Here is a 57,355-nt window from a genome sequence, read left to right on the forward strand (position 1 = left end):
TCATCGACGGGCGGACGCTGGCCCTCTTCGCACAGGCTGGCGATACGGTCGCTGGCCAGGTTGGAGGTCAGCAGGAAGAGGATATTGCGGAAATCGATCTCGCGGCCTTCGCCGTCATTGGCAACGCCTTTGTCGAAGATCTGATAGAACAGATTCAGAACGTCCGGATCGGCTTTCTCGACCTCATCCAGCAAGACGACAGAATAAGGCTTCTGACGTACAGCCTCGGTCAGCATGCCACCCTCGCCATAGCCAACATAGCCGGGCGGTGCGCCGATCAGACGAGAAACCGTGTGCTTTTCCTGGAATTCGGACATGTTGATCACGGTCAAGAAGCGCTCGCCACCATACAGCAGGTCCGCGAGACCCAATGCCGTTTCGGTCTTGCCTACGCCGCTGGGCCCTACCAGCAGAAATACGCCGACAGGTGCATCGGGATTGTTCAAACCCGCAGCGGCTGCGCGCATGGCCCGATTGAGCACCTCAATGGCCTGACTCTGGCCGCGAACGCGTGCGCCCAGATCATCGGCGAAGCGGGCAACCTTCGTATTGTGCTCGCGAGCCAGCTGGGACAGGGGTACGCCTGTCCAATGGCTGATTACTTCGGCTACCAGGCGCGGGCAGACCTCAAAGCTGACCAGGCGCTCTTCCGCCTGGGCGGCTGAAAGCTCAGCCTGAACGGCTGCCAGCGCCTGCTCCAGTGCGGGCAGGTCAACTTCTTCGGCTGTATCGCTTTCGGCAGCTATGCTGCCTTGCTTCATGCGTGCTTCAGCGCATTGCTGGCGAAGCGTCAAAAGGCGAGTGGCCAGATCACGCTGGGTGCTCCAGCGCGTCTCCAGTTGCGCCAATTCGTCCTGGGCTTCCGCCAGACGGTCTTGCAGACGGTTCAACGCTTCTCCGTCAATGGCAAGGCCGGACTCCTGATCACGGCTCAGCGCAGCAAACTGGCGCTCGCCCTGGGCGATTTCGCTGCGTAGGCGCTCGACGGCTTCTGGCGCAGCGGCCAAGCTGATACGCACACGGGCGCAGGCAGTGTCGAGCACATCGACCGCTTTGTCGGGTAGCTGACGTCCGGCCAGATAGCGTGCGGACAGCTCCGCAGCAGCTACGACGGCATCGTCACGCAGGTAGATGCCATGACTTTTCTCATAAACGGAAGCCAGGCCGCGCAGGATGGTAACGGCTTCTGTAACAGTCGGCTCCAGCAGCTTGACCGGCTGGAAACGGCGCGCCAGGGCCGGGTCTTTTTCGAAATACTTTTTGTACTCGCTCCAGGTCGTGGCGGCCACGGTGCGCAGTTCGCCACGCGCCAGCGCAGGCTTCAACAAGTTAGCCGCATCAGAGCCACCTGCCTGGCCGCCGGCACCAATCAGTGTGTGGGCTTCGTCAATGAAGAGAATGATCGGTTTGGGCGACGCTTTGACTTCATCAATCACGCCTTGCAGACGGCGCTCGAATTCACCTTTGACGCTGGCGCCAGCCTGTAGCAGGCCCAGGTCCAGGGATAGCAGCTCGACGCCTTTGAGGGCTTCCGGCACTTCACTGGCGGCGATACGCAGCGCCAGACCTTCGACGATAGCAGTCTTGCCCACGCCCGCTTCGCCCACCACGATGGGGTTGTTCTTGCGGCGACGGGCCAGGATATCGATCATCTGGCGAATGGATTCATCGCGGCACAGGACTGGATCGAGCTTCCCATCACGGGCCTGCTGCGTAAAGTTATGGGTAAAGCGTGCCAGGAAGGACTCGCCAGAAGCCGCCTGTGCCGATGCAGCCTGCGGTTTCTGGGACTGGGCATAGTCGCGTAGACGCTCGGCATCAAGCTTGGCGATTAAGGGCTGGTACTGCGTACCCGCATAACGCATCGGATTGCGCAGCAGAGCCAGGATAAGCGCGGCGGGGTCGATGTGGCTCTGACCCAGCTCCAGGCTAGCCACCAGCAGGGCATCCTGAAGCCACTGCACCAGCTCCGCTGAAAAGACCGGATTACGGGACTCGCTGGCTTCTCCGCGAGGTTGCAGAGTGCGCGCCAGCTCACCCGATTCGATGCCTGCATCCTGCAGGGCGCGAGCCAGCAAGCTGTCGGTACGCTCCAACAGATTTAGCATCAGGTCTTCGACCAGGATCTTGCTGCCCCCACGGGTCAGGCAGCGTTGGGCGGCCTGTTCCAGGTCGCGGCGGGTGTCGGCATCCAGTGCCTGTACCAACTGTTGCAGGTCAACGTTGATCATGTCATCAGTCCTTAATGAGTCTTGCCGGCCAGCGTTACGACGCCGTCCGCATGTTCATGGCCAAGCCAGCTGGTCCAACCCAGGCGGCACGGGTTATCGGCGCCAAGCCGCAGCTCGCGGATGGCATCGGTGCGCAATTCCAGACGCAGGTCGTAGTCCAGCGGATCGCGCAACGTGAAGCGCACCAGGGCGCATAGCGGCGCATAACCTGCGCCAATGGGAAGAAATTCGTGGAAGCGGTTCCAGTCCAGCTCGCGGATATGAATACGAAACTTGCCGCTGCGATCACGCACCTGCTGCCCCAGCACCAGGTTCTCGCCCAGGGTGCTGTTGCCCAGGCCCAGGCGGTTCTGTTGATCGGTAGAGATCTGCACCTGACGCTCGATGCACTGCTCGATATGCATGGCGGCATGCTTGAAGTAGTAGCGCAGCACCGCTTCGATCAGCGCCGCCGAGTGGGCGCGCAGGCTCAGCAGTCCTAGATAGGGCAGCAGGCGCTTCCAGTTGAGTTCCTGCGACTGGCGAATCGTCTCGCCACGCAGGCCGATCAGGGCGAACAGCTGTGCGGAAAAGTTATCCACAGCGCCACGTTGAAAGCTGGCGTTGTATCGATATTTACGCCAGATCGGCAGCAACAGGCGCTGGAAGCGATGATTGAAAAGATCCAGAAACTCGCGGGTCGGATTACCGGAGGGGCCATCCCCCAATGCCTGCTCGCTATAAAACGCAGGCAAGGGCGAGCCGGCACCCGCCAGGCTGACCAGGTTCAGGCGCATCCGCGCGCGCATCTCACCGTCTTCTTCGAAGAACTCGATGCGATCGATATCGCTACCCGGAAAACCCAGGCTTGGGTTGGCCTGAAATTCGAGGCGGTCGTAGAGCGCTTCGTCATCCAGGTGGGGATTGTTCTGTCTGAGCTTCTCCAGTACCCGCTGTATGCCCTGAAAGAGGGTGTACTCACGGATACCGCAGCTCAGCGAGCTCAAAGCAAGGGCTGTTGCCCCATGCGCGGCGTCCATTGGTACACCTCTCCTTGTGTGCTTTTCACGCGCAGCTCATGGTAGGAATTGAGGCTGGCGTACAACGCGAAAAATTCATTGAGGACCGAGGCGAAGACAAACAGGTCGCCTTCGCCCAGAAAGCCCTCGGGATCCATGGTCAGCTCGGTGCTGATGCCGCGGACAGGTAGCCCGCGGTGAAGCCGGTCAACCGGCTTGTGGTTGATGCTTTTCAGAGCGCCCAGCTGGCGGCGGCTGATCTTTTCCGCATGCTGGTCGTAGTAGCGCGGCAGGTCGTAAGTTTCGAGAATCACCTTGAGCGCCTCTACATCGGAGAGCGACAGGTAATTCAGCGACATATTGGAAATGAGCTTCCACAGGAAATCACGCGACAGTGGCGGCGCATAGCACGGTGTCGCGGTAGTGATATTGCGAAAGCTCAAGAACTCCGGCGTGTCTTCGCTAGGCAGGCAGATGTCGCCCAGCTTGAGCTGCAACGGCAAGTTCTGGTTGGTGCAGACAAGCTCGATAGACAGCGTCTCGTGACGCTCCTGGGCTACGGCATCACCAAAGCGACTACCTGACTCCTGAATGCCGAACGATAGATACGTGTCGACGCCGTCATGCAGGATCGAGGTACGCTGGCGCACGCTGTAATGCGGGCGCGCCTTGGGCACATCGAAGCTTGCATCGTGCTCGAAAGACTCGAACGGCACATAGTCTTCATAGCCCATGCCGCCGGGTCGCCAGCCGGTCACGCGCTCAACGGAATAGACGCCGCAGTGCTCGGTATCGTATTCGGCCGGCAGCAACAGGTACTCGTCCTGCTTGCCATCCAGGCGGATGGGGAGGGCGTCATGGTTGAACAGGTTTACGATCGGCGTGCAATAGAGGCGTACGTTGTCACGGGTGGGGCGAAGACGCTGGCTGCCCACCTTGCGCAGATCGAAGCGTAGCTCCAGGCCGCGCGTCTTCTTGATGATCTCTTGAGGCAGCGCATTGACGATGCTCAGCCCATCAAGCTCGACGAACAGGAACTTGTCCTGGAAGGCAAAGTACTCCTGCAGGAAGCGGTAACCCCGAAAGGTATTGTGCGGGTAAGGGATCAGCGCTTCTTCCTCGTCGACACCTACCGCACGCAGTCGGTCAGCCCCCAGCTTGAACTGGATCGGCGTATCGTCGGGAGACTTGACCGGCTTGTTGTCGGCATCCAGCGGTATCAGCTGGACACCTTCCAGATGACGCAGCAGTGCCAGGTACAAGGTCTGGCTGATGTAACGCTCACCGGCCAGATGCAGGCGTAGGCGTTTGAGGCCGATATCGCCCAGGTGGCCTTCGGCGCTCAGGGTCAGGCGCAGGTTGAGCAGGGCACCTTCGCCTTTAGCGGAATACTCCAGTGCGGACAGGTCCAGCGGTAGCACGTCCGTAGCAAAACAGGTCCGGAAGCGGCAGCTTACGTCCTGTACCGGACGCGCTTCCACTGGCGTGTTGCGTGCAACGGTAATGGCTCCACCGGGACGCTTGAGCGGGTCGAACTGAAGCATGCTGAACGCCGGTAGCGGACGCATGTAGTTTGGCCACAGCAGATGCATCAGGGAGTGGGTCAGCTCTGGCAACTCGTCGTCGAGCTTCTGGCGCAGGCGTCCGGTCAAAAAGGCAAAGCCTTCCATCAGGCGTTCGACATCCGGATCCCGGCCGCTCTGACCCAGGAACGGTGCCAGGGCCGGGCTGCGCTCGGAGAAGCGCTTGCCCAGCTGCCGTAGCGCGGACAGCTCGCTCTGGTAATAGTGGTTGAACGACATGTGCTTTCCTTAGCTGACCTTCACTTGTCCGCTGCCATCCAGGCGTGCGGTAAAACTGACCTGCTTCTTGATCCCGTCCACGTCCAGCCAGCCTTCGAGAATAAAGCTCAGGGTCAGCGGATCATGACTGCGGGGCAGGGATAACACTCGAACGCTGGATAAACGGGGCTCGTAGGCGTCGATAAAACGTTCGATAGCGACACGTGCCTGATTCAGCGAATCATGCAGGGACAGGCGCATGTCGTTCAGATCGGGCAACCCATAGTCGGGCTGCGTTTGCACGCTGCCCGCACGGGTGCTGAGCATTTTAGCCAGATGAGAGGCGACCGATGCCGTAACGGCTTGCTCCCGAGTCAGGCGGGTACGTTGATCCGCTTCCCCGGAAAGACGCTCGAACAGACTGCCGTAGCTCATCACCTGGCTCCTGCTCACTCTTTGTCCAGCTTGCCAACCAGGGACAGCGTGAAATCCGCGCCCATGTACTTGAAGTGCGGACGCACGCTCAGGCCGACACGGTACCAGCCCGGCTCGCCATCCACCTCGGTGACCTTGATGCTGGCAGCGCGCAGAGGACGGCGACCGCGAACTTCAGCACTGGGGTTTTCCTGGTCAGCCACGTACTGACGGATCCACTTGTTCAGCTCAAGCTCAAGGTCGGTACGTTCCTTGGTGCTGCCCAGCTGCTCGCGCTGCAAGACCTTCAGGTAGTGCGCCAGACGGCTGACGATGAACAGGTAGGGCAGTTGGGTGCCCAGCTTGTAGTTCATCTCGGCGTTCTTGCCTTCTTCGCTGTTACCAAAGAACTTCGGCTTCTGTACGGAGTTGGCAGAGAAGAATGCCGCGTTATCGCTACCCTTGCGCATGGTCAGCGCGATGAAGCCTTCCTCAGCCAGCTCGTACTCGCGGCGATCGGAAACCAGCACTTCGGTCGGAATCTTGGTCTCGATTTCACCCATGCTTTCAAAGTGATGCAGGGGTAGATCTTCTACCGCGCCACCGCTCTGGGGGCCGATGATGTTCGGACACCAGCGGAATTTGGCGAAGCTGCTGGTCAAGCGAGTCGCGAAGGCATACGCGGTGTTGCCCCACAGGTAATGCTCGTGGCTGCTGGAGACGTTTTCCTTGTAGACAAAGCTCTTGACCGGGTTTTCTTCCGGGTCATAGGGCGTACGCAGCAGGAAGCGGGGCAGGGTCAGGCCTACATAACGGGAGTCTTCCTGCTCGCGGAAGCTCTGCCACTTGGTGAATTGCGGGCCCTCGAAGTGATCTTTCATGTCTTTCAGGTCGGGCAGACCTGTAAACGCCTCTAGACCAAAGAACTTCGGACCGGCTGCCGCAACGAAGGGCGCATGCGCCATGGCCGCAACGCTGGCCACATGCTGCATGGTCTTCACGTCCGGAGAGCTCGGGTCGAAGAAATAGTTGGCAATGATCGCGCCAACCGGCTCGCCACCGAACTGGCCGTATTCGGCTGTATAGATGTGCTTGTACAGGCCGGACTGAACGATTTCCGGCGAGTCCTCGAAGTCTTCCAGCAGGTCCTGCTTGGATACGTTCAGGATCTCGACCTTGTTGTTCTCACGGAAATCGGTGCGGTCGACCAGCATCTGCAGACCACGCCAGGAGGACTCCAGCGATTGGAACTCGGCGTGGTGAAGGATTTCGTCCATCTGGCGGCTGAGCTTGGCATCGATCTCGGCGATCATGCGGTCTACCAAGGCCTTCTTGACCGGCTCTTTTTCGTTCTGCGGCTTGAGCAGCTCTTCGATGAAGGCAGATACGCCACGCTTGGCGATGCCATAGGCTTCGTCATCTGGCGTGAGCTTGGTCTCGGCGATGATGCGGTCAAGAATGCCGGCTTCGCCTGTCACTTGAGTCGCTTCGAGAGCGGTATTGGTACTCATCTGAACTCTTCCTTGTCCTTGGTTCAAGCGTCCTGGTCGGCTTTGGCGGCCAAACCGAGTTCGCCCAGTACGCGTTCGCGGGAGTCATCGTCCGCCAGTACGCTTTCGATGGCCTTGCGGAAAGCAGGGGCGTTACCCAGCGGGCCTTTCAGCGCGACGAGGGCATCACGCAGTTCCATCAGTTTCTTCAGCTCCGGCACCTGATCCACGATGTTGGCAGGGTTGAAGTCCTTCATCGTATTGATGTTCAGGCTGACGCCCAGCTCTTCACCTTGCGCATCATCCTGCAGGCGGTTCGGTACGCTCAGGTTCAGCGTCAGTTCCTGTTTGCCCAGGACTTCATCGAAGTTGTTCTTGTCGATGCTGATCGGCTTGCGATCCTCGACCTTGCGATCGTCTGCGCGCTGGGTAAAGTCGCCCAGAACCATTAGCTTCAGAGGCAGTTCCTGTTCTTCCTGAACATTGCCAGTGGCGGGTTTGAAGGTGACGTTGATGCGTTCCTTTGGGGCTACCGAGCCTTCTTTGGCCATGGCATTTCTCCTTTCTGTGTGAGGGCCGTGCGGCCTCAATCAAGTACCACTTCGAGATCGATGTGGCACAACCTGCGGTAAAGCTCGTCCTTGTAGTCTCGTACTCCAGGGTTCTGAGGCAGCAGTTCGCAGCACTGGTAAAGCAGCTGCAAAACATCCAGGGCGAGTTCGGGTTCCCACTCGGCCAGACCGCTGCGTTGCAGCGTCTCATCGAGCGTTTGTAACTGGGTCTTGGCCAGATCGTATTTCTTGGCCTGGAAGCAGAGGCGTGCCATGGTGAGCTGCCAGAAAAAGCGTTCACGGCCACCTTGGGCGGTAGTCATACCTTGCTTGAGCGTTTGAACCGCGTGCTTGAGTCCATCCTTTCGCAGGGTAGGCAGCAGGGCAGCCAGTGCTTCGTCCCAGGCGGGACGATTGTTGCCGCTATTCGAAGCCGCCTCGCGTGGCGCGCTGGGAGCCTGGGTATGTGGGATGACATGGGCGCTGATCCAGGCGCGTGTTTCGGCATCGGCAAAGGGCTGACCGTCATGGAAGCGCAGCTCCACGATGCCAGGTACGCGGGCCAGAAAGAGGGCGAAGGGCATTTCGACTTCTTTCAGGGAGGCTTCAGCGCCTAATGCCTGTAGGCATTCCCAGGCCAGGCGTTGCCCATCGAACCAGAAGGGTGCACGTGCCAGGCTGGCCTCCAGATCCACCAGCAATTCAGCATGCTGACCTTGCTCGAAGCGCTCCTTATAGGAGGCGATCTTGTCGGTGGGAAGTCCACGAAGCGCCGTGATCTGTTCGGCGTTGTGCTCGGGTACGCTGTCGATGCCCAGCCACAGCAGGGCACGATTCAGACGTAGCGGACGAATGTCCGTCGCCTTTTGCCGGGTCCACCAGGTGCACAGGTGACGAGCGCTGTCCTGCTGGGCGCGAAGGGCCTTATGGGCATCCCTGTCGTTTTCGATCGGCCCGGTTGGCACGTTGGATGAAGACGAAGCCAGCGTGGGTGCAACCGAAGGGGCGTTGGATGCTGTCGTTGGGGTCGCCGTCTGACCGGCACGCTTTACCTGATCGTCTACCCGCCGGCACAGCGGCAGTAACAAGGGAGCCTCTTCGCCTAGATGTGTGGACAGGCAGGCATCCAGTGCCTTCAGGTGCTCTATCAGTTGCTGGAACAGCGGGAGCTGTTCGGAGGTTGGCGCGCAGTCCGACAGTACAGGCTCCAGACGCGTCAGCAGCCAGCCCAGGGCCGCACCGCGCGTACGTACCTTGCGTGGATGTAGCGCATCCCAATGCTGGGTGCACAGGGCATGAAACAAGGCGATACCTGCCTGCAAGCCAGTGAAGCGCTCGCGCTGATACAAGGCCCAGACCAGCCAGGCGGCTACACGCAGGTCTTTGGATTGGGTACGCAGCAGTGCTTCGCTGCCGTCACAAATCATCTGCCAATCGATCTGGCCGCTTTGATGAAGGGAGGAGGCTTTGGCTAGCTCGGCTTCGAGCTGTTCATACTCGCTGGAATATCGCGCGTCCTCGCCGCCGAAGTTGCCCGCTTCGATGGGCTGTTCGGCCAGGGCCAGATAATGCGTAGCGAGTGAACTGGAGAACGTCATTCCGTGACCTTGCTGAAGCATCCATTGCTCTAGGGGGAGCGATAGTGAGCGGCCATCCAGGCCAATCGTCCCCACGAAATTCTGTGCAATTCATTGCACAGCTCGATGTGCAGCAAATTGCGCACATGAGTAATGGTGCGCATCCTAAAGAGCGAAGCCCTCTAGAACAAGGCGGCAAATGTGACCGTTTGAACATTTAGAAGAATTGATGACCCAGCGGTATTTGTTACCGAGACGAACGGTTACCTGTGGCAACCGTTGCGTCTAGAGTGGGCAATTTGCTACCAAGCGTGACGTGCTTTGCATAGGGCGCTTAACAAAAAGCACCCTTGGCTGCCCGCTTTTTTCGCAGAATCTAGCGGCGAGGAACGGAGCGGGTACGGCCGCTGCCGTCGATGGCGACAAAAACGAAGGCGGCTTCGGTCACCTTGCTCCATTCGTTGGAGAGAGGATCATCGCTCCAAACTTCAACCATCATGCGAATCGAACTACGACCGACTTCCAGCGCCTGGGTATAGAAAGAAAGCTGCGCACCCACCGGAACCGGGACGAGAAATGCCATGCGGTCGATAGCAACCGTGGCGACACGACCCTGAGCGATTCGACTGGCCATGGACGTGCCGGCCAGGTCCATCTGGGCGACGAGCCAGCCGCCGTAGATATCGCCAAACCCGTTCGTTTCGCGTGGGAGTGCGGTGATCTGCATGGCCAGATCGCCTTGAGGTATTGGATCTTCTTGTTCGAGTTCTTCAATCATGCGCGGGGCGCCCCTGGAGCCCTTTTCAATTTTGATGGCTGGGAGACCTTTTAAAGCAAGAATATGGCCAACCTGACCGGGCGTGTCGAATGTCGTCTGATCCTGGGCAGTATATAGACTGTGCCAGTCAGGTACGACAGGGTGTTGACAGTTTAAATAAATTCGCCGAACGGCTTGGGCGTCGGTATTTGAATTTGATATCGTGCAGGTTTGCACATGACAGACCCGACCGGGCCGTGTCATGGCTACACAGGTGATGGTTTGCGTTCAACCGGTTCGGGCCAGGTTCGCAATGTTGTCCACAAGATGACGGAGCGAACGTATCACGGCCCAGTGCTCACACGGCTTTTCATTTCCCTGGTTCTCGCTCTTGTATTAATGTCTCGTCTCCGCCTCGTGCGGATTTACGGCCTCCCTGCTTAACTAGGGGGAGACGTTCACCGGTGTAGCTCGAACCTGTGTGCGGGAAAACCCTGCTTGTCCAGGTTCCACGGTCTAGCGCGAACGTGTGCATATAATTCTAACGAGACTTGAGCCATGAGACCGCAATCCCATTCCGCCTTGCCCGAATCACGCCCGTTAGGGCGCAGTGACTATAAGACCCTTTCCCTGTCCGCCTTGGGTGGCGCGCTCGAATTTTACGACTTCGTGATCTTCGTGTTTTTCGCCGCCGTAGTAAGCAAGTTGTTCTTTCCTGCCGAGATGCCCGAGTGGCTGCGCCAGATCCAGACCTTCGGCATCTTTGCCGCGGGCTATCTGGCACGTCCGCTGGGGGGCGTGATCATGGCCCACTTTGGCGATCTCTTAGGACGCAAGAAGATGTTTACGCTCAGCATCTTCATGATGGCACTGCCCACGCTGGGTATGGGCCTGATGCCAACATACGCCCAGATCGGCATTGCTGCACCGCTGCTACTGTTGCTGTTGCGCATCATCCAGGGGGCTGCTATTGGCGGTGAGGTGCCGGGTGCGTGGGTATTCGTGGCCGAACATGTCCCGAATCGTCATGTGGGCTATGCCTGCGGTACGCTGACGGCCGGGTTAACCTTTGGCATCCTGCTCGGCTCGCTCATGGCGACGCTGATCAATACCGTGTTTACGCCCGTTGAGGTGCACGACTATGCGTGGCGTTTTCCTTTCCTGATCGGCGGCGTATTCGGATTATTCTCGGTGTATTTACGCCGTTGGCTGCATGAGACCCCGGTCTTCGCCGAGCTTCAGCTACGCAAGTCGCTGGCCAGTGAAGTGCCGCTCAAGGCGGTCCTGCGTGATCACCGGGGAGCCGTTGTCGTATCCATGCTGCTGACCTGGATGCTGACCGCCGGTATCGTGGTCGTTATTCTCATGACGCCCACGCTGTTGCAGACTCAATATGGCTTCTCTGCCGCGGTAGCGCTCAGAGCCAATAGCCTGGCAATCGTGTTCCTGACCGTGGGTTGCATCATATCGGGCTCGCTGTCCGACCGCTTTGGCAGCGGACGGATCTTTTTGATCGGCGGTGCGCTCCTGGGAATCATATCCTGGACGATGTACGCCAGCCTAAAGACGCATCCGGAATGGCTGTTCCCGCTGTATGCGCTGGCAGGCTTGTCAGTTGGGGTGATCGGGAGCGTACCGCGTGTCATGGTACTGGCGTTCCCGGCCGAGGTACGTTTCTCGGGCCTGTCGTTCTCCTATAACCTGGCATATGCCATCTTTGGCGGCCTGACGCCGATGATCGTGACGCTGATGCTCAAGCAGCACCCGTTGGGGCCGGCCTATTACGTGGTCGGCCTAGCCATTCTGGGCATGCTGGTGGGCACCTGGCTGCTTAGCCAAGAGCGCCGTGTCGTACCGGTTGCGGCCTGATCCTTCACGTACTCGAACGCTGCCTCAGACGAGGTAGCGTTCGGCAAGCTTGGCCCAGTAGCGTGCTCCAATGGGCAGTAGGGCGTCATTGAAGTCGTAGGCGGGGTTGTGCAGGCTGGCGCTGTTGCCATTGCCAATGAACAGATAACACCCCGGACACCGCTCAAGCATATAGGCGAAATCCTCGCTGGCGCTGATAGGCGCAAAATTCGGCACGATGGACTGGCTGCCAAAACACTCTTCTGCGACTGACCGTGCAAACGCAGTTTCCTGGGTATGGTTGACCAGTACCGGATAGCCGCGACGGTAATCCAGCTGGGCAGTCGCGCCAAAGCTTTCCGCCTGGGCTTGGGTAACCGCGCGGATACGCTGCTCCAGCTGATCGCGCACGCTGTTGCTGAAGGCGCGAATCGTCAGCTTCATGTCTACCGCATCGGGAATGACGTTATTGGCATGGCCGCCATGAATACTGCCAATGCTGATGACTGCTGTTTCCAGCGGATCGATATTGCGCGACACGATGCTTTGCAACGCCATGATCGTCGAGGCACTGGCGACCACAGGGTCGACGGCCTTGTGCGGTACGGCGCCATGACCACCCTGGCCGACAATACGCAGGTCGGCAGTATCGGCGGAGGCCATGGCCGGTCCTTCTACAAAGCAGAAGTGGCCGGCCGGTACGCCCGGCATGTTATGGAAGCCAAACACGGCATCGCAGGGAAAGAGGTCGAATAAGCCGTCTTCGATCATCCGCAATGCGCCGCCAAGTCCTTCCTCGGCCGGTTGAAAAATCAGATGAAGGGTGCCGTCAAAGGCGCGTGTCTCAGCCAGATAGCGGGCCGCTGTCAGCAGGGTTGTGGTGTGACCGTCATGCCCGCAGGCGTGCATCCGGCCGGCATTGGCACTGGCATAGGGCAGACCGGTGGCTTCTACAATGGGCAAGGCGTCCATGTCTGCGCGGATGCCAAGTCGCTTGCTGCCCGAGCCGACCCTGAGCGTGCCAACCACGCCGGTGCCGCCCAGCCCTCGGTGGACTTCGTATCCCCAGGCCTTTAGCGAGGCGGCCACCAGATCACTGGTGCGATGCTCTTCGTAGCCCAACTCAGGATGCTGGTGGATATCCCGCCGGAGGTTGACCATGTCGGGTAGAAAGTCTTCGATTCTCAAGGTCGTGTCATCACGATGAAGCGTTTCAATAGGCATGGCGGATTCCTTATATGGGAGCACTGCAAGATCAGTCGAGGTGACGCTCCTGGAAGGCCAGCAGGCCGATCAGTCCGATGCATAGCATGCTGATCAGGTACCAGGCAGGTGCCAGTGGAGCTTGTGTGACTTGCAGCAGCCAGGTCACGATGAACTGTGCCGTGCCACCGAACAGGGTGACGCCGATGGCATAGGTCATGGCAAGACCGGTCGCCCGGACCGGGCGGGGCAGGGACTCGCTGATAAGCAGTAGACCGGCCGTCATGTTCATGCCAAGAGCGGCAACGACGATCAGGCGGCACAGCAGAGCCAGCCCCTGTGTATCGGGTGAGTCCAGCCAGGCAAAGGCAGGGTAGATAGCCAGAATGGCAACCACCAGGGCAACAGCGGCCAGACGTTTGTGGTGGCCGAAGCGGTCGGCCGCAAGCCCTGCGAACAGGGCGGATATCATCAGGACAGCACTGCTGGCGGTACCCATCCAGTAGGCCGTTGTGGCTGAAAGGTGCGAGACCCGGGTGGTGTACGTCGGCATGTAGAACAGGATGATGTAGGTCATCAGCGTGGCCGACATGATGATCAAAAGACCCAGCAGGAACCCTCGGGTATGGCTACGCAGAAAAGCCATGACCGGGGCGGCTTCTGGCTTGTCAGCGCTTTGTGGCTGGTAGGTTTCATCAACGTGGGCTCGGATGTAGAGGCCAACCGGAATAATCAGTAGACCGATCAGAAAGGGTACGCGCCAACCCCAGCTATGCAGCGCCTCTCCGCTGAGCGAGCCGTGCAGGATCGCAGCCAGCATGGCGCCCAATAGGGAGCTGCCGCCCTGGCTGATGACCTGCCAACTGACATAAAAGCCGCGCCGACCCCGGCTGGCTGATTCCAATAGTAACGCGGTGGCTGCCCCAATCTCGCCACCGGCTGAGAAGCCTTGTAACAGTCGTCCAACCAGCAGGAGCAGGGGGGCGAAGATCCCGATCTGGGCATGGGTAGGAGTCAAGGCGATAAACAGGCTGCCCAATCCCATGAGCAGAATGGTCAGCAGCATGGCCGCCTTGCGTCCGGCACGGTCGGCATAGGCACCCAGGACCATGCTACCCAGGGGGCGCATCACAAAGCCAACGCCAAAGACAGCAACGGCCATGAGCAGCGAGCCGTAGGGTGTATCCGAGGGAAAGTACAACTGGCCGATGAGACTGGCGAAAAAACTGAAGACGGTAAAATCGAACATCTCCAGCCCGTTACCCAGGCTGGCAGCAGCGATCAGTTTGGCGCGGGGGAGTGGGGCGGCGACTGCCGATGGCGTAACGGAGGCGGCGTGCGAAGGAAGCGCATGAGCCATGGGGTATCTCCTTGGACGGCCAGAGGTCGATAGCTAGGCAAGCAAGGTTCGCGCCGGAGGGTGTCAACACGCTGAAAGTGGCCTGATCGGCTAGAAACTGAGGGAAGAATCTGTGCTGTACAGGCGCCTGAGCACAGCAGGCAGGCGCTACGATGGTGCACTGTGCACCTAATAGGATGGGCGCGGCGGCCCATGGGCTTGGATGGCGTCACAATATGTTCATATTTTGGTCATATAGTGGCTCAATGCCCACTTATCGCTAATGGGCGCCACCCAATCATTCTTGCAAGGAATGTGGTATGAGATTCAAAAGGCTGATGGCCGCCATGACGTTTGCCGCTGTGGGACTCAGCGCAACGACTGCTGTAGCGGCCATCGACCCGGCGCTTCCGGATTACCAGAAGGCCAGTGGGGTATCGGGCAACCTGTCCAGTGTCGGTTCGGATACTCTCGCGAACCTCATGACTCTGTGGGCCGAGACCTACAAGCGCAATTATCCCAGTGTAAACATTCAAGTGCAGGCGGCCGGTTCCTCGACGGCCCCCCCAGCCCTGACCGAGGGTACTTCCAACCTGGGACCAATGAGTCGCAGGATGAAGGATTCTGAGGTTCAGGCGTTCGAGCAGAAATATGGCTACCGACCGACTGCGGTCCCGGTGGCAGTGGATGCGCTGGCGCTGTTTGTCCACAAAGACAACCCCATCAAGGGGCTGACTATCGAACAGGTGGATGCCATCTTTTCATCCACACTGCTCTGCGGTGGCAAACAGGACATCAGAACCTGGGGTGACCTGGGCATGACGGGCGAGTGGGCCAACCGGCCTATTCAGTTGTTTGGCCGAAATTCGGTATCCGGCACGTACGGATATTTCAAGGAAGAAGCGCTGTGCAAGGGTGACTTCAAGCCAAACGTGAATGAGCAGCCGGGCTCCGCTTCGGTCGTGCAATCCATTAGCCAGTCGCTTAACGGCGTCGGTTATTCCGGTATCGGGTACAAGACATCCAGCGTACGAACCGTACCGTTGGCTAAAAGAGGATCGGATAAGTATGTGGAAGACACTGAGCAGAATGCCCTGAACGGTAGTTATCCACTGTCCCGCTTCCTTTATATCTATGTGAACAAGGCACCCAACAAGCCCCTAAGTCCAATGGAGAGCGAGTTCCTGAAGATGGTGCTGTCCAAGACAGGGCAAGAGGCAGTCGTGAAGGACGGTTATATTCCGATTCCGGCCAAGGTTGCCGAAAAAGCCAGGAAAGATCTGGGCTTCTGAGCCCGGCTTCTTTTACAGTTGCCCGCCCGTGTTCTGCACGGGTGGGCATTGGCATGTCTTATTACTGTCATCTGATTGTCATATCTCGTCTTTAGGCTCTGCGCGACGAAGGACCAGGCTTCCTATTCATGAACCAAACCCGATCCCCTGCACGCATCGATTTCGATACGCCTGCGATGCGTCGCAAGCGCCGCTGGCGAGCCAGCATGGATCGTTTCACGCGGTGGTACGTGCTGGTCGGTGGGTTGGCCGTGCTGGCGGCGATCACTCTGATCTTCTTCTACCTGGCCTATGTGGTCCTGCCGCTCTTCAAAGGGACTACGCTGACAGCCGAGGCCGTACAGACACCTGCCTGGCTACAACAGGCCGGAGCGCCACTTGTGCTTAGCGTGGAGGAACAGAACGAAGTCGGCATGCAGATCACCCCGGCGGGCGATCTGGTCTTTTTCAGGGTCAAGGATGGTACGGAGCTGAGTCGGCAGGCTTTGCCGATTCCCTCGGGTACTCAGGTGGTTTCGGTTGCCCAGGACTTGGTCAAGCCGGTGCTGGCACTAGGGCTCTCCAATGGGCGGGCACTGCTGGTCCGGCACATCTATAAGTCGACTTATCCTGAAAACAAGCGGGTCATCGTGCCTCAGGTCGATTATCCCTACGGGCCGGCACCGGTCGTGGTCGATCCTGAGGGGCGCGCCCTGGAGCATCTGAGCCTGACGGCAGGCGAAGGCGAGTTGACCCTGGCTGCGTCCAATGCATCCGAACTATTGGTGTTCAAGCTGACCCGTACGGAAGACATGCTGACGGGCGAAACCACCCTTGAGCAGCAGCGAATCGACTTGCCTCGCCTCTCACAAACGGTGCAGGCGTTGCATCTGGACCCTCGGGGTCAATGGCTGTATGTGATTAATGGGCGCTCGGCAGCAGATGTTTTTGATCTGCGCGACCGCACCCTTAATGGCCATTACAGACTGATCGATGATGCGCATAACCAGGTTACCGTGACGGCGCAGTTGCTTGGTGGAATTTCGCTGCTTGTAGGCGATGCCAAGGGAGGTATCAGCCAGTGGTTCATGGCACGTGGCAAGGATGGCGAACCCCAGCTTCAGCATATTCGCACTTTCCATCTCAGGAACGCGCCGATCACGCAGATCGTGGCCGAGCAGCGACGCAAGGGATTCATCGCACTGGATGAAAAGGGCAACCTGGGCGTTTTCCACAGCACCGCCGGGCGTACGGTGCTGGCCGAGAAGATCGCTGACGGCAACGGCCGGCTGGCGCTCTCGCCGCGGGCCAACCATGTCCTGCTTGAGCGTGACAGCCAGCTCATGAATTTCGCGCTGGACAATCCACACCCGGAAATTTCCTGGTCAGCCCTGTGGGGCAAGGTCTGGTACGAAAACTACGAAAAGCCGTCCTATGTCTGGCAATCCACCTCGGCAAGCAATGACTTCGAGCCCAAGCTGAGCTTGGCACCACTAACCTTTGGTACGCTCAAGGCCGCGTTCTATGCCATGCTGCTGGCGGCCCCGCTGGCTATTGCTGCCGCGGTCTACACCGCGTATTTCATGGCGCCGCGCATGCGCCGCAAGGTCAAGCCGGTCATCGAGCTGATGGAAGCGCTGCCTACCGTAATTCTGGGCTTTTTCGCCGGCCTGTTCCTGGCTCCTTATGTAGAGGGTCATCTGCCAGGAATTTTCAGCCTGATCCTGCTGGTACCGATCGGCATTGTCCTGGCAGGGCTTGTGTGGTCGCGTCTGCCTGAATCCATTCGCTTCCGGCTGCCCGACGGCTGGGAAAGCCTGCTGCTTATTCCTGTGGTGCTGCTTACAGGCTGGTTTGCGCTGAGCATGAGCCCTCATCTGGAAACCTGGTGGTTCAATGGCGATATGCGTTTGTGGCTACATGAGCACCACATTACCTATGACCAGCGCAACGCCTTGATCGTAGGCCTGGCGATGGGGTTTGCCATCATCCCGAATATCTTTTCCATTGCCGAAGACGCCATTTTCAGCGTGCCGCGCAGCTTGACTTACGGTTCGCTGGCGCTGGGCGCAACGCCGTGGCAGACCCTGACCCGGGTCGTGATCCTGACGGCCAGCCCAGGCATTTTCTCAGCCTTGATGATCGGTCTGGGGCGTGCCGTAGGCGAGACCATGATCGTACTGATGGCTACCGGCAACACCCCCATCATGGATGCCAATATCTTCGAAGGTATGCGGACCCTGGCGGCCAACGTGGCGGTGGAAATGCCGGAGTCGGAAGTTGGCGGCACGCATTACCGCGTGCTGTTCCTGGCGGCACTGGTGCTGCTTTCCTTCACCTTTGTGATGAACACGCTGGCGGAAATGATCCGTCATCGACTGCGTAAGAAATATGCCTCGTTGTAAGCGCTGCCCTGGCGGCTGTAGCACCCTGGAAGGGGCTGGAACTGATAAGAGAAGAACTCCGTGAAGCAGGACTCCCTGAAGCAGTGGTTCAAAAGCGGTGCGCCGGGCATCTGGTTGAGCGGGGGCGCCGTGGCCATTGCTGTGATCATGACCATTGGTTTGATCGCCATCATCGCCGTGCGCGGTCTGGCCCATTTCTGGCCTTCTGATGTGATTGAGGCGCGTTATGCCGTACCCGGCGAGACGCCCCGTATGATCATGGGTGAGGTTGTCCAGACCGAAGAGGTACCTCGGGAGCGACTCAAGAGTGCTGGACTGCTTGTCGAGGCGGAAGGATCAACCCTCATGACCCGGGAACTCGTCAAACTGGGCAATCGGGAGCTGTACGGCAGTGATTTCGTCTGGGTCGTAGGAGATTGGCTTCAGGAACAGAAATCCCCTAAGGATGCTATTGCGCTGGAGCGCCGCGAATGGGGCAACTTCTATGGCTATCTGGTCAACGTCAAGGAGGCGGGCAAGGTCGTTGCGGAAGGGGATGCGGCTCTGCCGGCGATGCGTGAACGTCTCAAGCGCATCGATTCGCTGGCCAGCCGGATCAGCCGTATCGAGAAGGTCGAGATTGGTGGTGTCAACCACGATATCGAGCGTCTCCGGCTACAGATGCGTAGCCTTGAGCTGGACGACCGGCTTGACGCGGCTGCCCAGGCGGACCTGGCTGCCGAGCGCAGCGAGCTGGATGCCCGCTACCATGACCTCGAGACACAGCTGAACGCATTGCGCCAGGAATTCGAACGCGACAGCCTCACGGTGCGGGATGCCTCCGGGCAGGAAACTGAGATTCGCCTGGGTAACGTCGTCCACGCCTACCAGCCCAACGCCATGAGCAGCTTTCAGAAGCTGGGCTTCTATTTCGCCAAATTATGGGAGTTTCTATCTTCCGATCCGCGTGAGGCCAATACCGAAGGCGGTGTGTTCCCGGCTATTTTCGGAACGGTGATGATGACCCTGATCATGGCTGTGATCGTGACGCCCTTTGGTGTGATTGCCGCTGTGTATCTACGTGAATACGCCAACCAGGGACTGATGACGCGCCTGATCCGTATCGCCGTCAACAACCTCGCCGGTGTTCCGGCCATCGTCTATGGCGTATTTGGGTTGGGTTTTTTCGTCTACGTGCTGGGCGGTTCGATTGATCAACTGTTCTTTCGCGCGTCGCTGCCGGCTCCGACCTTTGGGACACCCGGCCTGCTGTGGGCCTCCCTGACCCTGGCTATTCTGGCTGTACCGGTGGTGATCGTAGCGACCGAAGAAGGACTGGCCCGAATTCCAAGAAGCGTACGCGAGGGGTCGTTGGCGCTGGGTGCGACTCAGGCTGAAACCCTGTGGCGCGTCGTGCTGCCGATGGCTAGCCCGGCCATGATGACCGGGCTGATCCTGGCGATTGCGCGCGCGGCGGGCGAAGTGGCGCCGCTGATGCTGGTGGGCGTGGTAAAGCTTGCGCCGACACTGCCCGTGAATCTGAATTACCCCTATCTGCACCTGGATCAAAAGATCATGCACCTGGGCTTTCATATCTTCGATGTCGGCTTTCAGAGCCCGAACGTCGAAGCTGCCCGGCCGCTGGTTTATGCCACGGCGTTGCTGTTGGTCCTAGTGATTGCTGCGCTCAATCTCTCGGCGGTGGCGATCCGTAATCGCCTGCGGGAGAAGTATCGGGCGATGGACAACTAAACGAATCCGGGCGCTCGGCATACCGTGGCGCCCCAACGCGGCCGAGAGGCCCAATGGAGTCATCCATGCGTGAAATGCAACGGCCGAGGTTCGGGCTTAATGTTGGCAGGCGTGAGCGGCAAGGGCTTGACCCGGCGGCCGAGCCCGTGGCCCTGGAAGTACCCGGTCTGAACCTGTTCTATGGACAGAAGCAGGCGCTGTTCGACATCAACCTGAACATTCCCAAACAACGTGTCACATCTTTTATCGGGCCTTCGGGCTGCGGCAAGTCCACGCTGCTGCGTTGCTTCAACCGGATGAACGATCTGGTCGATGGCTGCCGGATCAATGGCGAGATTCGCCTGGACGGACAGAATATCTTTGCCAAGGGGACCGACGTGGCCGAGTTGAGGCGCCGGGTCGGCATGGTATTCCAGAAGCCCAACCCGTTTCCCAAAAGCATCTACGAAAATGTGGTTTATGGCCTGCGCATTCAGGGCATTAAGAAAAAGCGCATGCTTGACGAGGCCGTGGAGTGGGCGCTCAAGGGGGCTGCACTCTGGGAGGAGGTCAAGGATCGCCTGCACGAGTCGGCACTGGGCCTCTCCGGCGGTCAGCAGCAGCGTCTGGTGATTGCCCGAACCATCGCTGTGCAGCCGGAAGTGCTGCTACTGGATGAACCCAGCTCCGCCCTGGATCCGATCTCTTCGCTCAAGATCGAGGAGCTGATCTATGAGCTGAAGACGCGATACACCATTGTCATCGTGACGCACAACATGCAACAGGCCGCTCGTGTATCCGATTACACGGCTTTCATGTACATGGGCAAGCTGATTGAGTATGGCGATACCGACACCGTGTTCACCAACCCGACCAAAAAACAGACCGAAGATTACATTACAGGGCGTTACGGGTAATGAAACCTTCACACTCTATAGCCTACCTTATGTCTATTTAACTATCGGGTTTCCCACTGAAAGGTGTTGCTGACCAGGAAGTCAATCACTGCCCCTATACTCAAGCGCGTTTTTGCCGATAACCCAATCGGGCGCTGCGCATGGCTTCAGGTGGTGTTACCGCTCAGCATCTTTTCAGAAAGGAATCTAAATAAACCGGGCAGTCTGACGATACAGTGGCAATCACAGCTTTATAGGAAGCAGTGCCACGTAGTTGATGCGGTCTGTTCCAGGGAGCGCCGCCCGAGGGGGTTGGCTCCATTCTTTACAGGACGACAACGCCATGATCAGCAAAGAAAGCCTCAACCACCACATATCGCAGCAGTTCAACACCGAACTCGAAGAAGTCCGTAGCCATCTGCTGGCGATGGGTGGGTTGGTCGAGAAGCAGGTCAGTGATGCCGTAAGTGCCCTGATTAACGCCGACTCTGGTCTGGCGCAGCAGGTGCGGGAAATCGATGATCAGATCGACATGATGGAGCGCAACATCGACGAAGAATGCCTGCGCATTCTGGCGCGCCGCCAGCCGGCAGCGTCGGACCTGCGTCTGATCATCAGCATTTCCAAGTCGGTGATCGACCTTGAGCGGATCGGCGATGAGTCCTCGAAGATTGCACGTCGTGCCATCGAACTCTGTGAGGACGGTGAAGCCCCGCGCGGCTACGTGGAAGTGCGCCATATTGGCGAACAGGTACGCAAGATGGTTCAGGAGGCACTGGATGCGTTCGCGCGCTTCGATGCCGAATTGGCCCTCTCCGTCGCCCAGCACGACAAGATCGTCGACCGTGAATACAAGACGGCGATCCGTGAGCTGGCGACCTACATGATGGAAGACCCGCGGGCAATTTCCCGTGTACTCAGCGTCATTTGGGCGCTGCGTTCGCTGGAGCGCATTGGCGATCACGCCCGCAATATTGCGGAGCTGGTGATCTACCTGGTCCGTGGAACGGATGTACGCCACCTGGGACTGACCCGGATGGCAGAGGAAGTCAACAAACCGCGTGACTGATGCCATGGCCCCCGACAGGAAGGCGGCCATGTTCTCAGCTACGCTTTTGGGCTGCGAGTAAGCTTGCTTTCCCGACGTGGCGTTCAGCGATCCATGAAGCTGCGTTCGGGGCTTCATGGAGTAATCGATGGGTAAGGTATCTGTACTGATTGTGGATGACGCACCATTTATCCGCGACTTGATCAAGAAAGGGCTACGTAGCCAACTTCCGGGTATCGAAATGGAGGATGCAGCGGACGGACGCAAGGCTCAGACAATGTTGAGCAAGCAATCCTTCGATCTGATCCTGTGCGATTGGGAGATGCCGGAAATGTCGGGTCTTGAGCTGCTGACATGGTGCAGAAGCGAGCCGGCTCATCAGAAAACGCCTTTCATCATGGTGACTAGCCGTGGCGACAAGGACAACGTCATGCAGGCCATTCAGGCGGGCGTTTCCGACTTTATCGGCAAGCCGTTCACCAATGAGCAACTGATCACTAAGGTCAAAAAGGCTTTGAGTCGCGTCGGCAAGCTGGAAGCGCTCGTGGCTCGTGGCCCCCAGCGTGCAGCATCGGCTTTTGCCAACGACTCGCTCAATGCATTGAGAGGTAGCCAGCCGGGCCAAGCCGCGGCGCGCTCTTCTGGTGGCGGAAAAGTCAATTTCGGTCAAGGTCAGCTGCGCTTGGCCAATGCTGGCATGGCTTGTGTAATCAAGGCCCTGAGCCTCAAGGAAGCCGTTCTGATCGTTAAGCGGGGCGATATCCTGCCTCAGGTGCTGGATAACGCTGTACTGGATCTGGAGCAGGGTGAGGAGGTGCAGGAGATTGCCCGCCTCAACGGCTATCTGCACTCCGTTGCAGCCCTGGAGCCAAAGCCTTCCAGCGAATGGCTGCAGCTGTTCTTCCGCTTTGTGGATAAGGACCCAGCCAAGCTGGAATATTTGTCCCGCCTGATCGCCCGCGGTACGGCGCAAAAGCACTACGTTCCCGGCGCGTAAGTTTCCAGCATGCCGGTGCCGATCATCACATCCCGACGAGTGAAGCCTCGTCGGGAGCGTGTTCCACTGATAGGCTTGCGCCCCCTGAAAAGCGCTTGGTTCTGCACCTGCATGTTGAAACGTCTCTTTTTGCTATGTGGCTCGTTCACGCTGGCGGCAGCGACGTGGGCATCGCCCATCTACAAATACACGGATGCCAACGGTGTGGTGACCTATACGGACAAGGTTACCAAGGGCGCCAAGGTACTTGTCTTCGAGGACGATACCAACGAGCGTATCGAGCGTCAGGTTCGACTGAATACAAAAAAATTGGGCAACGAGACTGTTTTCGAGGCCCGTAACGACCTGCTGGTGCCGGTTCAGGTCGAGCTTCGTCTGGATCAGCTCAAGAACGTGGCTGGTATCAACGAGTCGGCTTCGGTCCGCCGCGTTCTACCACCCAACAGCACCACCACCCTGATGCGCTTGAAAAAAGAGGTGCAGGGTGTGGCGATTCATTACAAGCCGACCTTCAACTATGCGATGGGCGACCCAGGGCAGGGCGCGCGAGATTATGCCTATCCGCTGCCATGGGTGGGAGGGCCGTTCCGGATCAGTCAGGGGGCAAACGGTGCATTTAGTCACAACACGCCCAGAGGACGTTACGCCATCGATATTGCGATGCCGGAAGGTACGCCTATCATTGCTTCGCGTCCGGGTACAGTGGTCAAGGTTGAAAATAGTCAGCAGCAGGGCCGTAGCGCCAACCCTTCGGGCAATTTCGTGCGTGTCCTGCACGATGACGGCACCATGAGTGTGTACCTGCACCTGATGCAGGGCTCGGTCAAGGTCAAGGAGGGGCAGCGTGTAGTGACCGGTACACCGTTGGCGCTGTCTGGCAACACGGGTCACAGCACCGGTCCGCACCTGCATTTTGTGGTACAGCGCAACACGGGATTGGCGTTGGAGTCGATTCCATTCCGGTTTGCCCAGCCGGTCGACAGCCTGCCTAATTTTGCTGTGGGTGGGCCGTAACGCTTGATTGTTTTGCGGTTTACCTCTCAAATTTCTTTCTAGCGTCGTTCTGACTCGCCATACTTGTCTCATTAGAGAGCGGCGGGTTGTTGGGAACGCCCAGTAATTGCAAGCTTTCGGTTGTTTGCAGTGATGGAATGCTGCATAGAAAGCCTTGCTTTCTTAACGTATGAACCGAGCATTCTCAGGTTTGGTCGAGGAATGACTGATGCGTCTGTATGGGGTAATGCTGTTCTGGATCGTGTTCTTCAGCGCGTCGCTGCAGGCTGAGACCTTGTTCGATCCATTGCCCCGGGCGGTGATCCTGAACGACGCGCAGGCGAAGGTCTCGCTGCACTCGGTGAGCTACCTGCAGGCTTCCGCTACCCTGACCTTCGAGCAGGCAGCGGCGGCAGGGCTTGAGGATCGCTGGCAGTCACTGGGGGATGAGACGGTCAATCTGGGTCGGCAACAGATCGGCGCCTGGCTACGCTTCGAAGTGCATAACCCCACCGATCGCGCTCAGCAGCGCTACCTGGTGATTCAGCCACCCATTCTCAATCAGGTCGATGTGCGGGTTCGCTCCCAGTCCAGCGAGTCATGGGGGCCGGTCGAAACCGCTGGGGATAGCTTGCCCATGAGCATACGCTCCCTCAAGGAGCGGGCGTTTGTCTTTCCTCTAACCCTTTCGGCAGGTGACAAGGCGTTCGTCTACCTGCGCCTGCGCTCCTATGAGCCGATGCTGGTTCCGATGTGGCTGATGACACCGGAGCATTACCAGGCGCAGGAGAAGACTTCGCTCGCCCTGCTGACGCTCTTCTTTGGCTTCATGCTGGCCCTGCTGGTTTATAACGGCAGCCGGTACTGGCGGCAGCGCGACCCCAATCACTTATGGTATTGCCTCTACCTGGTCAGCATCCTGGGCTATGAACTCAGCCTGACCGGCATCGGCCAGCGCTATCTGTGGCCGGAGTGGCCTGCGTTTTCCATCCGAACTTATGTAGGCTTTGGCTGCTTGAGCTTTCTTACGGCCATCGTGTTTGCCCGGCGCTTCCTCAATGTGGATCGCTACCGGGGATGGCGGCTGGTCGTCCTGGGGTTGATCGGTTATTGGGCCTTGGCGGCAGCATTGATTGCTATCGAGCCGATGCTGGTCCGCTTCCTGATGATCGAGCCGGCAGGTCTTGTGAGCTGCCTGCTGGGGATCGCTATGACCCTGTCGTTGTGGCGAAAGGGCAATCCGTCGGCCAAGTACCTGGCCATTGCGTGGTCCGTACTGGCGGTGAGCACGATACTGATGCTCATGGCCATCTTGGACTGGATCACGCTATCACCGTTTATTCTGGATGCGCAAATCATCGGCTTTGCCTTCGAGTTCATGCTGCTGTCCGTTGCGCTGGATATCCGCCATGACCATGAGGGCGCCGAGCGGTTGAACATACAGAAGGAAGCCCTTTTGGCCAGCAATCAGCAGGTGCAGCGGCATAAGCAGGCTTTGCAGGCTCAGCAGCAGACACTGGAGCGGCAGCACAAGCGTAACGAGGAGCTGCAACAGCATATCGAGGCGCAGGTGGATGTGCTCGAGCGGGCCAATGAGGCATTACGGGCAGCCAATGACGAGGTCATTCGTCTGAGTACGATCGATACCCTGACCGGAGCCTTGAGCCGTCCATGCTTCGATCGCCACTTCACCGAAGAGGTCAACCGCGCCAAGCGCAATCAGGTGGTTGTGTCGCTGGTCGTGATCGACATTGACCATTTCAAGGAAATCAACGATGCCTTTGGCAGCCCGCTCGGCGATGAATGCCTGCGGGCGCTGGCCGGTCTGCTGAAGAACTACACCAAGCGCGCAGGCGACATGGCCGCCCGTTTCCGGGATGACACGTTCGTGCTTGTCCTGCCGGCTACTGGCGAGGCTGATGCAGTGGCGCTGGCCAATCGGATCTGCGCCGAAACAAGTATGCTGCGCCTGGAGTACGGCAGTGCAACCGTCAGCTTCAGCGTTAGCGCCGGCATCGCCAGTATCGTGCCGACCCTGGACGACAGTGACAAGAGTCTGATCAACACGGCGCTCAAGGCGTTGAGCCATGCTAAACAGGAAGGCCGCAACCGCGCCTACTTTGGCGAAGTGTAAGCGTGTATGAAAAGAAAAAGGCCGGCATCAATGCCGGCCTTTTTTATAGGCATCGATCAATGATGCCGTGGGGCATCTTCTTCGCCGCCCAGCTTGATGACTTTGGCCAGAATGATCTTCGGACCTTTCATCTTCTTGATGATGATGCGCAGGCCTTCGGCTTCCAGAACCTCGTCCTCTTCAGGTACGCGCTTCAAGCTGTCATAGACGAGGCCGGCCATGGTGTCCGCTTCGACATGATCCAGATCGATGTGCAACAGGCGCTCGATCTTGAATAGCGGGGTATCGCCACGTACGAGCAGCTTGCCGGGCTGATAGGCCAACACGCCACGCTCGGCCTTGCGGTGCTCGTCCTGAATATCGCCGACCAGCACTTCCAGGACATCTTCCATGGTGAGGAAGCCTACGACCTTGTGGTCAGCCTCTTCGACCAGCACGAAATGCGCGCCGCCCTGGCGGAATTGCTCGAGCAGGCGGCTGAGCGGCATGTGCTTGGAGACACGCTCAAGCGGGTGGATCAACTCGTCCAACTCGAACGACTCGGCCTGGGAATCCAGTCCGGCGATTGCCAGCAACAGGTCCTTGATATGCAAGACACCGATGAATACGTTCTCTTCCTCGTTGTAAACCGGGTAGCGGCTGTACTTGTGACGACGAATGATGGTCAGGATCTCTTCCAGCGAGGCCGTGTGGTCCAGGTAGATGAGGTCCTCACGTGAGTTCGCCCAGTCCACTACTTCCAGCTCTTCCAGCTCGACCGCCGACGCCAGCACACGCATGCCTTGATCAGTAGGATCCAGCGCGCGGCTGGAGTGCAGGATCAGCTTGAGCTCATCACGGCTGTAATGGTGCTCGTGATCGCCATTGGACGAGCCCTGGCCGGCGATACGCAGGATGGCGTTTGCGCTGGCGTTGAGCAGCCAGATGGCGGGATACATCAGCCAGTAGAACAGGTATAGCGGGACGGCTGTCCACAGCGATAGCAGATCCGGCTTGCGGATAGCCCAGGACTTGGGCGCCAGCTCGCCGACCACGATGTGTAAATAGGAGATGATAAAGAAGGCTGTAAAGAACGCGATGCCATGTACAAGCTCAGGCGTATCTACTCCAGCCATGCGTAGCAGAGGCTCCAGCAGCTCGGCAAAGGCAGGCTCGCCCACCCAGCCCAGACCCAGGGAGGCCAGGGTAATACCCAACTGGCAGGCGGACAGATAGGCATCGAGCTGGCTATGCACGGTACGCAGGATACGGCCGCGCCAGCCATGGCTTTCAGCCAGACCTTCTACACGTGTGGCGCGCAGCTTGACCATGGCGAACTCGGCGGCTACGAAAAAGCCGTTGAGCAGCACCAGCAGCAGCGCAAAAAGAACAAGACCGAAGTCAGCGAAAAGTACTGAGGTATCGAAACTAGGGGAAGGGTCCATTAGGGGTTCAAAGTGATAAAAGTTGGCCCTAGCATGGGGGTCTGACGAGCGACTTTCAAGTCTCGCTCATCAGTGTTGGTGTACGGCTATTGCAGAGGCCGTCATGGAGGCCGTCTGGGAGGGTTCGAAAACACAGGTGAAAACACTGCCCTTGCCGGGAGTGCTCTCGATTTCAAGGTGTCCATGATGGCGAATCAGGACATGTTTCACGATGGCCAGCCCCAGGCCCGTACCGCCGGTGCTGGAGGCTCTGCTGGCATCCACCCGATAAAAGCGCTCTGTCAGGCGGGGTAGGTGACGCGCTTCGATGCCCGGCCCGCTATCGGAAACCGACATCTGGGCACCATGGGCGTCCTGCCACCAGCGAATCCTGATCTGACCACCGTCCGGCGTGTACTTCACAGCGTTGAAAACGAGATTCGAAAAGGCACTGCGCAGCTCGGCTTCGCTGCCTTTCAGGGCCAGACTCGCGTCGGCATCCAGGGTGATCTTGTGGCCGCGCTGGCCTGAGAGCGCACGTGCATCCTGCTGGATGATTTGCAGAAGTGGCGCCACGGCGACGGGTTTGTTTTCGGCAGGGTAGTCGGTCGCTTCCAGTTTGGCCAATAGCAGCAGGTCATCGATCAGGTGCTGCATGCGGCTGGCCTGTTGCTGCATCTGGCCAAGGGCCCGCAGCCAGCGCGGATTGGTATCTTCGGCGGCGTTATCGACCAAGGTCTCCAGATAGCCAGCGATCACGGTCAAAGGCGTACGCAGCTCGTGGGAGACGTTCGCAACGAAATCCTTACGCATCTGTTCCAGTTGATGAAGGCGGCTCACGTCCCGGACGAGCAGGAGACGATCACCTTCACCGAAGCGCGTAATCAGAATGTGAAGGTGCTGATTGGCATTCACGGGCGAGGCCAGTTCCAGCGGCTCCTGATAGTCACCCTTGTTGAAGTAGTCATAAAATTTGGGATGGCGGACCAGGTTGGCGATGGGCTGACCATAATCCTGCGGCTGACGCAGCCCCAGGAGCTGTTCGGCGGCACGGTTCCACCATTCCAGGTTGCCGTTGCGGTCGATGAGGATAATGGCATCCCGCAGCGCCGCAGTAGAGGCCTGGGCACGTTCGATCACGGCTTCCAGGGCGTGGCGCTTTTCACGTTCGCGGCGCTGGGCATAATAGAGACTGTCAAAGATCTCGCCCCAGAAGCCATTGGCCTCCGGGGGTTCCACCCCTTCTTCGGCCGTGGCCAGCCACTTCTGAAGACGGACGATGTGGTAGGACATCCATATCAGATAGATGAACAGGCCGGCAGCCAGCATGGCGCCATAAGCGTCTGTCAGCCAGCCCAGGGGAAGGCAAATAACCAGGAGCAGACAGATATGGCGGGCCAGCAGTGAACGCCAATCCATGTTCAAGGCAGCACATCCCGTTTTTAAAGTTTGGTCGAGAAACGATAGCCCGTTCCGCGTACGGTCTGCACAAGATTTTCGTAGGTTTCACCCAAGGCCTTACGCAGACGGCGAATGTGCACGTCTACCGTACGTTCCTCGACATAGACGTTGCCGCCCCATACTTGATCCAGCAGCTGACCACGGGTGTAGGCACGTTCCTGGTGCGTCATGAAGAACTGCAGCAGACGGTATTCGGTCGGTCCCATTTCAGCCGGTGAGCCATCAATGGTCACGCGGTGGCTGATGGGATCGAGAATCAGGCCATTCACTTCAATCGGCGTTTCGCTGTCGTATGTGCCTGTACGGCGCAGTACCGCTTTCAACCGGGCGACCAGCTCGCGAGGCGAGAAGGGCTTGGTGATGTAGTCATCGGCTCCTACTTCCAGACCCTGGACCTTGTTGTCCTCGTCGTCCTTGGCGGTGAGCATGATGATCGGGATCGCATCCGTCAGCTCGTCACGCTTCAGGCGGCGCGCCAGTTCAAGGCCGGACGTGCCTGGTAGCATCCAGTCGAGCAGGACCAGATCGGGCTTGCGGTCGACGATTAGGGCATGAGCCTGCTGCGCATTATCTGCTTCCAGGCATTCATAACCCGCCATTTCGAGCGCAACCGCGATCATCTCGCGAATGGGCGCCTCGTCATCGACGATAAGAATCGACTTGCCCGCCATGGTTCTCCTCACTGTTCTGCACGATGCTCGCGCATTAGATAACCAAATTGTTGCAGTCATGTGACAAGTCGTCGAACACTTCTTTATCCCATAATATGGGATAAATATTCACATATTGAGATTGCAGTTTTAAAGGAATAGAGTGAGCGCCATGTCTGATCAAAACAACAACGCGCCTGCTGGCGCTCAGGCACTGTTTCGAGGCCTGGCCGTTATCGATGCCATCGCTCAGGGCGCCCGTACGCTGGCTGCCATCGGCGAGGTGATCGGCTGTACGCGCAGCACCACCCATCGGTTGGTCAATGCACTGGTACAGGCTGGCTATCTGCGTAGCGTTGCCGGTCAGTATCAACTGGGAGCCAAGCTTATCGAGCTGGGCTTCAAGGCCCGTGACCAGCTGCCGCTGACCAACCTGGCGCGGCCCCACCTGCAGCGGCTCGCGGCGCTGACCCAGGACACCGTTCATCTGGGCGTGCGGGAGGGCGGCGATGTGCTCTATCTGGACAAGCTTCCTGGAGCCCGCGGCCTTGAAATGCGCTCGCGCGTCGGGCTGCGCATGCCGTTGGCCCTGACCGGGGTAGGCAAGGCCCTCATGCTTGATCTGCCCGAATCCGAATGGCACCTGCTCTACGAGGAAGGCCTCAGACGGCGCGCCGGGCAACCGGGTCTGCGCGAGGACTTTACGCCCTGGCCGGACTATCTGGCCCAGCAGCAGGCTTATGCTGCGGGTGGCTACACTTTTGATCTGGAAGAAAACGAGCTGGGTATTCGCTGCGTGGCCGCGCCTATTCGCGATGCCAGCGGCGCCATCGTGGCGGCCTTGAGTGTCGCCAGCGCGATTCCCTATATGCCTGAAGCACGCCTGCGGGATCTTTGCCCGGATGTCATCGCTTGCGCACGGGCCATTTCCTTTGACCTTGGATGGACAACCTCGGGTGGAACCAGTCATGAATGAAACGGCAACGCCACGTCTGATCGGCCTCGATTGGGGCACCTCATCACTACGCGCGTATCTGCTGGGAGATAACGGCCAGATAGTGGATACCCGCTCGCAGCCCTGGGGCATTCTGCATACGCCTGAAGGTGATTTCGCCAAGGCCTTTCGTGAGCTGGTCGGTGATTGGCGCGCACAATGGCCATCCGTACCCGCCATTGCCGCCGGCATGATCGGCAGCCGGCAGGGCTGGCGTGAGGTTCCTTATGTGGACTGCCCGGCCGATGTGGATAGCTTGGCAAAAGGCCTGCTGACGTTCGACAGCGGTTGCGGTGAGCTGAGCCTGATCCCCGGCGTGATGCAGCGTGGCGCACTGCCAAACGTATTGAGAGGCGAGGAGACTCAGATCTTCGGAGCGCTCGAACTGGAGCCTGCATTGGCCGATCATGCCTTGCTGGTGCTGCCCGGCACGCACAGCAAGTGGGCAACGATCCGCAGTAGCCGGCTCGATCACTTTTCCACTTATATGACCGGCGAGCTGTTTGCCGTCCTGCGTGAACATTCGATTCTGGGTCGTCCTGCGCGGGAAGAGGGCAGCGAGCCGTCCAACGACGCCTTTATGCGTGGCCTCACCAATGCCCGTGAGAGCGGGGCGGAAGGCGTTATTGGCCGTCTGTTCACCACCCGCAGCCTATTCCTGGCCGGTGATCTGCCCGCGCGCCACAGCCTGGACTACCTCTCGGGCCTGCTGATCGGTGAAGAGCTGCGCAGTGTTGTGGCCTGCCTGAAGGGCGCCGTCTGCCCACCGCTGGTATTGATTGGCGATCCGGCGCTGTGTCGCCGTTATCAGGACGCCCTGGCCTTTTTCGAAATTACCGATGTACGTCTGCTTGAGCAGGCAACCCGTACCGGCTTGTGGCGCATCGCCTGTGCAGCCGGTCTGGTAACTGCCGCAACCCCTTCTCAGGAGGATACCCGCCATGTTTGACGCCTGCATGAAACAACTGCCCTTGATTGCCATCCTGCGCGGCATTACGCCTGCGGAGATCGTGCCGGTCGGCAAGGCCCTGTACGAGGCCGGTTTTCGTCTGATCGAGATTCCATTGAACTCGCCTGAGCCCCTGGAAAGCATCCGACTGCTGTCTGCCGAGTTGGGCAACGACTGCCTGATCGGTGCCGGAACCGTACTGACCGAGCGCCAGGTGGCGGACGTAGCCTTTGCCGGTGGCAAACTGATTGTGTCGCCCAATGCCAACCTGGCGGTGATCCGCGCGACCAAGGCGGCCGGGCTAATCAGTGCACCGGGCGTGGCAACGCCATCTGAAGGCTTTGCTGCACTGGAGGCGGGAGCCGACTCGCTCAAGCTGTTCCCGGCTGAGCAGCTTGGCCCGGCGGTGGTCAAGGCATGGCGTGCGGTCTTCCCGAAGGAAACAGCCCTGCTGCCGGTCGGTGGGATCACGCCCGACAACATGGACGTATACGTCAAGGCGGGCGCCAATGGCTTTGGCCTGGGGTCGGCCATTTACAAGCCGGGCATGACTCCTGACGACGTCAGCCGCAGCGCGCACGCGTTTGCCAATGGCTGGAAAGCGCTGACTGGCCAGTAACCATCGGATTTGACCCGGGTCGGTCCGCCGGCCCTGAACGCATCGAGGCATAACAATGAAAATCACCAAACTGACTACCTATATCGTTCCTCCGCGCTGGTGCTTTCTGAAGATCGAAACCGATGAAGGCATCACCGGCTGGGGCGAGCCAGTCCTTGAAGGCCGCGCCCATAGTGTGGCGGCGGCTGTGGAAGAGCTGGCCGACTACCTGATCGGCAAGGACCCGCGCAATATCGAGGATCACTGGACCGTACTCTATCGCGGTGGTTTCTACCGGGGCGGCGGTATCCACATGAGCGCCCTGGCGGGCATCGATCAGGCCCTCTGGGACATCAAAGGCAAGGCCTTGGGTGTACCGGTGCATGATCTGCTGGGCGGCCAGGTGCGTGAGAGCATCCGCGTCTACTCGTGGATTGGCGGCGACCGCCCGGCCGAAACCGCGGCCCAGGCGCTGGAGCGCAAGAACAAGGGCTTTACCGCCATCAAGATGAATGCGTCCGAAGAGATGCAATTTGTCGATACCTTCGACAAGGTCGATCAGGTCATCGCCAACGTCGCGGCCATTCGCGACGCCTGCGGCCCGCATTTTGGCATTGGCGTCGACTTCCACGGCCGTGTGCACAAGCCGATGGCCAAGGTCCTGATCAAAGAGCTTGAGCCCTATCGCCTGATGTTTATCGAGGAGCCGGTGCTGAGCGAGAATTACGAGGCGCTTAAGGAAATTGCCTTGATGAGCAATACGCCCATTGCGCTGGGTGAGCGGTTGTATTCCCGTTGGGACTTCAAACGCATCCTGCAGGACGGCTATGTGGATATCCTTCAGCCTGACCCGTCCCATGCCGGTGGCATCACCGAAACGCGGAAGATCGCCAACATGGCCGAGGCCTACGATGTCGCCATCGCGCTGCATTGCCCGCTCGGCCCGATTGCCCTGGCGGTCAACCTGCAACTGGATGCCAACTGCTACAACGCGTTCATTCAGGAACAAAGCCTGGGCATTCACTATAACCAGGGCAATGACCTGCTCGACTACATCAAAAACCCGGAAGTCTTCGATTATGGCGATGGCCACGTGAAGATCCCGCAAGGCCCGGGGCTGGGTATCGAAGTCAATGAAGAGTACGTGATCGAGCGTGCAGCCATCGGCCACCGCTGGCGTAATCCGATCTGGCGCCACAAGGACGGCAGCTTCGCCGAGTGGTAAGCCCTGGCCTTCAGGTCGTGAAGACGAGCCGGACGCAAGAAATGCGTCTGGCTCGGCATTTTTCACATCTTGTAACGAACCTGAGCAGAGCCTGACGAGTCACTGGAAAGCCAGGTTGATAGCAAATTCACATGCCTGCATTTGCTGAGGGACCGGCATTACAAAAACAACGCCCAAAAAGGCAGGAGTCCAGTTTATGACGAGTAGTACTCATACCGCCGAGAAGACCAAGGGAACCGCGGTGTTCACCTGCATTCTGGCGGCTTTGGCCGGGCTGATGTTCGGCCTGGATATCGGCGTGATTTCCGGCGCCACGCAATTCATTCAGCAAGAATTCCAAGTTTCCGACCGCGTGATCGAGTGGATCGTCAGCAGCATGATGCTTGGCGCTGCCCTGGGTGCACTCGGTGCCGGCTGGATGTCCGCTGCCCTGGGTCGCAAGCGTTCGCTGATCCTGGGTGCCATTCTGTTCGTGTTGGGATCGGTACTGTGCGGTTTCGCCTGGTCGCCGAACTCACTGATCGCCGGTCGCTTCATTCTGGGCTTGGCTATCGGCATCGCCTCCTTTACTGCTCCGCTGTACCTGGCTGAAGTGGCGCCTGAGCAGATCCGCGGCTCAATGATCTCGTTGTATCAGCTGATGATCACGGTCGGTATCCTGGCTGCGTTCCTGTCGGATACTGCCTTCAGCTACAGCGGTGCCTGGCGCTGGATGCTGGGTATCATCGCTATCCCCGGTGTGCTGTTCCTGCTGGGTGTTCTGGCACTGCCCGATAGCCCGCGCTGGCTGATCATGAAGGGCCGCAAGAAAGAGGCACTGGACGTCCTGCACAAGCTGCGCGGCAATGAAGAGGTGATCCAGCAGGAAGTACGCGATATCGAAGAGCAGCTGCGTATCCCGCAGCGTGGCTGGCAGTTGTTCAAGGAAAACGCCAACTTCCGCCGCTCCGTTGGTTTAGGCGTACTCCTGCAGATCGTCCAGCAGTTCACCGGCATGAACGTGGTGATGTACTACGCACCGCGTATTTTCGAAGGCATGGGTTACGACACGCATGCGCAGATGTGGTTTACCGCTGCGGTGGGCCTGACCAACGTACTGGCAACTTTCATTGCTATCTTCCTGGTGGACCGTTGGGGCCGCAAGCCGATTCTTTATACCGGTTTCATCGTCATGGCGGTCGGTATGGGCATCGTGGGCACCATGATGAACATGGGTACGCTGAGTCACGGCCAGCAGATCTTCACCGTTGCCATGCTGCTGATCTTTATCGTGGGCTTTGCCATGTCGGCCGGTCCGCTGATCTGGACACTGTGCTCCGAAGTGCAGCCACTCAAGGGCCGCGATTTCGGTATCGGCTGCTCCACGTTCACCAACTGGATCGCCAACATGATCGTCGGCGCTACCTTCCTGACACTGCTTAACGTCATCGGCAACGCCGCAACTTTCTGGCTGTATGGCGCACTGAATGCCTTCTTCATCCTGTTGGTGTTCTGGCTGGTTCCGGAAACCAAGGGTGCAACGCTGGAGCAGATCGAACGTAACCTCATGAGCGGCAAACCACTGCGCGATATCGGGCAGTAACGTTTGCAGGAGACCACCGGCGGCTGTCGCCGGTGAGTCATCCCCGTTGTGTATAACAAGTCCAAGACAGGTGTAACGGTGATGCAACATTCTTCAACCCGCACGGCGTACAGCCAGACCCAGGCTCAGGTGCAAGCCCAGCCTGCGTCACGCTCGCGCTACTTCATCATGGTCTTGCTGTTCGTCACGGTAGTGATCAACTACCTGGACCGCAGCAACCTTTCCATCGCCGCGCCCCACCTGGCTCAGGACTTGAACATCGATCCCGTGCACATGGGGCTGATCCTGTCGGCGTTCGGCTGGACCTATGCCGCCATGCAAATCCCGGGCGGCTGGCTGGTAGACAAGGTATCCCCGCGGGTGCTGTACCCGATTGCCATCGCGCTCTGGTCCCTGGCAACTATCGGCCTAGGCTTTGTTGGCAGTTTTATCGGCCTGGTAATCCTGCGTCTTGCAGTCGGTGCGCTGGAAGCGCCGGCGTATCCCATCAACAACCGGGTGGTAACGACGTGGTTCCCGGAAGGGGAGCGCGCCACCGCCATCGGGTTTTATACGTCCGGACAGTTCGTCGGGCTGGCCTTCCTGACCCCGGTACTCATCTACCTGCAACAGACGTTCGGCTGGCATATGGTCTTTGTGGTAACAGGCGGGATCGGTATCGTCTGGGCGGCGATCTGGTATCTGATCTATCGTGAGCCAAAAGACTTCAAAGGTGCCAATGCTGCCGAAGTGGCGCTGATCGAGCAGGGCGGCGGCCTTGTAGATCTGGAGAAAAAGAATCAGTCCCGCGCGGCGTTTCGCTGGGCGGATCTGTGGGCCGTGCTCAACAAGCGCAAGCTGTGGGGTATTTACATCGGTCAGTTCTGCCTGAACTCCACACTATGGTTCTTCCTGACCTGGTTTCCGACTTACCTCGTCAAATACCGCGGCATGGATTTCATCAAGGCGGGCTTTCTGGCTTCGGTGCCGTTCCTGGCGGCGTTTCTAGGTGTGATCTGCTCGGGTCTGCTATCCGACTGGCTGGTGCGCCGTGGCGTTTCGCTGGGCATGGCACGCAAGCTGCCCATCATCAGCGGCCTCTTGATTTCCACCTGCATCATCGGCGCGAACTTTGTTGATACGCCGGCGCTGATCATTGCCTGTATGGCAATCGCCTTCTTTGGTAACGGTCTGGCGTCGATCACTTGGTCAATGGTGTCGGCCCTGGCACCTGCACGCCTGCTGGGGTTGACGGGAGGCATGTTTAACTTCATCGGCAACCTGGCATCCATCAGCGTGCCGATCGTGGTTGGCCTACTGGTGGATGGCAACAACTTTGCCCCGGCTATCACCTATATCGGCATCACGGCATTGGTCGGCGCGCTGAGTTACGGGCTCGTCGTCGGCAAGGTCGAGCGCCTCGAAGAGTAATAGCCCTCAAGTCAGGGTGCCGGGCAGGCACCTTGACCTACCTCTCGTTTCCTGTCTCCAACCTTGTAAATCCGAGATCTGACCCATGCAAACGTGCAGGGTTGTTCTACACTTTTCTCACGCTGCTAAATCGTTTCAGCCAAAGGGCAGCGAGGTATAACAACAAACAAAAAGGAAATCGGACATGAACGCATCTGCTCTGCTTGCCAGCTTCGGATTGCTGGCAGCTGCCTCTCCAGTGTTTGCCTGGGATTACACGCTGATCGACTCGAACAAGCCTGCTGAAAACTGGAGCATCACCAGCGAGCAGCTTGGCGTCAAAACGGACAAGCCTTTTTCAGTCACTCTCAAGACGTTGCATGGCGGTCGTCAGGAAGGGGTAAGCCTGATTGAAATAGATACCGGCGCAATGAAAATGACCGTTGTGCCAAACCGCGGCATGAACGTGCTTTACGCCACCGCCGGTACTGTACGACTGGGGTGGGACTCGCCTGTGCATGAGGTTGTTAATCCGGCCTTCATCGAACTCAACGGCCGGGGCGGGCTGGGCTGGCTGGAAGGTTTCAACGAGATGGTAACCCGTTGTGGCTACGAGTGGGTTGGCCATCCGGGCATGGATAATGGAGAGCTGCTAACCTTGCATGGCCGTGCGGCCAATATCCCGGCGTCCAAGGTCGTGCTGACCATCGATGAAAAGCCGCCATATGCCATTCACCTGAAAGGCGAGCTGCGCGAGCAGGCATTCAAGAAGGTGGACTTTCTGGTCGATACTCAGCTGACCACGCAACCAGGTGCCACTCAATTTACCCTTCATGATCGTCTGACCAACCAGGGCGACTACGAGAAAGAGTATCAAGCGCTCTACCATAGCAATTTCGGTACGCCACTGCTGGAGGAGGGTGCCAAGTTCGCCGCGCCAGTGCGTGAGGTGTCACCCTTCAATGAGTACGCCAAGCGTGACCTGAAAGAGTGGCAAACCTACCGGGGTCCTACCAAAGGCTTCGATGAGATGGTGTACAACCTGTTTCCTTATGGAGATGCCCAGGGCAACAGCTTGGCGGTATTACATGATAAAGCCGGCAAGCAGGGCGTCAGCCTCACCTTCAACGTTAACCAGCTACCCGCCTTTTCCCTGTGGAAAAACACGGACACCCAGGGGCAGGGTTATGTGACCGGTCTGGAGCCAGGCACCAGTTTTTCCTATAACCGACGCTTCCAGCGTGACTTGAAGCTAGTACCCAGGATCGGGCCAAAAGAGACTCGTGACTTTGAGATTACCTACAGCCTGCTCAGTGATGCGGGTGCGGTAAACGAGGCACTCAAGCGTGTCGATACGATCCAGCAAGGCCGCCAGACCGATGTACGTGAAACACCGCTGGTGGACTTGAGCAAAGAGAAATAGTGGCGGCAAATGAAAAAGGGCCACAGACGTGGCCCTTTCTTTTAGCGCTAGGGTAGGGATCAATCGTCCCAACGACCGTGGCGCTTCCAGTGTTTCTTGTGGTGACCACGGTGCCAGCCGTTGTCATGGGCATAACGGCGGTCATCGTAGCGACGGCCACTGTGGTGACGGTCGCCCGAATCGCCCATGCTGCTGCCGAGGGCTGCACCGCCGCCGCCGCCCAGGGCGGCACCCACCATAGCGCCTGTGCTGCCGCCTACGGCCTTGCCCAATACGTTGCCACCCGCGGCGCCAAGACCGCCGCCAATGGCTGCTTCTGTTTTATCGCCACGCTTGGCGCCTACCGCACCGCCCGCAGCACCACCCAGACCTGCACCGATCGTGGAGCCTGTGCTTCCGCCTACGGCATTTCCTACAACCGAGCCTAACACCCCGCCTAGCGCACCACCGATACCGGCCTGCATATCGTCGCCCGCCATCGCGCTAGTACCTACCAGGCTCAGGGACAACAGAAGGATCGAGGAGTACTTCATAATCAAAACTCACTGTGAGGATGATGGCGCCGATCCTCGTGATTACCGCTTCGCTTGGCAAGTGGAATCTGCTTAAGGGTGCGATAACTTCCACAAAAGGCAAATGTATGAATTTATTACAGAAACTTTATTACGGAACGGTAGTCTGCACCTTTTTATCTTGATCGAAATGTAGCGGAAAAGGGCGGGTTTACGCTCTAAAACGCCCCTTTCCAGTCAGCCAGTCATGCGCTGATCAGGCCTCTCCCCAGACCTCACGGGCTACGTCTACTACGCGTTGCAGCTTGGCCCACTGTTCCTCTTCCGAGAGCAGGTTGCCTTCCTCTGTCGAGGCAAATCCGCACTGCGGACTCAGGCAGAGCTGGTCCAGGTTGGCATACCGAGAGGCTTCCTCGATACGGCGCTTGAGAGCATCCGGACTTTCCAGTTCGCCGCTTTTTGTCGTGACCAGTCCCAATACAGCCTGACGCTTGCCCTTGGGCAGGTAGCGTAGGGGTTCGAAACCACCGGCGCGCTCGGTATCGTATTCCAGGAAGAAAGCATCGATATCCGTGTTGCCAAACAGCACTTCCGCCACCGGCTCGTAGCCACCTTCGCTGATCCAGGTCGAGCGGAAATTGCCCCGGCAGACATGCAGGCCGATGCGCAAATCATCCGGGCGACCAGCCAGCGCCTGATTGAGCACGCTTGAATAGATCTCGGCCAGACGTTCCGGATCATCACCGCGCTCGCGGGCGGCGGCCTTTTCCTTTTCTGAGCAGAGGTAAGCCCAGACGGTGTCATCGAGTTGGAGATAACGGCATCCCGCCTCGTAAAAAGCATTCACGGCTTTCTTGTAGGTGCTGGCAAGGTCAGCAAAGAACTCTTCCATATCCGGATAGACGCTTTCACTGATGTTTTTTCGTCCGCCCCGGAAGTGCAGCACGCTAGGGCTTGGAATAGTCATCTTGGCCACACTGCGAGTAGTAGCGCTGGCCAGAAACTTGAAGTCCTCCAGCATCGGATGCTGGGTAAAGTCTAATTTACCCGTGACCTTGATTCCTCGGGATTTGGTTTGTTGACCGTGGAACTGAATACCCTGGTCTGCCTCGTAGCCTTCTACGCCGCCAAGTTGCTCAAGAAAGTCGAAATGCCACCAGGCGCGGCGGAATTCTCCGTCCGTTACGGCGGGAAGGCCAATTGCTTCCTGTTTGGCAACAATCTTGCGGATCTCATCATTCTCAACCGCACGCAGTACGTCTCGCTCCATTTCTCCGGTCTGATAGCGGCGACGGGCCTCCTTCAGAATCGGGCTACGTAACAGGCTGCCTACAGAGTCGGCACGAAAACGAGGGAAGTGGCTGGACATAGACTTACCTTGTGACTAGCTAAATGAATATGTCTCATGATCATTCAGTAGACTAAACATTTATAGCGTCTATGCTTCATGGTCACTATTAAGATCATTCATGAAGGTATTGTTTCAGCTTGGCTGAAAGTAGGGATACACATGCTTCGAAAAGCAAAAGACGATGAATATGAGCACATGGTTTCGATCTGGCTGGCCGCCTCCATCCTGGCCCATGATGGTGTCGCGCCCGACTTCTGGCGTAGCCAGCGGCAGGATATGAAGGAAAAGTACCTGCCCAGCGCCGAGAACTGGGTATATGTACGGGACGATACAGTTCTCGGGTTCTTCTCGCTGCAACAGAATGTGCTGGCAGCCTTATTTGTCGACCCGGACCACCAGGGCGAAGGCATTGGCAGCACGCTGCTGGAGCACGCCAAGTCCCTTGAGTCGTGCCTCGAACTGTCTGTCTATAGCATGAACAGCCGTGCGGTAGCCTTTTACGAGCGGCATGGTTTCATAACTATGGACGAGCGCTTCGATGACATGACGGGCCAGTGGGAAAAGGTCATGCACCTGACCGCGGAGATGGAAAGCCGTCCCGGCGCTGGAGATCGGGACGGCTCGTCGCTGGGTTAAACCGTTACGACGATCTTGCCAACCTGCTGATTGGACTCCATGTACCGATGCGCCTCAACGATCTGGTCCAGCGGGAATGTCTTAGCAATCTGTGGCTTCAGCTTGCCCTGGGTCAGGCCGTCCAGAATGAAGTGTTTGGCCTTGGCCAATCGATCAGCGTCCTGAGTGATTTCGAACAGCTGATAGCCGCGAATGGTCAGGTCCTTGCCCAGCACATCCATCACTGGCAATGACAGGTTTTCAGTGCTCAAGGCGCCATACTGGAAGAAAATGCCCAGGAACGAGAGCGCTTTCAGAATCTTGGGCACGTCCGGCCCACCCACTGGATCAAAGGCGATGCGCGCGCCCTTGCCATCGGTGAGCTTTAGCACTTCATCCGTCAGATCCTGTTCTTCCGTTGCGATGACATGTTTCGCGCCTGCCTCAAGCAAGGCCTGTCGCTTGTTACTCGTCCGGGTGAGGGCAATCGGTGTTGCACCGACAAAATTGGCAATCTGGATCGCAGCGAGGCCAACACTGCTGGAGGCCGCACGAACCAGAACGGTATCGCCCGCCTTCAGTCCGGCAATATCGACCAGCGCGCCATAGGCCGTGGTAAACATCATCCAGGTAGCGGCAGCCTCTTCGAATGAAAGCGTGTCGGGGTGCTTGACGACGGCATGGGCAGGCGCATTTACCAACTCTCCGTACAAGCCATACTGTTCGAACGAGAATGCCGGTATGACGCTGACGGTGTCGCCTACGGCAAACACAGTAACACCCTCGCCAACCGCCTCGATAACACCTGCCGCCTCGTACCCAAGGATGGCCGGAAACACGGGCTGATGCGTGTATTGGCCAGCGCGATACATAGCTTCAGCACGGTTCAGGCCCAGCGCCTTGGTGCGAATCTGTACTTCACCTGGCTGAGGTGGGCGGACGTCTACGTCTTCAATCTTGAGTACGTCTGGGCCACCGGTTTCATGAAAGCGTACGGTACGGGGCATGGAGCACTCTCCTTTGTTAAGTCTGAGTTCTCTTGAGTTCTTATGGCTCAAGAGGTTCATGGGAAGGGAAGTGCGGCAAGACATATTCAGCCAGCTCCTGAACCACTTCCTTGGCCGGACGGCGGGACGACTTCAGATTCAACGCGGCGTGGTTCACCCCTCGGCGTTGCATATGCTCAAGATAATCCACCAGGTAGCGACGGCCAATCCTGAGTCCGGCATGAATAGGCATGGGGGCCTGGTCCGGATCTTCAGCCAGATCGAAGAACATGCCCTGGGCAAAAGGCTTGAACGTCTCTTCGCCCGTGACGCGCTTGATAGTTTCGCGCCACAACGTGGTAATGGCCGAGACATGCTCGACGCCAATGAAATAGTAGAACCAGCCGTCGGCATTGGCGGCAATCCAGTCCATTGCCTGACGGCTACGACCTGTAACGAAGGCAGGGATGCGGCCGTTGAATGGTTTGGGGACCAGATCGGCCAGCCCCTGCAGATCGCCAAAGCGGTCGAAGTCACCGTTAGGGAAAGGCGTTTCGCTGGCCAGGCGGAACATCTCGAACGCTTCGCGGAAGCGGTCGCCGCGCTGCTCGTACTCATCTTCCAGGCCAAAGGCGGGATACTCGACAGGTCGATCTCCCGAGGCGATACCCAGCACGAGCCGCCCGCTGGAGAGCTGGTCGACCGAGGCGGCCATTTTGGCCAGGTGCAGCGGGTGGCGCAGGGTGATCACGGCACTGCCGGTCGCCAGCGTAATACGTTTGGTGGTGCCGGCCAGAAAGCCCAGGTAGGTAAACGCCTCGAAGACCTGCCCCATGTCGCCAAAACCTGGATCGTAAAACGGTACGTCCCTGGCCCAGAGCGCAGCGAAGCCTAACTGATCGGCCAGCTGCGTCAGCTCGGCGTGGTGCTCAAGCGAAGGTCCCGGTTCGTTCGGGTAGCTTGCCACCGGCAGAGTAAAGCCCAGGGTAAGCCTGTCCGGCGCAAAGACCCGGTTAAACCCATTGTGGTGAGCGAAGGGATGATCGAGGGGGAGCGATGCAGCGTTCATAAGGTTCCTGGGTCCCTGAGCCTGATATCCATGATGACCGGTCTTCCATGAGTGTAATCGGTAGGCAATGGAGTCTCATGGGTTGTTCGAGTTCGAAAAACAATTTTTCCTGTACGGCAATCAGTCCGGCAGGTGGGGCGGTATATGTGCTGCAGATAGAAACCGAAGTTTCGGCCACCGGCACGCCCAGCCTTTCTCGTGCTGTCGTTGCCTGAAAACCTCCGGTTTGTAACGTTTGGGGTTCGGTGTTACGTGCAGCTTGAAGAGACCATGCTGAACAAACGGGCTGGCGATTTCGATCTGTCCGCTAGTCAGGAGGCGGGCCGCTAAGGCCGTTTCCATCTCCACCCCATAGCTCATGGCATCCAGGCTGCTGTGATAGGGCGCATCCCCGCTGCGCTTATGCATGCGGGCCTGATTCTTGACGGACCAGGGCAGGGCCGCACAGGCCCTGAGCCAATTCTCAAGCTCAGTATCTCTCTCAGGGTCACGGCAGACAGGGTCAAAATAGATGACGTCAATGTCCGTCAGCGGGGTAGGAACCGTGTAACCGTGCAGGTGATCCCAGGCCAGATTGCGCACGAATCCGGCGGCTACCCAGGCATCCGGCAAGTGCAACTGGGCAACACAGGCCAGCACTTGGCAGCGCAGCGGATCTTCAGCTATCCAGTCAGGGAGGCGATACATGGGAAGGAGAGGGTGGCCTTGGACCCTTCAGTATAGAGCCCGGCCATAAAAAGCAGCCTGCCGCCTGTATAGACGGCAGGCTGTTGGCTCGGTATCAGGCGACCGAAGCGATCGTGTTGCTGTGCGCTGGCTCCACGCGAATGGCTACGAATTTGGAGGTAGGCGTAAAGCTGTCCTCGCCGTAGCTTTCCAACGGCACCAGCGGATTGGTCTCAGGATAGTAGGCAGCCGCCTGACCCTCAGGAATATCGAACGGAAGCAGCGTAAAGCCACTGACACGACGCTCGATCCCATCGTCCCACAGCGAGACCATGTCCACCTTCTGGCCTGGCTCATAACCCAGGCGGCGGATGTCCGCTTCGTTGACAAAGACCACGTCACGCTGACCTTTTACACCCCGGTAACGGTCATCCAGGCTGTACACCGTTGTGTTGTATTGGTCGTGTGAACGCATGGTCTGTAGGATCAGGTCAGGCTTCTGGCCATTCTGGCGAGCCGCTTCCGGGATCAGATTCTCTGGCAACTGGCTGGGCGCAAAGTTGGCCTTGCCAGTCATCGTGTTCCAGACGCGATCACGCGCCTTGTTGCCCAGGTAGAAGCCGCCAGGATTGTCCAGGCGCACATTGAAGTTCTTGAAGCCCGGGATCACATCGGCGATCAGATCGCGGATGCGGTCGTAGTCTTCAATCAACCACTCCCAATCCACAGGGTGGTTGCCCAGTGTTGCCTTGGCAATCCCTGCAACAATGGCCGGCTCGGAGCGCATCTGGCGAGACAGTGGCTTGAGCACGCCTGCCGAGGCATGGACCATGCTGAAGCTGTCTTCTACCGTAATGGCCTGCTTGCCGCTGGCTTGTAGATCCAGCTCGGTACGGCCAAGGCATGGCAGGATCAGCGCTTGCTTGCCTGTCACCAGATGGCTACGGTTGAGCTTGGTCGCGATGTGTACGGTCAGGTCGCAGTTGCGCAGTGCCTGATGAGTCCGCGGTGTATCCGGTGTCGCCTGGGCAAAGTTGCCGCCCAGTCCGATAAAGACCTTGGCATCGCCCACCAACATGGCAGCGATGGCCTCCACCGTGTTATGGCCGCGCTCACGGGGCGCCTTGAAGTCGAAGCGCTTTTCCAGGGCATCGCTAAGCCAGGTCGGAGCCTTCTCATCGATCCCCATGGTGCGATCGCCTTGCACGTTGCTGTGGCCACGTACAGGGCACAGCCCCGCACCTTCCTTGCCCACATTGCCACGTAGCAATTGAAGGTTGGCGATCTCCTGAACCGTTGGGACGGAATGGCGGTGTTGGGTTACCCCCATGGCCCAGCAGATGATCACGCGCTCGGCCCTGGCATACATGCGCGCGGCCTGCTCGATCTCCGCCAGGGTCAGGCCTGACTGCTCCACAATCTGCTCCCAGGACGTAGCATCCAGCACGGCCAGATAACTATCGACACCCAGGGTGTGCTTCTGAATGAAGTCATGGTCGAACACCGGTGACGTGCCGTTCAGCTGTGCCTCACGCTCCCATTGCAGCAGGAATTTGGCTATCCCGCGCATGGCCGCCATATCGCCACCCAGGGCTGGGCGGAAATAGGCCGTGTTGGTCGGGCGCGAGTTGTTGGTCAGCATCTCGACCGGGCTCTGGGGATGCTGGAAGCGCTCCAGACCACGTTCCTTGAGCGGATTGAAACTGACTACCTGAGCACCGCGCTTCACAGCGTTGCGCAACACCTCGATCATCCGTGGATGGTTAGTACCAGGGTTCTGGCCCACCACGAAGATCGCATCGGCGTGCTCCATGTCCTCATAGGTCACCGTACCCTTGCCAACGCCTATGCTGCGGCCCAGGCCTACACCACTGGCCTCGTGGCACATGTTGGAGCAGTCCGGGAAATTGTTGGTGCCATAGGCCCGCACGAACAGCTGATACAGGAAGGCAGCCTCGTTGCTGGCGCGACCGGAAGTGTAAAACTCGGCCTGGTTAGGGTTTTCCAGCGCCTTCAGGTGTTTGGCGATGGTCTGGAAGGCATCATCCCAGCTGATCGGCACATAGTGATCAGTCGCCGGGTTGTAGCGCATCGGCTCGGTCAAGCGGCCCTGGTATTCGAGCCAGTAATCGCTTTGTGTGCTCAGGCTGCTGACGCTGTGCTTGGCAAAGAACGCAGCATCTACACGGCGGCTGGTCGCTTCCCAGTTCACCGCCTTGGCGCCGTTCTCGCAGAACTTCACCAGGCCGTTTTCCGGTGCTTCACCCCAGGCGCAGCCAGGGCAGTCGAAGCCGTGGTCCTGATTGGTCTTGAGCAGGGTCCGGATATTCTTGACGGCCTTGCCGCTGTCGAGCCAGAAGTGCACGACACTTTTCAGCGCACCCCAGCCTGCGGCAGGGCCTTGATAGGGTTTGTAAGAAGATTTTTGCTTGCTCATGACTACTCCCGATGTTCTGGAACGAGCGGCGCCGGGCTGTACACGCGAGGCGGAGACTGATGAGGTAAATGAATAAGGTTGAGACGATGCCGACGCGCCCATTCCACGGCGAGGCCAGTGGGCGCGGACAGAGTGACAAGCGTTGCCAGGTTGGCGCGAACCGCCTTGTGGATCAGCTCCAGACTGCAGCGGCTGGTCACCACGACAAAGCCGGCACGGGTATTGATCTTCTGGCGCATCAAGGCGCCGATCAGCTTGTCCAACGCGTTATGGCGGCCGATATCTTCACGGCAAAGGCCTAGCGCACCTTCGGCATTGGCAAACAGCGCCGCATGAACGGCGCCACTACGCTGACCCAACTGCTGAGCCTCGTTGATACGCTGGCGCAGATTGGCCAGATGCTCGGCAGGTGGCAGCTGCACCTTACGCAGCCGATCCAGTTGCGGCAGTGCCTGCTCAAGCGCCTCGACGCCACACAGGCCGCATCCGCTGGTTCCTGCCATCTGGCGACGCTGGCTTTTCAAGGCCCAAAACGTCCGGCTGGAAATTTCGACCTCAACATTCAGGGCTTCACCGACGCGGCGTACCTGCATGCCATAGATGTCGTCGATGGAATGAATGATTCCAGCGCTCAAACTCAGGCCCGCAACGAAATCCTCGATGTCGGCAGGTGTAGCCATCATGACGGTGTGACTGATGCCATTGTAGGAAATGGCAACGGCACACTCTTCAGCCAATGGCGTCTGGCCAGTGACTTCCGGGTTCTTCAGCTCGGCATAGGTATACCCATGCAGCGCTTGGCTGGCGGGCTGTTCCGAGGGTGTATCAGCATGCGGATTCGAGCGGGACATAGCAGCAATTGGCCTGCGGCTGTTTGACACAGATCAAAGCCTAAGCCTATTAAGGTGCGACGTCTAATCGCTGGTACCGATATGGCGATAGATGGGGCTTATCAAGCGACCGTTTTCATTTACCTGAGTACAGCAGGCGCGCTTCAGCAAAACAGGCTTCGGCCACTGGCAGGCGCGGCGCGGTACGCCGGATGATCAGCCCAAGCGGTGCCAGGGCTCGCCCACCCTGAATCGGAAGCAGGCAGGAGTGCTCGGTCAGCGCGTCGAACCCACCCTTGAGTGGCATCACGGCGCAACATAGTCCCGCATTGACTGCTTGCAGGAGCAGGTGCACGGCATCGCTTTCCAGTACAGGCCGGGGTGTGAGGCCGCGGCTGCGAAAACCGTGATCGACCGATTGGCGAAAGTGCATTCCTCCCGTAAGCAGACCCAGGGGCAAATCGGCTACCCGTTCCCAGCTCAGCTCCTGCTCGTCGAACTGAAAATGACGCTGGTCGAACAACAAGCCCATTCGGGTTTCGGTCAGTGACTGGCTTTCAAACATCTGATCGTTGAGATGGCTGAGATAGGAGATTCCCAGGTCGAGCTGGTTGCTCGCCAGCTGTTCGAGAATATGCTCGGTACTCAGCACCGATAACTGAAAGCGCAGATTGCTGTGCAACTGGCGCAGGTGATGCAGCAGAGGCATAGGGTCATAGCTGGCCAGGGGGACAATCCCTAGGCGCAGGGTGCCAACCAGCTGCCCTTTATAGGCGGCGGCTTCCGCATAGAGCCCCTCATGTGCCGCCATAAGGGTCCGGGCCCAGGCCAGAATACGCTGGCCCGCCTCGGTAAAGCCTTCGAAGCGCTGACCCCGACGTACCAGCTCAAGCCCCAGCTCTTCTTCAAGGCTACGCAGGCGCATGGAAAGGGTTGGCTGAGTGACGTAGCACCGTTCGGCCGCTTGGCCGAAGTGGCGCGTTTCATCCAGGGCAATCAGGAATTTGAGCTGTTTGATGTCCATGATCAGGCGGACAGGCTTCCGGCAGCATGAAGGCAGAATCTATCAGCATAGCGCCGTAGATAGAGAAAGGAACAGAATTGAATGACGAAGGGTGCCTGCCGGGTTATCCATGGCAGGCACGTCAGGCCGTACGTTAATCGGTGGCAGCTACCTGCTGCTGCGACCCCTGGCAGACATTGGCCATACCGCGGACCAACGCCAGCCGATGCAGAGAATCAAGTGCATGTGCCGTGGCATAGGTGCTTACCGCACGGGCTGCGACATGTGGGCAGTCCGGCGCCTTGCGTAGAGGCTCGGCAGCCTGGAGTGCATCGAGCAGCTCGTTCTGCAGTTGATCGAGCTGCTTGCGAACCACGGCAAGGTCCGGGCGCGTCTTGTTGGGTGCCTTATCGATGGCATGCCATCGATCCAGCAGCCCATACTGGACCCACTTGTTAGCCTCGATCTGATCGGAAAAGAAGCGCTGCGCATCATCGGGCTGCAAACCGTGAGCGGCGGCTTCATTACGAACCCGGGCCAGGACATCCGCCTCTCGTTGGGTGTCGAGGACCGGTTTGCCGCTGTCCCATTTGCTCAGCGCAACCAGATCGGCCGTTGAGATGCGAGCGTTGATCTTATCAAGCAAAGGCGTAAAGCCACTCGTGTTCTGGGCAGCATTGGCCGTAGCACAGAACACAAGCGTAAGGGCAGACAACCAAACAGCGCCGCGAAGCGGCAGGGTGCATCGAAAAGCGTTCATAGAGGCAGTCCTGAAAAGGTTAACCAGGGGACTAAACGCCGGCCCAGTGCATCATCACTCCACACTGGGTCGCGCTGAAACGTTGCGCCGCTTCGCCGGCAGGGTCAACCCAGGCATGAGGCGTCTGTGCGCGAGTCACGCTCAGGAGTGTGACGTAGCCACCGTCTCTTGGGGTGGTAGCAGTTCTCGATAATCGTCTACCGCCTCGAATTCAGCGGTGTCCCGCGGGCCCTGGCGGCTATCGGGATTGCGTACCGCCAGAAGATGAGCGATGCCATACCGCTGGGCGCTGCGCAGAACGGGTAGGCTGTCGTCGATGAACAGTGTACGGGCCGGATCAAAGCCGAAGTCCTGCTGCAGTGCAAACCAGAACTGCTGGTCTTCCTTGGGGAAACCATAGTCATGGGAACTGATCATCCGGTCGAAATAAGGCGCAAGCTCGATACGTTCAAGCTTTAGGGAGAGCGAGTCCCGATGGGCATTGGTGATCAGGGCGACCCGCTTGCCTGCTGCCTGAATGGCAGACAGAAACGTATCGGCATCGGGGCGCAAGGCAATGAGATGGGCAATATCCCGCTTTAGCGCGGCGATCGAAAGCCCCAGTTGAGCGCTCCAGTAGTCCAGGCAATACCAAGTCAGTTTGCCGGCATTCTCCTCGAACAGTGGCTCCAGTTCGGCCATGGCCCACTCAAAGGACTGGCCATGATGCTTGGCGTAGCACTGCGGGAGATATTCCAGCCAGAAATGATTGTCGAAGTGTAAATCGAGCAGCGTGCCGTCCATATCCAGCAAGACGGTGTCGATCTGATTCCAGGCAAGGGTAGGCATGGCTTCCTCTTTTGGACTCCACCGTAACCGCGGTGAGCCATCTCTTCGTGATTACGCCAAGACAGATCGTCCCGGCCACGGATTATTAAACAAGGCGCGTTATGATAGCCGACCCGATTCGCTCAGGAGCCGTTTATGCGACAGAAACCCGCTGTGCTTGCCCGGCAGATTGTTGCCAAGAGTCGTCTTTTCACGGTTGAAGAAGTCGAGCTGCGCTTTTCCAATGGTGAAGAGCGCACCTATGAACGACTGGCCAACAAGGGGACCGGCCCGGGCGCGGTCATGGTCGTGGCCATGCTGGACAACGAGCATGCCCTGTTGATTGAAGAATACTGCGGCGGCACCGAAGACTATCAGTTGTCCCTGCCCAAGGGGCTTGTCGAGATGGACGAGACCGTACTGGAGGGCGCTAACCGTGAGCTCAAGGAGGAAGCCGGTTACGGTGCCCGCCAGCTCGAATATCTGACGCAGCTCTCTCTGTCGCCCGGCTACATGAATCAGAAAATTCATGTCGTGTTGGCGCGCGATCTTTATCCCGAGCGTTTGCAGGGCGATGAGCCCGAACCGATCGAGGTAGACAAGATCAGCCTACGCGAGCTATTCAGTCTGATGGATAATCCCCGGTTTACCGAAGGACGCGCATTGGCTGCGCTCTATTTAGTGCGGGATCTGTTGATCCAGCGTGGCGAGTTCGTCGCCTGACATTTACCGTGCGGTCGTTATTGAGGCGGCCTCATCTGCCTGTGGAGGTTTTTATGATGGTGCCCGTCTCCATTACCGCACCGCTGGTGCTCAACGTTGTCGACCTGGTCCGCCAGGCTGGTGCCGCAATCCTTCCTTTCTGGCGCAATGACGTGGCCGTGACTGAAAAGGCCGACGCCTCGCCGGTTACCGCCGCCGATCTGGCAGCCCACCGCATCATCAGCGAAGGCTTGGCCGCGCTGACCCCGGACATTCCGGTACTCTCGGAAGAAGCGTGTGATATCTCGCTGGAGGAGCGTGCCCGCTGGCGCTGCTGGTGGGTCGTCGATCCGCTGGATGGCACTAAGGAGTTCATCTCCGGCAGCGAGGAGTTCACCGTCAACATCGCCTTGGTGGAAGAAGGGCGCGTTGTGTTTGGTGTGGTCGGTGTGCCCACCCGTGACCTGTATTACTGTGGCGGAACAGAAATGGGCGCCTGGCGTATACGGGGAGAGGACGGCGAAGAGATCAATGTCCGGCCTACACCTGTACAGGGCTTTACCGTCGTTGCTAGCCGCCGACACAGCAGTCCTACTCAGGAGCGACTTCTGGCTGGGCTGGGTGAGCATATGGGCGAGATCAAGCTGGCCAATGTTGGTAGCTCGCTGAAGTTCTGCCTGCTGGCTGAAGGTGCGGCGGACTGCTATCCCCGACTGGCGCCAACCTCTCAATGGGACACGGCAGCGGCTCAGGGAGTCTTAGAAGGGGCGGGTGGCGTCGTACTCAACCTGAATGGTGAGCCACTGACATACGAGGCGAGGGAAGATTTTCTCAATCCCTACTTCCTGGCCTTGCCGGCCGAGGCACATTGGCGGGACACGCTCGTTGAGCTGGCATCCCGCCAGGCCTGATATTACTTGTGCAGCACGTACTGCCCGGTGAAGCGCACGCCGTCTTCACCGTTGGCGGCCAGAATACGTGAGTGCAACGTCAAGCGGCCACGACCGCGACGGCGGAACATGGTCTCGAAACGCTGCCAGTCACGCTCGTCCGGCGCATCGCACAGCGCAATGGCGTCTGTGGTCACAGGCAGCGGATAGGCAATCTGACCTTCCTGAATCACGATATGGCCTTCCTCTTCCAGGCCTGCTTCGCGCAGGCGCAGGTAGAGCCAGCCCCAGCCCGCCAGTACGGCGATGCAATAGAGGCTTCCACCAAACATCGTGTGGGCATGATTGACGTTAGCATCGAGCGGCGCATGCAGACGCAGGGAATGCGCTTCCCAACTCTTCACCTGTAGGCCAAGGGCCTGAGTGATCGGGATATCGCGGTACAGCAGTGATTCCAGGTGGCGGCAATCGCGTTCCATGCCGGGGTCCTATAGAGCAAATGGCGGGGGTAACAGGGCAGACGCAAACATTGACTTGCAAGTCACGTCCGGACTTCATTGTGCCCTAATCGAGGACGTTCAGGGGAGACACTCGGCAGACGGAAGCGAAAACGAGCACCACCTAACGAAGAATCATCAATCGTCAGGGCGCTGCGGTAGCCTTCAAGGATATCCTGCACAACGGCCAGCCCGATGCCTTGACCAGGGTGGCGGCTGTCGATGCGTACGCCTCGCCGCAGGACAGTCTCGCGTCGCTCGGCTGGAATACCGGGGCCATCATCCTCGATATCGATGATCCAGCTGTCGTCGATGAATTCAGCGCTGACCTGTACTTGAGTCAGGCACAGGCGATAACCGTTTTCCAGCAGGTTGCCAAAGACTTCCAGCATGGCGGCTTCCTCCGCCTGAACTTTCATACCCGGAGGGAAATGCAGTGACGCCTGGACTTTCTTCTCGGCGTACACCTTGTCCAACGTACTGAACAAGGACTCCACGAGCGGCTGCAGTTCCAGTGGCCGGCTCAATACCGCACCGCGCCGTGTGGCACGTTGCAGCTGGAAAACAACCTGTTGATTCATGCGCTCAATCTGAACCTGAAGCGCAGACACCTCATGCTCCAGGCTGGGTTTTCGGCGCAGGTCTTCTGTCACGCCCTGCAGAACGGCCAGTGGGGTCTTTAGGCTATGGGCCAGATCACCCAGCGTATCGCGATAGCGCTCCCGTTGCAGTCGCTCGAAATCGAGAAGGCGATTGAGGGAGCGGATCAGGCGGCTAATCTCGCTAGGTACATTCTTCTCGTCGAGCAGATCGCGCTGGTCAGTCTCGATAGCATCCAGCTGGCGGCTCAAACGGTGCAGTGGACGCAGGCTCCAGTGCAGCCCCACGGCCAGAAAAATCAGAAGAGCGAATAACACTCCGCTCAGCCAGAGCGTAACCTGGTGCATAAAGCCGCTGCGCAGGCGGTCGTATTCCTCGGCCGGCTGCATGGTGACGATACTGAAGCCTGCTACGGGCGGGTTGCCCAGCAAGACCTCTCGGTCAAAGACGAAAAAGCCGCGCCCCTCGTCATCCGTAGTCTTGACTAATTTAACGCCGGTCCCGTCAAAGGTGGGCCGGTAGTTGGGACGCTCGCGTACGGCGGAGCGGGAGCGCCATAGCAGACGACCGTTCTGGTCGTATACATAACCCAGGATCGGCGATTGTGGGCGGTCAAAGACCTCCTCTGCGATCATTTCCGGCATGGCCAGACGCCCATCAATGGCCCGGGCCGCACCAATCAACGTGTTGGCGTTAGCCTCAAGGCGCGCCGCCACAAAGTTTTCTACCGTCCCGTCAAACGCCTTGCCAATGGCTGGGATCATCAAGCCCAGGCAAATGATGACCAGAAGCGCCGCACTTAATAGCAGGCGCAGGCGGAACGATCGAATCATTGGCAGCGCTCGGTAAACAGATATCCACGTCCGCGGACGGTCTCGATGGGCTGCATACCGCATGACGCTTCCAGCTTGCGTCGCAGACGGCCAACCAGTACCTCGATGACATTGCTGTCATGCTCGCCGTCATCGTCGTAGAGCTGCTCCATGAGGCGCTCTTTCGTAATGACCTGCTGATGGTTGCGCATGAGGTATTCAAGCAGGCGATATTCATAAGCCGTCAGCTGCAAAGGCTGCTCTTCGTTGAAGGCCTGTTGGCGACCAAGGTCCAGGCGCAGATTACCGGCCTTGATGCTGGGTTGGATGAAGCCGGCCGAGCGGCGCAGCAATACATTCAGGCGCGCTTCCAGCTCTTCGAACTGAAACGGCTTGACGACATAGTCGTCGGCACCAGCACCCAAGCCTTCCACTTTGTCCTGCCAGCTACCGCGAGCAGTAAGGATCAGAATCGGCAAGGCCATGCCCTGAGTGCGAAGCTGACGGATCAGATCAAGACCGCTCATGCCAGGCAGACCCAGGTCCACAATCGCCAGGTCATGGTGGAATTCGCGTGCGTTATAAAGGGCTTCCTCGGCATTGCCTACGGCATTGACCACATGCCCAGCTTCGCTAAGGCGCACCTTGAGGTGGTGACGGAGCAGGTTTTCGTCTTCGACGACGAGAATTTTCATGGGTGTTCCTGAATGTTCGGCAAACAAAGGTCAACTCGAATCGATAGGGCATTATCCTCGACTTCTGACCAATACGGTGAGTGATGTGCCCCTCTATCAGGGCAAGTACTCAATAAAGGAGGATAAAGGAAAGGTTTCTGGATATGCGTCATTTGTATCAGGCAAAAAAAACCTCTCCGATGGGGAGAGGTCAGGAGCACTTCATGGGGATCGAGAAACTGCCACTGGGGAAAGTGGCTATGCACCACCAGGGATGAACTGGCCTGTGCACAATGGAGCTGCAAGGAACATCGCCGAAGAACATGAGGAAGTTACCGATGCATGTGAACTGGCTGCGTCGATCGGAGCGGGGAACGCAACAGCCAGCTGGGGATACATCATGATCGGGCCTCCTCACTGGAGCATCTTCTGACAGTTTCAGACTACGCCAGGGTGGCTGAATACTTTCTGAATCCGTGCTGAACAAGAGCTGAACGATATGAGATCGACGTTTTTTGAACCAAAGGGCGACCAATGGTCATCTTTTACAGCGAGACAACGGCATTCTTGTTAAAGGCGCACTGAGGCTGGCCGGCTCCTGTCTATCAAGGCTGGCGTTCAGGGTTATCGCCTAAGCTAATCCACTACTAGACGATATAGATGCCGTCATGCCTGATTTTGAAACCGAGCTGTCTGATCTGAAAGCGCTTATCTACCGCTATCAACCGCTGATACTGACAGGCGCGGGTATCAGCACCGCATCGGGTATCCCGGATTACCGCGACGTCAATGGCGTGCGCCGGGGCAGGGCGCCCATGATGTTTCAGGAGTTCATGAACTCCCCTGAGGCTCGAAAACGATATTGGGCCCGTAGCATGGTAGGTTGGCCCGCCGTGCGTGATGCCATGCCCAATGCCACGCACAAGGCACTGGCTGAATTGGAGGCGGGGCGGCGAATTTCGGGCATCGTTACGCAGAATGTAGATGCGCTGCACGGGAAGGCTGGCAGTCACCATGTTACGGAGCTGCATGGCAACCTGCACCGAGTCGTGTGCATGGATTGCGGCAACCGCATGTGGCGCGAGGACGTCCAGAACGAGCTGAGGGCGCTTAATCCGAATGTACAGGGTATCGATGCTGTCCTGGCACCTGATGGCGATGCCCATCTCGCAGCGTCCTATCTTGAAGGCTTTCGCCTGGCGGGTTGTCCCTGTTGCGGCAGTGAATGGCTCAAGCCGGATGTCGTGTTCTTTGGTGAAGGCGTGCCTGCACATGAGGCGGAGGCAGCATGGGAGGGAGTTCGGCATGCCGATGCGCTGGTTGCAATCGGTACGTCCCTGATGGCCTATTCGAGCTTTCGGCTATGCAAGTTGATCGTAGAGCTTGGCAGGCCTCTTATTCTGATCAATATCGGCAAGACGCGCGCCGATACGATATGCACATTGAAGATTGAGCAACCCTGTCAGGAGGTGCTGCCCTGGCTGATGGCGCAACCTTAATGGTCAGGCAAGAGAAAGGCGCCAGAGGCGCCTTTCAATAAAGCAGATTGACCGCAACTCTTTAATGCCGAATGGCGAAGCGTTCAGGCGTTTGCAGACTGATCACCGAGCTGAATGCATCGCGCAGTGGCTTGAGTTCTTCAGGGCTTTTTTCGCCACGATGAACCTGAGCAATCATGGCGAGTGCGTGCTCGATCAAATCATTGGCGGCCTGTAGATGATCCAGCAGAGAGTCAATTTCTTGCTGTGCGGATAAGCAGGAATTTGATTGAGCCATAGCGGCAAGCTTTCCATAAATGAGCAAAGTATGTTGGCTTGGTGTCGAGCAGGGTTACAGCGCACCATTAACCAAGAGGCGCACAGCCTACATTAATCAAGCTATAAAATCTGATGCGGCGAGCATATAGACTGACTCTTGGTGTGCCTCGGCGACCAATGGCATTTAAAGGCCTCTTTTGCGCAGCGTTTCGCCTCACATTTATGTCGCGGAACCTTGGCTACAGTGATCCGGTTAAAGGATGCTGGGCCTTCATAAGTGAGTCGGTCGCTTGCCGTTCTGATTCAGAGGGATAGTCTCGCTTAAGGCCCTGTAAAGGGTATGCACTGGCTGCAATACACGACCACCTGCCCGTATGAGAATCCAGAGCTCACTTTCGCAATTGATCAAGGGAGCGCTTAACGGGCAGAGTTCGGGAGCTGTTTGCAATACAAAGCAGGGCAAGATGGCAACGCCTAATCCTGAGCGCACCAGCTGCGTAACGGCATGTATGCTCTGGCAGCGATACCTTGGGATGAGGGTTGGATAGTTAAGCGTGCGCCACGTGACGGTGGGGTGATCGCTGAAAGAGTCATCGAGTGATATCCAGGTCAGCGCATCCCACGGCTTATCCTGAATCTGACTTAGATAAGACGTATGTCCATACAAGGCATACGGCACTTTTCCCAGGCAGCGACCTACAAGGTGTTCCGGCGGGGTTTTCGTCAGCCGTATAGCGATGTCGGCATCCCGACGGCTCAAGTCAGCGAAACCGTCGGATGTCGATATTTCCAGCATCAGCTGCGGATAGTCTGGTAAGACATCTCCAAGCGCCGGGGCCACAAGATTTGCCAGTACGGATTCGGTACAGGTCAGTTGCACGGTGCCCGCAATGGAGTCGGCTTCCAAAAGACTGGCCCGCGCATTGTCCAGGGCATGCTCAGCCCGTTCGGCTTGATCCGCCAACAGCAAGGCGGTGGGCGTAGGTAAGTAGCCGGTCCGTTTCTTCTCAAATAACTCAAGCCCTAACGATGCTTCAAGACGCCTGATAGAGCGAAATACGGTAGACACGTCTACGCGAAGCCGCTCGGCAGCACGTGAAAGCGAGCCCCCCCTTACCAAGGCAAGAATCAGCGCAAGATCAGAATAGTCGAGTCGATTGTGCATATGTGCAAGGACAGTCTGCCGAGGCGCCAATAGTGGTCAACAGGGTCTCTTTTTATAGTGCCTACCCAAGAAGCAAAACTATAGAGGAGAAGTCCATGAGCGCACCTGTGAAAAACCTTATACCAGGTAGGCAAAGCGTTCGGGTTGCGCTGGTAGGTGACTACAACCCTGAGATCAAGGCGCACCAAGCCATCATCCAGGCGTTGCACTTGGCTCAAGCCGCTCTGAATATTCCCCTGGTATTCGAGTGGATCGCTACAGCTAATATAGAAGAAACGACTTTCGAAGAAGCTAATGGCGTTTGGTGCACCCCTGGAAGCCCATATGACAATGAAGAAGGTGCGCTATCTGCTATTCGATACGCCAGAAATCACGCAATCCCGTTTTTAGGCAGTTGCGCAGGATTTCAGTATGCATTGATCGAATATGCACGCAATGAGCTGAACCGGGCCAACGCAGCGCATGCTGAAACAGCACCGGAACGCGATAACCCGATAGTCTCTCCGCTAGCCTGTGCGCTGATAGAAAGAGGCGAACAGGTAGGATTCACTTCCAGCTCACGTATAGCCGAAGCGTATGGTGCTATAGAAAGCTACGAGGAATACCGCTGTGCATATGGCCTTAATACAGCGGTCGGGCTAGAGATCTTGTCCGGCAAGCTTAAAGCCGTCGGACAAAATGCTGCTGGAGAGGTGAGGGCGGTCGAACTGCATGATCATCCCTTCTTTATTGCAACACTCTTTCAGTCCGAGCGTCAGGCCTTGAAGGGACGTCTGCCTCCCCTTGTTAAAGCCTTTATAAAAGCCTCTGCCACTCATGCCGTTTCGTCAGGGAGGAACAAATAAAGAGCCCTCCCTCTCCGCCATGCTACGCAGTCATCTTTGTTTCCAAGCAAAGTGCTCAAAAAGATGGCTATGAGGAAACAGCCGAGCACATGCTCGAATTGGCCAAAAGGCAGCCAGGGTTCCTGGACGTCCTCTCCGTAAGAGGCGAGAACGGTACTGGAATCACCATTTCTTATTGGACCAATGAAAAGTCCATAAAGGCATGGAAAGATCAACCTGAGCACCAGCAGGCGCGCAGGCAGGGTCGCACCAAGTGGTATGAAGGGTACAGTGTGCAGATCGTAAAAGTGGAGCGTGCTTACTCTTTATAAGAGCAAACACAAGAGACCACGTGCGGCCAACTTAAAGAGAGGAGTCCTGCTCTGTAAAACGGCTCAGCTCATCAGCACGAGCTTTGGTCATATCCAATAGGCAGGATGCCGTATTCAGCGCATCAATCGTACCGCCTGTTGCATTGGCATAAAGGCTACAGTTGGCGTCTCGATATTTGATCCACAACCGTTGAGTCTCTTTGAGCTTGGCTTTCTGTGGATCGCTAAAGGTAGCCATCGTGTTCTGATAGGCTTCATTTAGCCGAGTATCCTGAAGCTTTGTTTCGGCAGATATACAGCTCAGCATGTCTCTGGTAGTGCCTTTGGACTCATCAAGGCACGTATTAAAGGTAGCCGAGTAATCTTCTTCATCCATTGCAAATGCCGGTTGAAAGGCAACAAGAGCGGTAAGTCCAAAAGCAAATAGGTAGAACCTCATGTATTCCTCGCTTGTTGGCGTGCTGCTTTTCCAAAGGATCTGGTGATAGACAATAGGGCTACTATTAAAGTGGTATGAATCAGACGTCCTGAAAGAGAAGCTCGGTACATCCATAAGAAACGCGTGTAGTAACACCTTGAGGCAGTCTAGAAGCTATATATAGGATTTTATCGAAGCCTATTCAAATAAAGCTTGACCTGTGAGCGGAGGGGCCTATAATGCGCCCCACTTCCGCTGCAACGGAACAGCAAAAAGCCTTGTAGATCAATGGTTTAGCTGTTTACTCAGGGTCAGGCCTCCGGTCTGGCAG

At 58.0% G+C, this 57,355-nt stretch carries 52 protein-coding genes (1 of these 52 running past the window's edge); 23 read left to right on the forward strand and 29 right to left on the reverse strand.

The features are described 5' to 3' along the window. The 8 genes from tssH to QWJ10_RS09355 form a co-directional block, all read right to left on the reverse strand. On the reverse strand, positions 1–2,231 hold the 5' portion of the coding sequence (gene tssH, locus QWJ10_RS09320; protein ID WP_289925698.1) for a type VI secretion system ATPase TssH. 376 nt of this gene lie to the left of the window's left edge; the window shows 2,231 of its 2,607 coding nt (coding positions 1–2,231); its start codon is at positions 2,229–2,231; its stop codon lies beyond the left edge, outside the window. An 11-nt stretch (positions 2,232–2,242) separates the two neighbouring features. Further along, entirely contained in the window at positions 2,243–3,250 is a 1,008-nt protein-coding gene (gene tssG, locus QWJ10_RS09325; RefSeq protein ID WP_125889584.1) for a type VI secretion system baseplate subunit TssG, read from the reverse strand. After that, a complete protein-coding gene (tssF, locus tag QWJ10_RS09330) occupies positions 3,214–5,031 on the reverse strand; it encodes a type VI secretion system baseplate subunit TssF (protein WP_150348414.1) in 1,818 nt (605 codons plus the stop codon). Before tssF ends, tssG begins: the two co-directional genes overlap by 37 nt. Positions 5,032–5,040: 9 nt before the next feature. Continuing rightward, positions 5,041–5,448: a type VI secretion system baseplate subunit TssE gene (tssE, locus tag QWJ10_RS09335; RefSeq protein ID WP_197873416.1), complete on the reverse strand. Its 408-nt coding sequence runs from the start codon at positions 5,446–5,448 to the stop codon at positions 5,041–5,043. Between the two features lie 11 nt (positions 5,449–5,459). After that, the gene (tssC, locus tag QWJ10_RS09340) at positions 5,460–6,935 is read right to left on the reverse strand and encodes a type VI secretion system contractile sheath large subunit (RefSeq protein WP_010796272.1); all 1,476 of its coding nucleotides are present in this window, start codon (positions 6,933–6,935) and stop codon (positions 5,460–5,462) included. Positions 6,936–6,958: 23 nt separating this feature from the next. Further along, positions 6,959–7,465 carry a type VI secretion system contractile sheath small subunit gene (gene tssB / locus QWJ10_RS09345; protein ID WP_122041262.1) on the reverse strand — a complete coding sequence of 169 codons (507 nt, stop codon included), beginning with the start codon at positions 7,463–7,465 and terminating at the stop codon, positions 6,959–6,961. A 35-nt stretch (positions 7,466–7,500) separates the two neighbouring features. Continuing rightward, positions 7,501–9,063: a type VI secretion system protein TssA gene (gene tssA, locus QWJ10_RS09350; RefSeq protein ID WP_289925710.1), complete on the reverse strand. Its 1,563-nt coding sequence runs from the start codon at positions 9,061–9,063 to the stop codon at positions 7,501–7,503. 355 nt (positions 9,064–9,418) lie between these two features. Next, positions 9,419–9,817, reverse strand: coding sequence for an acyl-CoA thioesterase (locus QWJ10_RS09355; protein ID WP_037030601.1), 399 nt, complete (start codon positions 9,815–9,817; stop codon positions 9,419–9,421). A 540-nt stretch (positions 9,818–10,357) separates the two neighbouring features. Between QWJ10_RS09355 and QWJ10_RS09360 the strand changes: the two genes are divergently transcribed. Next, the gene (locus QWJ10_RS09360) at positions 10,358–11,668 is read left to right on the forward strand and encodes an MFS transporter (protein WP_289925711.1); all 1,311 of its coding nucleotides are present in this window, start codon (positions 10,358–10,360) and stop codon (positions 11,666–11,668) included. Positions 11,669–11,692: 24 nt separating this feature from the next. Here QWJ10_RS09360 and QWJ10_RS09365 read toward each other — a convergent pair whose 3' ends face one another. Together QWJ10_RS09365 and QWJ10_RS09370 are read right to left on the reverse strand one after the other, a co-directional pair. Further along, positions 11,693–12,871: a M20 aminoacylase family protein gene (locus tag QWJ10_RS09365; protein ID WP_289925714.1), complete on the reverse strand. Its 1,179-nt coding sequence runs from the start codon at positions 12,869–12,871 to the stop codon at positions 11,693–11,695. A 31-nt stretch (positions 12,872–12,902) separates the two neighbouring features. Further along, positions 12,903–14,210: an MFS transporter gene (locus QWJ10_RS09370; RefSeq protein WP_289925716.1), complete on the reverse strand. Its 1,308-nt coding sequence runs from the start codon at positions 14,208–14,210 to the stop codon at positions 12,903–12,905. Between the two features lie 299 nt (positions 14,211–14,509). Between QWJ10_RS09370 and QWJ10_RS09375 the strand changes: the two genes are divergently transcribed. The 8 genes from QWJ10_RS09375 to QWJ10_RS09410 all read left to right on the forward strand — a co-directional run bounded on the left by QWJ10_RS09375 (position 14,510) and on the right by QWJ10_RS09410 (position 25,643). Then, a complete protein-coding gene (locus QWJ10_RS09375) occupies positions 14,510–15,481 on the forward strand; it encodes a phosphate ABC transporter substrate-binding protein PstS (protein WP_074820842.1) in 972 nt (323 codons plus the stop codon). Between the two features lie 128 nt (positions 15,482–15,609). Next, a complete protein-coding gene (locus QWJ10_RS09380; protein ID WP_289925719.1) occupies positions 15,610–17,865 on the forward strand; it encodes an ABC transporter permease subunit in 2,256 nt (751 codons plus the stop codon). A gap of 60 nt (positions 17,866–17,925) precedes the next feature. Beyond that, on the forward strand, positions 17,926–19,596 hold the full coding sequence (pstA, locus tag QWJ10_RS09385; RefSeq protein ID WP_289925721.1) for a phosphate ABC transporter permease PstA: 1,671 nt from the start codon (positions 17,926–17,928) through the stop codon (positions 19,594–19,596). 65 nt (positions 19,597–19,661) lie between these two features. Continuing rightward, the gene (gene pstB / locus QWJ10_RS09390; RefSeq protein ID WP_010796261.1) at positions 19,662–20,492 is read left to right on the forward strand and encodes a phosphate ABC transporter ATP-binding protein PstB; all 831 of its coding nucleotides are present in this window, start codon (positions 19,662–19,664) and stop codon (positions 20,490–20,492) included. A gap of 322 nt (positions 20,493–20,814) precedes the next feature. Further along, the gene (gene phoU, locus QWJ10_RS09395; RefSeq protein WP_010796260.1) at positions 20,815–21,540 is read left to right on the forward strand and encodes a phosphate signaling complex protein PhoU; all 726 of its coding nucleotides are present in this window, start codon (positions 20,815–20,817) and stop codon (positions 21,538–21,540) included. 127 nt (positions 21,541–21,667) lie between these two features. Continuing rightward, positions 21,668–22,516, forward strand: a complete 849-nt coding sequence (locus QWJ10_RS09400) for a response regulator (protein WP_122041268.1) — start codon at positions 21,668–21,670, stop codon at positions 22,514–22,516. A 111-nt stretch (positions 22,517–22,627) separates the two neighbouring features. Next, positions 22,628–23,530, forward strand: a complete 903-nt coding sequence (locus tag QWJ10_RS09405) for a M23 family metallopeptidase (RefSeq protein WP_122041269.1) — start codon at positions 22,628–22,630, stop codon at positions 23,528–23,530. Between the two features lie 208 nt (positions 23,531–23,738). Beyond that, positions 23,739–25,643: a diguanylate cyclase gene (locus QWJ10_RS09410; protein ID WP_289925728.1), complete on the forward strand. Its 1,905-nt coding sequence runs from the start codon at positions 23,739–23,741 to the stop codon at positions 25,641–25,643. 56 nt (positions 25,644–25,699) lie between these two features. On the opposite strand, the gene QWJ10_RS09415 is transcribed toward QWJ10_RS09410, so the two are convergent. The 3 genes from QWJ10_RS09415 to phoB form a co-directional block, all read right to left on the reverse strand. Continuing rightward, positions 25,700–27,067, reverse strand: coding sequence for a hemolysin family protein (locus QWJ10_RS09415; protein ID WP_122041271.1), 1,368 nt, complete (start codon positions 27,065–27,067; stop codon positions 25,700–25,702). Positions 27,068–27,136: 69 nt separating this feature from the next. Continuing rightward, positions 27,137–28,465, reverse strand: a complete 1,329-nt coding sequence (gene phoR, locus QWJ10_RS09420; RefSeq protein WP_289925730.1) for a phosphate regulon sensor histidine kinase PhoR — start codon at positions 28,463–28,465, stop codon at positions 27,137–27,139. Between the two features lie 23 nt (positions 28,466–28,488). After that, on the reverse strand, positions 28,489–29,178 hold the full coding sequence (gene phoB / locus QWJ10_RS09425) for a phosphate regulon transcriptional regulator PhoB (protein WP_010796254.1): 690 nt from the start codon (positions 29,176–29,178) through the stop codon (positions 28,489–28,491). 151 nt (positions 29,179–29,329) lie between these two features. Between phoB and QWJ10_RS09430 the strand changes: the two genes are divergently transcribed. From QWJ10_RS09430 to QWJ10_RS09460, 7 genes are all read left to right on the forward strand, one after another. After that, positions 29,330–30,133 (forward strand): IclR family transcriptional regulator, encoded by an 804-nt coding sequence (locus QWJ10_RS09430; protein ID WP_289925734.1) that lies wholly within the window; start codon positions 29,330–29,332, stop codon positions 30,131–30,133. Then, positions 30,126–31,100, forward strand: coding sequence for a 2-dehydro-3-deoxygalactonokinase (locus QWJ10_RS09435; RefSeq protein WP_289925736.1), 975 nt, complete (start codon positions 30,126–30,128; stop codon positions 31,098–31,100). The genes QWJ10_RS09430 and QWJ10_RS09435 overlap by 8 nt, the downstream gene beginning before the upstream one ends. Next, the gene (locus QWJ10_RS09440; RefSeq protein WP_010796251.1) at positions 31,093–31,719 is read left to right on the forward strand and encodes a 2-dehydro-3-deoxy-6-phosphogalactonate aldolase; all 627 of its coding nucleotides are present in this window, start codon (positions 31,093–31,095) and stop codon (positions 31,717–31,719) included. The genes QWJ10_RS09435 and QWJ10_RS09440 overlap by 8 nt, the downstream gene beginning before the upstream one ends. A 55-nt stretch (positions 31,720–31,774) precedes the next feature. Further along, a complete protein-coding gene (gene dgoD / locus QWJ10_RS09445) occupies positions 31,775–32,923 on the forward strand; it encodes a galactonate dehydratase (protein WP_150348422.1) in 1,149 nt (382 codons plus the stop codon). 196 nt (positions 32,924–33,119) lie between these two features. Next, positions 33,120–34,505 carry a sugar porter family MFS transporter gene (locus tag QWJ10_RS09450; protein WP_122041277.1) on the forward strand — a complete coding sequence of 462 codons (1,386 nt, stop codon included), beginning with the start codon at positions 33,120–33,122 and terminating at the stop codon, positions 34,503–34,505. 81 nt (positions 34,506–34,586) lie between these two features. Continuing rightward, positions 34,587–35,915: an MFS transporter gene (locus QWJ10_RS09455; RefSeq protein WP_125889597.1), complete on the forward strand. Its 1,329-nt coding sequence runs from the start codon at positions 34,587–34,589 to the stop codon at positions 35,913–35,915. Between the two features lie 184 nt (positions 35,916–36,099). Continuing rightward, positions 36,100–37,317, forward strand: coding sequence for an aldose 1-epimerase family protein (locus tag QWJ10_RS09460; protein WP_289925742.1), 1,218 nt, complete (start codon positions 36,100–36,102; stop codon positions 37,315–37,317). Positions 37,318–37,376: 59 nt separating this feature from the next. On the opposite strand, the gene QWJ10_RS09465 is transcribed toward QWJ10_RS09460, so the two are convergent. After that, positions 37,377–37,850, reverse strand: a complete 474-nt coding sequence (locus QWJ10_RS09465; RefSeq protein WP_010796246.1) for a glycine zipper domain-containing protein — start codon at positions 37,848–37,850, stop codon at positions 37,377–37,379. A gap of 235 nt (positions 37,851–38,085) precedes the next feature. Next, the gene (locus QWJ10_RS09470) at positions 38,086–39,198 is read right to left on the reverse strand and encodes a cobalamin-independent methionine synthase II family protein (RefSeq protein WP_289925745.1); all 1,113 of its coding nucleotides are present in this window, start codon (positions 39,196–39,198) and stop codon (positions 38,086–38,088) included. Between the two features lie 141 nt (positions 39,199–39,339). Here QWJ10_RS09470 and QWJ10_RS09475 point away from each other — a divergent pair, with 141 nt between their 5' ends. Next, a complete protein-coding gene (locus QWJ10_RS09475) occupies positions 39,340–39,816 on the forward strand; it encodes a GNAT family N-acetyltransferase (protein ID WP_289925748.1) in 477 nt (158 codons plus the stop codon). Here QWJ10_RS09475 and QWJ10_RS09480 read toward each other — a convergent pair. The 8 genes from QWJ10_RS09480 to yrfG form a co-directional block, all read right to left on the reverse strand. Beyond that, a complete protein-coding gene (locus QWJ10_RS09480; protein ID WP_125889601.1) occupies positions 39,813–40,802 on the reverse strand; it encodes a zinc-dependent alcohol dehydrogenase family protein in 990 nt (329 codons plus the stop codon). The two genes, QWJ10_RS09475 and QWJ10_RS09480, sit on opposite strands and share 4 nt — an antisense overlap. A gap of 40 nt (positions 40,803–40,842) precedes the next feature. Then, positions 40,843–41,850: an LLM class oxidoreductase gene (locus QWJ10_RS09485; RefSeq protein WP_289925750.1), complete on the reverse strand. Its 1,008-nt coding sequence runs from the start codon at positions 41,848–41,850 to the stop codon at positions 40,843–40,845. 120 nt (positions 41,851–41,970) lie between these two features. Further along, entirely contained in the window at positions 41,971–42,537 is a 567-nt protein-coding gene (locus QWJ10_RS09490; protein ID WP_289925751.1) for a nucleotidyltransferase family protein, read from the reverse strand. Positions 42,538–42,631: 94 nt separating this feature from the next. After that, positions 42,632–44,953: an FdhF/YdeP family oxidoreductase gene (locus QWJ10_RS09495; RefSeq protein ID WP_289925753.1), complete on the reverse strand. Its 2,322-nt coding sequence runs from the start codon at positions 44,951–44,953 to the stop codon at positions 42,632–42,634. Positions 44,954–44,955: 2 nt separating this feature from the next. After that, positions 44,956–45,804: a formate dehydrogenase accessory sulfurtransferase FdhD gene (gene fdhD / locus QWJ10_RS09500; protein WP_289925755.1), complete on the reverse strand. Its 849-nt coding sequence runs from the start codon at positions 45,802–45,804 to the stop codon at positions 44,956–44,958. Positions 45,805–45,919: 115 nt separating this feature from the next. Beyond that, positions 45,920–46,807, reverse strand: coding sequence for a LysR family transcriptional regulator (locus QWJ10_RS09505; protein ID WP_074820796.1), 888 nt, complete (start codon positions 46,805–46,807; stop codon positions 45,920–45,922). A 133-nt stretch (positions 46,808–46,940) separates the two neighbouring features. Further along, a complete protein-coding gene (locus tag QWJ10_RS09510; protein WP_239383603.1) occupies positions 46,941–47,546 on the reverse strand; it encodes a chorismate mutase in 606 nt (201 codons plus the stop codon). Between the two features lie 141 nt (positions 47,547–47,687). Further along, positions 47,688–48,374 (reverse strand): GMP/IMP nucleotidase, encoded by a 687-nt coding sequence (gene yrfG / locus QWJ10_RS09515; RefSeq protein ID WP_074820791.1) that lies wholly within the window; start codon positions 48,372–48,374, stop codon positions 47,688–47,690. Between the two features lie 135 nt (positions 48,375–48,509). Here yrfG and nudE point away from each other — a divergent pair, with 135 nt between their 5' ends. Further along, positions 48,510–49,076 carry an ADP compounds hydrolase NudE gene (gene nudE / locus QWJ10_RS09520; protein ID WP_010796235.1) on the forward strand — a complete coding sequence of 189 codons (567 nt, stop codon included), beginning with the start codon at positions 48,510–48,512 and terminating at the stop codon, positions 49,074–49,076. A 71-nt stretch (positions 49,077–49,147) separates the two neighbouring features. After that, the gene (gene cysQ / locus QWJ10_RS09525; protein ID WP_037030594.1) at positions 49,148–49,966 is read left to right on the forward strand and encodes a 3'(2'),5'-bisphosphate nucleotidase CysQ; all 819 of its coding nucleotides are present in this window, start codon (positions 49,148–49,150) and stop codon (positions 49,964–49,966) included. A gap of 2 nt (positions 49,967–49,968) precedes the next feature. Here the strand turns inward: cysQ and QWJ10_RS09530 are convergent, their stop codons facing one another. From QWJ10_RS09530 to QWJ10_RS09540, 3 genes are all read right to left on the reverse strand, one after another. Next, the gene (locus QWJ10_RS09530; protein WP_010796233.1) at positions 49,969–50,424 is read right to left on the reverse strand and encodes a YiiD C-terminal domain-containing protein; all 456 of its coding nucleotides are present in this window, start codon (positions 50,422–50,424) and stop codon (positions 49,969–49,971) included. 62 nt (positions 50,425–50,486) lie between these two features. Further along, a complete protein-coding gene (locus QWJ10_RS09535) occupies positions 50,487–51,875 on the reverse strand; it encodes an ATP-binding protein (protein WP_125889607.1) in 1,389 nt (462 codons plus the stop codon). Next, on the reverse strand, positions 51,872–52,549 hold the full coding sequence (locus QWJ10_RS09540; protein WP_010796231.1) for a response regulator transcription factor: 678 nt from the start codon (positions 52,547–52,549) through the stop codon (positions 51,872–51,874). The genes QWJ10_RS09535 and QWJ10_RS09540 overlap by 4 nt, the downstream gene beginning before the upstream one ends. Here QWJ10_RS09540 and QWJ10_RS09545 point away from each other — a divergent pair. Further along, a complete protein-coding gene (locus QWJ10_RS09545; protein ID WP_239383604.1) occupies positions 52,548–52,961 on the forward strand; it encodes a hypothetical protein in 414 nt (137 codons plus the stop codon). The genes QWJ10_RS09540 and QWJ10_RS09545 overlap by 2 nt on opposite strands. A 235-nt stretch (positions 52,962–53,196) precedes the next feature. After that, positions 53,197–54,027, forward strand: a complete 831-nt coding sequence (locus tag QWJ10_RS09550) for an NAD-dependent protein deacetylase (RefSeq protein ID WP_289925776.1) — start codon at positions 53,197–53,199, stop codon at positions 54,025–54,027. Positions 54,028–54,088: 61 nt separating this feature from the next. Here the strand turns inward: QWJ10_RS09550 and QWJ10_RS09555 are convergent, their stop codons facing one another. Both QWJ10_RS09555 and QWJ10_RS09560 read right to left on the reverse strand, forming a co-directional pair. Next, positions 54,089–54,304 (reverse strand): hypothetical protein, encoded by a 216-nt coding sequence (locus QWJ10_RS09555; RefSeq protein WP_010796229.1) that lies wholly within the window; start codon positions 54,302–54,304, stop codon positions 54,089–54,091. 252 nt (positions 54,305–54,556) lie between these two features. Further along, positions 54,557–55,450, reverse strand: a complete 894-nt coding sequence (locus QWJ10_RS09560; RefSeq protein WP_239383606.1) for a LysR family transcriptional regulator — start codon at positions 55,448–55,450, stop codon at positions 54,557–54,559. 95 nt (positions 55,451–55,545) lie between these two features. Here QWJ10_RS09560 and QWJ10_RS09565 point away from each other — a divergent pair, with 95 nt between their 5' ends. Both QWJ10_RS09565 and QWJ10_RS09570 read left to right on the forward strand, forming a co-directional pair. Then, on the forward strand, positions 55,546–56,295 hold the full coding sequence (locus QWJ10_RS09565) for a hypothetical protein (protein ID WP_289925780.1): 750 nt from the start codon (positions 55,546–55,548) through the stop codon (positions 56,293–56,295). A 32-nt stretch (positions 56,296–56,327) separates the two neighbouring features. After that, a complete protein-coding gene (locus QWJ10_RS09570; RefSeq protein ID WP_313550659.1) occupies positions 56,328–56,606 on the forward strand; it encodes an antibiotic biosynthesis monooxygenase in 279 nt (92 codons plus the stop codon). Positions 56,607–56,637: 31 nt separating this feature from the next. Here QWJ10_RS09570 and QWJ10_RS09575 read toward each other — a convergent pair whose 3' ends face one another. After that, entirely contained in the window at positions 56,638–57,159 is a 522-nt protein-coding gene (locus QWJ10_RS09575; RefSeq protein ID WP_239383608.1) for a lysozyme inhibitor LprI family protein, read from the reverse strand. Positions 57,160–57,355 lie beyond the last annotated feature (196 nt).

The organism is Pseudomonas sp. WAC2 (assembly GCF_030403525.1).
GTDB classification, from domain to species: Bacteria; Pseudomonadota; Gammaproteobacteria; order Pseudomonadales; family Pseudomonadaceae; genus Chryseomonas; species Chryseomonas luteola.

Coding starts and splice junctions, on each gene's coding strand:
- tssG (WP_125889584.1), bottom strand. CDS start 3,250: ATGGACGCCGCGCATGGGGCAACAGCCCTTGCTTTGAGCTCGCTGAGC.
- tssF (WP_150348414.1), bottom strand. CDS start 5,031: ATGTCGTTCAACCACTATTACCAGAGCGAGCTGTCCGCGCTACGGCAG.
- tssC (WP_010796272.1), bottom strand. CDS start 6,935: ATGAGTACCAATACCGCTCTCGAAGCGACTCAAGTGACAGGCGAAGCC.
- tssB (WP_122041262.1), bottom strand. CDS start 7,465: ATGGCCAAAGAAGGCTCGGTAGCCCCAAAGGAACGCATCAACGTCACC.
- tssA (WP_289925710.1), bottom strand. CDS start 9,063: ATGACGTTCTCCAGTTCACTCGCTACGCATTATCTGGCCCTGGCCGAA.
- QWJ10_RS09360 (WP_289925711.1), top strand. CDS start 10,358: ATGAGACCGCAATCCCATTCCGCCTTGCCCGAATCACGCCCGTTAGGG.
- QWJ10_RS09365 (WP_289925714.1), bottom strand. CDS start 12,871: ATGCCTATTGAAACGCTTCATCGTGATGACACGACCTTGAGAATCGAA.
- QWJ10_RS09370 (WP_289925716.1), bottom strand. CDS start 14,210: ATGGCTCATGCGCTTCCTTCGCACGCCGCCTCCGTTACGCCATCGGCA.
- QWJ10_RS09375 (WP_074820842.1), top strand. CDS start 14,510: ATGAGATTCAAAAGGCTGATGGCCGCCATGACGTTTGCCGCTGTGGGA.
- QWJ10_RS09380 (WP_289925719.1), top strand. CDS start 15,610: ATGAACCAAACCCGATCCCCTGCACGCATCGATTTCGATACGCCTGCG.
- pstB (WP_010796261.1), top strand. CDS start 19,662: ATGCGTGAAATGCAACGGCCGAGGTTCGGGCTTAATGTTGGCAGGCGT.
- phoU (WP_010796260.1), top strand. CDS start 20,815: ATGATCAGCAAAGAAAGCCTCAACCACCACATATCGCAGCAGTTCAAC.
- QWJ10_RS09400 (WP_122041268.1), top strand. CDS start 21,668: ATGGGTAAGGTATCTGTACTGATTGTGGATGACGCACCATTTATCCGC.
- QWJ10_RS09405 (WP_122041269.1), top strand. CDS start 22,628: ATGTTGAAACGTCTCTTTTTGCTATGTGGCTCGTTCACGCTGGCGGCA.
- QWJ10_RS09410 (WP_289925728.1), top strand. CDS start 23,739: ATGCGTCTGTATGGGGTAATGCTGTTCTGGATCGTGTTCTTCAGCGCG.
- QWJ10_RS09415 (WP_122041271.1), bottom strand. CDS start 27,067: ATGGACCCTTCCCCTAGTTTCGATACCTCAGTACTTTTCGCTGACTTC.
- phoR (WP_289925730.1), bottom strand. CDS start 28,465: ATGGATTGGCGTTCACTGCTGGCCCGCCATATCTGTCTGCTCCTGGTT.
- phoB (WP_010796254.1), bottom strand. CDS start 29,178: ATGGCGGGCAAGTCGATTCTTATCGTCGATGACGAGGCGCCCATTCGC.
- QWJ10_RS09430 (WP_289925734.1), top strand. CDS start 29,330: ATGTCTGATCAAAACAACAACGCGCCTGCTGGCGCTCAGGCACTGTTT.
- QWJ10_RS09435 (WP_289925736.1), top strand. CDS start 30,126: ATGAATGAAACGGCAACGCCACGTCTGATCGGCCTCGATTGGGGCACC.
- QWJ10_RS09440 (WP_010796251.1), top strand. CDS start 31,093: ATGTTTGACGCCTGCATGAAACAACTGCCCTTGATTGCCATCCTGCGC.
- dgoD (WP_150348422.1), top strand. CDS start 31,775: ATGAAAATCACCAAACTGACTACCTATATCGTTCCTCCGCGCTGGTGC.
- QWJ10_RS09450 (WP_122041277.1), top strand. CDS start 33,120: ATGACGAGTAGTACTCATACCGCCGAGAAGACCAAGGGAACCGCGGTG.
- QWJ10_RS09455 (WP_125889597.1), top strand. CDS start 34,587: ATGCAACATTCTTCAACCCGCACGGCGTACAGCCAGACCCAGGCTCAG.
- QWJ10_RS09460 (WP_289925742.1), top strand. CDS start 36,100: ATGAACGCATCTGCTCTGCTTGCCAGCTTCGGATTGCTGGCAGCTGCC.
- QWJ10_RS09465 (WP_010796246.1), bottom strand. CDS start 37,850: ATGAAGTACTCCTCGATCCTTCTGTTGTCCCTGAGCCTGGTAGGTACT.
- QWJ10_RS09470 (WP_289925745.1), bottom strand. CDS start 39,198: ATGTCCAGCCACTTCCCTCGTTTTCGTGCCGACTCTGTAGGCAGCCTG.
- QWJ10_RS09475 (WP_289925748.1), top strand. CDS start 39,340: ATGCTTCGAAAAGCAAAAGACGATGAATATGAGCACATGGTTTCGATC.
- QWJ10_RS09480 (WP_125889601.1), bottom strand. CDS start 40,802: ATGCCCCGTACCGTACGCTTTCATGAAACCGGTGGCCCAGACGTACTC.
- QWJ10_RS09485 (WP_289925750.1), bottom strand. CDS start 41,850: ATGAACGCTGCATCGCTCCCCCTCGATCATCCCTTCGCTCACCACAAT.
- QWJ10_RS09490 (WP_289925751.1), bottom strand. CDS start 42,537: ATGTATCGCCTCCCTGACTGGATAGCTGAAGATCCGCTGCGCTGCCAA.
- QWJ10_RS09495 (WP_289925753.1), bottom strand. CDS start 44,953: ATGAGCAAGCAAAAATCTTCTTACAAACCCTATCAAGGCCCTGCCGCA.
- fdhD (WP_289925755.1), bottom strand. CDS start 45,804: ATGTCCCGCTCGAATCCGCATGCTGATACACCCTCGGAACAGCCCGCC.
- QWJ10_RS09505 (WP_074820796.1), bottom strand. CDS start 46,807: ATGGACATCAAACAGCTCAAATTCCTGATTGCCCTGGATGAAACGCGC.
- QWJ10_RS09510 (WP_239383603.1), bottom strand. CDS start 47,546: ATGAACGCTTTTCGATGCACCCTGCCGCTTCGCGGCGCTGTTTGGTTG.
- yrfG (WP_074820791.1), bottom strand. CDS start 48,374: ATGCCTACCCTTGCCTGGAATCAGATCGACACCGTCTTGCTGGATATG.
- nudE (WP_010796235.1), top strand. CDS start 48,510: ATGCGACAGAAACCCGCTGTGCTTGCCCGGCAGATTGTTGCCAAGAGT.
- QWJ10_RS09530 (WP_010796233.1), bottom strand. CDS start 50,424: ATGGAACGCGATTGCCGCCACCTGGAATCACTGCTGTACCGCGATATC.
- QWJ10_RS09535 (WP_125889607.1), bottom strand. CDS start 51,875: ATGATTCGATCGTTCCGCCTGCGCCTGCTATTAAGTGCGGCGCTTCTG.
- QWJ10_RS09545 (WP_239383604.1), top strand. CDS start 52,548: ATGGGTGTTCCTGAATGTTCGGCAAACAAAGGTCAACTCGAATCGATA.
- QWJ10_RS09540 (WP_010796231.1), bottom strand. CDS start 52,549: ATGAAAATTCTCGTCGTCGAAGACGAAAACCTGCTCCGTCACCACCTC.
- QWJ10_RS09550 (WP_289925776.1), top strand. CDS start 53,197: ATGCCTGATTTTGAAACCGAGCTGTCTGATCTGAAAGCGCTTATCTAC.
- QWJ10_RS09555 (WP_010796229.1), bottom strand. CDS start 54,304: ATGGCTCAATCAAATTCCTGCTTATCCGCACAGCAAGAAATTGACTCT.
- QWJ10_RS09560 (WP_239383606.1), bottom strand. CDS start 55,450: ATGCACAATCGACTCGACTATTCTGATCTTGCGCTGATTCTTGCCTTG.
- QWJ10_RS09565 (WP_289925780.1), top strand. CDS start 55,546: ATGAGCGCACCTGTGAAAAACCTTATACCAGGTAGGCAAAGCGTTCGG.
- QWJ10_RS09575 (WP_239383608.1), bottom strand. CDS start 57,159: ATGGATGTACCGAGCTTCTCTTTCAGGACGTCTGATTCATACCACTTT.